The sequence below is a fragment of the Terrimonas sp. genome (assembly GCF_003075435.1).
Classification (GTDB): Bacteria; Bacteroidota; Bacteroidia; order Chitinophagales; family Chitinophagaceae; genus Agriterribacter.
Window position 1 is genome coordinate 1 of sequence record NZ_QCZJ01000020.1, and the last position, 57,671, is coordinate 57,671.

Here is a 57,671-nt window from a genome sequence, read left to right on the forward strand (position 1 = left end):
CTAACTCTCTGACTACTTTTTGCTTAAAGCTAATACTATACCGGATCACCGTTTGGACATCTCTTGTCATGGTATTACAGATTTTTTTGTTCTTAAATCTGTCTACTTATGCTAGGACAAGACACAGCGAGCTACCTGTAACATGAAACCTAAAGCCTCCATCAGTATAGCCAAATAAAATTGCTAAAAAATTTTGTTATAACTAATTGAATTAGTAGTTTGCAGCTAAATTAATTAGTATGGCACAATCGCTTGCAGGTCAAAACCTCAAATATTTGCGCAAACTGCGCGGATGGACGCAGGAAGAATTTGCAAACAAACTCGGCATCAAACGCTCGCTGGTAGGCGCATACGAAGAGGAACGCGCAGATCCGCGTATTGATGTATTGGAAAAACTATGCGACATGTTCAAGCTTACGCTTGATGATTTGCTGCGCAGGGATCTGGCAGAAGTAAAAGGCAATTACCTTGCAAAACGCAGGCAGCAAAAATTAATGTCAGAAAATAATCTCATTCATTTTGTGCCGGTAAAAGCGGCGGCAGGTTACCTGGCTGGTTATGCTGATGCAGAATTTATTGACGAACTGAATACATTTACATTACCCATGTTAGCCGGTGGCAATTACCGTGCTTTTGAAATTGTGGGCGATAGTATGCTGCCAACCCCCAGCGGCTCCATAATAGTTGGTGAAAAAATAGAAAATCTTGACGATGCCAAAAGCAGCCAGGCATATATAGTGGTTTCAAGAAACGAGGGAATAGTATATAAAAGGCTGGAAAAAAACAACCGCAATAAAACAAAAGTTACGCTGGTGAGTGATAATCCATCTTACCAGCCATACCAAATGAACAGTGAGGATATTCTGGAATTATGGATGGCACAGATGGTAGTGAGTAAAGTTACCAGTCAGCAACGCTGGGATGTAAATCAACTGGCTTCACTGGTGAATAACCTGCAGGAGCAGGTAACAGTGCTGAAAAAGAAATATAATTAATAAGGGACGGGTTGGTAAATATCAGGCCTCATGGCGTAATGCTGTGAGGCTTTTTTTTGCTTGAAGTTCGTGGCTTATAGTTTATCGTTTGTTTAAAGTTTGATTTAACCATAAACTTCAAACCACAAACCACAAACTCTTAAAACCCTAAACAATATTATACTGTTCCAACCCGTATTGCTTCACAATATCCTCGGGCACACCTTTCCATACATTAGTAACATTACCTGCATAGCCAAGATCATTTATTCCCATTTCAGTAGTAAAAAATCCTGACGCGGTTAGGTCACGTATACGGTTAAAGAATGCAACCCCCTGCTCCATGCCGGGCTTTACATGTTCAGGATATGCAATATCATTTACTATTTCGAGGCGTTGCGCTTCAGCAGCATCTTTAAATGTATTACTATACCTGTTCAGACACTGCACATCAAGCCATCGTAAACCACCGCGCAGGGGCACTTGCAGGGAAGGCATATCTTTCGCCATAAACTCAATAAAATCCGGCACTTTGGCATCAGTAGCGCTGCCGGACTTATCATCCTTAGGAATAATAATATCTGTCAATATAGCGATGGTTGCCATTTCATGCTCCGTAAAAAATTTTTCAGACAGGAGTTTTTTATTACGCTCTATTTCAAATTTTTCACGCCCTGCTTCGGCATCCCCGGCTGCCGCAGTTTCAGCAGCGCCTGCGCTTTTTTTCTCTCCGGGCTTGCACGCATCAATAAATATGCTTGTAGCTACAGCTGTTAATCCAATCGCTTTTAATGAATCTCTTCTTTTCATGATTAAATGGATTAGATAAGATTAAACATTTTGTTTCTTTCTTTGTTCGAGTATATACTCCGCAGTGCGCCATGAGAGGGCGAGTATCGTCCATGTAGCGTTTTTATCACCCTGCTGCACAAACGGAGCCGCGTCTACCACAAACAAATTTTTACAATCATGCGCCTGGCACCAGCGGTTTACGGCCGATTTTTTAGGATCATCTCCCATTCGTATTGTTCCTACTTCATGTATAATACGTCCCGGCGCTTCAAGCCCGTAATTATCTTCAGGCCCATGTGGTGAAGAAGTAATGATTGCGCCCATTTCATGCAACAGCGACTGGAAAGTTTCCTGCATGTGCTTAGCCTGTTTAATTTCTTCGTCAGCCCATTTGTAATGAAAACGCAACACAGGGATGCCATATTTATCAACCACATTTGGATCTATTTCGCAATAGTTTTCTTTCTTAGCTATTGCGGTTCCGCGACCGGCCATGCCTACATTAGCACCGTAAAAACGACGGTAATCATCTTTTAAAGAAGCGCCAAAGCCTCCGGCTTTTTTTGTGCTGCCATCGCGGGCAGGCACTTTGGCATTATACCTGTGAATACCTCCGCCGAAACCGTAAGAAGGCATACGCATACCGCCACCATACTCAATGTGATAACCTCGTGGAAAATCAAGTTTTTTATTATCCAGCCACCAGGGAGAATAAATATGAATACTGCCTGTACCATCTTCGTTAAAACGCTTACGATCGAGCAACTGCGGAATAAAACCGCCCAGGCTTGAGCCAGTAGAATCGTGCAGGTATTTACCCACCACGCCGCTGCTGTTTGCCAAACCACCCGGATGCGCACTGGATTTTGAATTCAGCAATATACGGGCAGATTCACAGGCACTGGCACCAAGTATAACTGTTTTACAGCTTACCTGGTATTCCTGCATATCTTCCCTGTTTACGTAAGAAACACCTGTAGCAAGCCCGTTCTTATCTGTAATGATCTCCCTGACCATCGCGTTGGTAACCACGTCAAGATTACCGGATTTCATTGCAGGTATTACAAGGCATGATGAAGCAGAGAAATCTCCATATACTTTACAGCTTCTGCCGCATTGCCCGCAGTAAAAGCACGGCTGGCGATCTTTATTACCATCCAGCAACTCGGTAATAACAGAGCCACGGCCGGTGATTACTTTTACACCTGCTTTTGCAGCCGATTTTCTTATAAATAATTCAGGAAGCCTGGGTTTAGGCGGTTTCATAAAAATACCATCAGGCTCATTGGGCAGATTTTCTACGGTGCCATACAAACCAATCAGGCGATCTACCTTGTCATAATATGGTTTAATCTCATCATAAGTAAACGGCCAATCATCAGTCAACCCATCTTTACATTTAAAATCGTCGGGCCCCATACGGAGAGAAATCCTGCCCCAGTGATTGGTTTTCCCACCCAGCATTCTTGAACGGAACCAGTCGAACTGGGTGCCATCTTTACGGGTATAGGGCTCTCCGTCAATTTCCCAGCCGCCGTAGGCAGCGTCAAAATCACCGAAAGCGCGTACGGTTGATGCACCACGGCGCGGAGATTCCCAGGGCCACTTGAATTGATGTGAATCTTTCGCAGGATCGAAAAACGGACCAGCTTCAAGCATTAATACTTTTATTCCTGCATTGGCAAGTACATAACCGGCCATTCCACCGCCGGCGCCTGAACCTATCACTACAACATCGTGAACGGTTGAGGACTTTTTGATTTGAAATTTACCCATATGTATTAGAAGTGGATTGTTGGCAATCGTTTTATGATAGAGCAAAATTCAAGTTAGGTATACTTAAAAAAAAAACAAAAAATGGCTTTATATCATAAATTTATTAGTTGGTTGCCATAATGCAACCTTCGAGTTATTTCAGTTGTCAATTCTAGTAAATATCAATTATGCGACGGATATTTACTTTAATTCTAACTCTAATGTTCCTGTGTGCTTGTAACAAGTTAGCAGTTGAGCCTGATATTAAGTCAGTAGTGACGTCTGACACTGTTTTAGTTGACCTAACAATTTTATCGACTGTTACTCCATCTAATATTATTCAAGGACAAAATATCATATCAAATGTGCGGTGCTTTGGTTCCAATCTGTGTTATAACTTTGCTAAGTTCGAAGTATTAGAAACTAGTCCCAGACAATTTGAGATAAAAGCTAAATCGACTTATCCCACAGGAAGAGACATCGGTTGCTTTGATGCAATCTATTATAAAGACACCACATTTGAAATTAACACTCCAGCTAGTGGGCAATATGTATTAAAATTCCTGAACAACAATCAAATATTCAAAACAGATATAGTTCAGGTGGACTAATTTGGGTTTGCTGTTTAACTCCCGGCATTTATTTTTTTAAGTTTTTACCAGTAACCGGGTTAGCCGCCTCTTTTTGTATGGTTTCGCCGAAGGCGAAATTGAAAAAATGCGAAGCATATTTTTTCAAAAGACAAAAAGCAGCGGCGTTCCGGTTACGCAGCCCGCCGGCTGTAGGGGCAAAAAAGGGTCGTAAAATTTAATTATGCCGAAACAGCTGCATGGCTTTTGAAAAATTTGATTCAAAACCCTTGCAGCAATTTAATAACCAAAGCATGAATATACAATGATCTTTATCAGAATATCACCAAAATGGAGTTAAACAGCAAGGCCCTAATTACAGCAGCCAACAAAAGTATTACAGCAAGCGGGGCAAACTCAAGCCCAATCTGCTGTAGTTCGCTACTGTACCGCATCCCGGCGGACAAATCATCAATGTACAGGGTCCAGGTCTTTCTGCATCAGCTTACCCAATTTTTCCAGTTGTTTTGTAAAACTATCCATCATCCAATCTTCATGTTTTACAAGTTTAGCTGTGGCTGAAGCTTCTTCATATTGTTGCATTTCTTTTAAACCAAAATGAGCCTCTGCCTTATTAACAGCAATCCAGAATTTCTGGTCATCTATCATTTCCTGCTGCTCTTTGCTGATAGTTGCATTTGATATATTGACCTTAGCTTCCATCTTCTCCATTTTTTCTGTATCTCTCCTGCAAATATCCAGTACTTCCCTGCGTATCCTGTTTGCCCAAACCAGGTCGGCCATTTTTTCATTCTCATCTGTGGAAGGTGAAGTATCCGAACGAAGATGTAAAAGATACGCGAGGTTAATGCCATTATGCCTGTTGTGCAATAAATAATAACCACGCTGAAAAAAAAGAATGGCATTATCGAGATGTCCAGTACCCTGACCTTCTTCAAATAAATGTTTTTCAATAGAACCTGCCAGCGCTACGGTTTCAGGATCATTGGTTCTTGACAAATCAATTTTATCTAGTAAAGCCAATGCATTTTTTAGTGAGGCAACATAATCAGGCTGCCTTGCCTGGTAGGTTGTTAAGGCAAGCCTTTGTACCAGATAAGTATTGTTAGATGTTAGCTGGTGCGGGTCATTATTGGCATTGCATAAACCAAGAGCAGCTTCAAACAATGCTTTTGCGGCATCAAACTGTTTTTTCCGCAATGCTTCCTCCCCCTGCGATACCAGTATGGAAAGAGATTGATCCTGCGGCTTTCCGGAAGGAGCATCAGGGTCTGCTGCTGTTGTTAACACATTACCTATCTGCCCAACCACTTCTTTTGCTTTAGATCTTAACGAAGGCGGAATAAGCTCACTGATAAATGTATATACAGGACTATCCGGTGTTGGGGAATTCAGCACCGTATCAATTGTTTCACCAAGCAACTTCTGGAAACGCAATACTTCAAAATAATCTATACTATCGCCCAGGTGGGTATACCGGTTAATAACAATATGATTAACATCAAAAGGATATCCCAGCAATTCCTCAGAAACTATTATGGTCGTTTTGGGTTTTAGGGCATGACGTATACCCAGTTCATAAAATGCATTTACATTGGAAGTGGAAAGATCCGCTATTACAATATCTGCCGATAATAATTGCTGGTACATTTCCAGATCAACAGAGCCGGAGTGTTTAATTTCATCTGCCCGCACACAAATCATATTCCTGCTTTCAACCACAGGTTTAATGAGCGCCTGGTAAGATTTATCGAGGTTAAGTTTTCTTCCTGTTGCCAGGTCTGTTTTAATACCAAAGCCCATTACTACGAAACAACGTTTTTGCGCCATAAGGATATATTTTATAACTATAAATAAAACCTCAAAATAGCAAGGTGTTACCTAAGGTAATGCAAACAGGTGGTGGTAGATGAGGGTACAATGCAGGGATTAAATGACATTGGTAATTAAATGCCAGGTACAACTATAGCAGTGCTTATATATTATAAAGTTAGCGATTTTGTAATTTACTGGGGAAACAGGTTATATTTATTCATTATGAAGATTTGCTTTATAAACAGTGGAAATGCCTTTCTGCCGGAAATAGAGGCATATGTCTCCTTTTTTTCAGCATTTAAAAATGTAATTACAGAAGTAGTAACCAATCACACCTCAGCAACCGGTGCTGATGTTGAATGGTATTTTATGGGCACACAGCATAAAAGAAGTAAAACCATAACCATTCATGAATATGCATCTTCGTCTGTACCACCATTTGGCACTTTAAAAAACATGATAAAAAAGAGCATTAACTGCAAACCTGATTATCGCATATTTTTCAGTGAATATGTCGCTCAGCGATTTAACTTCAATGATAATATCCCTTTTGGATTCAGGGGACACGGAATATTTGAAGAGCCCCAATACAATACAAACATTCCAAAGAAATATGATTTTATTTATGTTGGAACTATAGAGAAAAAAAGAAAGCCTGATAGTCTTTTCAGGTGCTTTACTACAGGAAGTATGAAGCATAAAACACTCCTGGTACTAAGTAAAGAATATGATAAAATTGCCACGCGGCTAAAAGATTATGGTAATATTATTTTTATGGGACCGGTTGCTTACAGAAAAGTATATGAATATATACAGCAAAGCAGGTTTGCTATCAATTTTATGCCTGATATTTCACCATATAACAAGCAGGTTTCATCAAAGTTTATAGACTATATTGCATGTTGTGTACCTGTTATAAGCACCGACTATACGTGGGTAAGAGATTTTGAAGCAAAATATGGAGGAAGATATTTCTATCTTGATAAAAACCTGAACAATTTCACATGGGAAAATGTAAATAATTTCAGGTATTCGTTTCCTGAAATCCCGAATTTTTCGTGGAGCAACCAGATCATTGATTCAGGTATAATAAGGTTTTTACAACAAAAATTTCCTGGTTCATTTATATAGGCCGGGTAAAGCTTTGTTGAACAAATTGTTATCAACCCTGTAATTATTGAAACTGATTTTCCGGAATTATTTACGGCTGGCATCCAGCATAGCTGTATACAAATTCAGTTGGCCACTCCATATTTTTATATTGTCAAAATCAGAAGTTACAAATAATCTTCCATTTCTTCCATATATTTCGCGTAAATCCGGATTGTTAATCAGCTGCTCTATATTATTTACAAGAGCATCAACATTTCCTTTTTCAAACAATAAACCATTATACTCCATCTTTACAGCATCTTTGCAGCCAGGAATATCAGAAGCTACTACAGGGATTTCCATAGCGGCAGCTTCAAGCAGCACATTAGGTAATCCTTCACGAAAAGAAGGAAGCACAAGCACATCTGCCATAGCATAAACAGGCACTATATCCGAAACCTCTCCCATAAAAACAACTTTGGGATCTTTATTCAATTGCTCCATAAAACCCACAGAAAACGGGTTTTCCGGAATAACCGGCCCTGCAATCAACAGCCTGATATTATCATATTTTTTTACAAGCTGGTTAAATGCATTAAATAAAATATCTATTCCTTTATCTTTTGTAAGCCTGCCGATAAAACAAATCACAAAAGGATTATCATTTAAGCTGTATTTATTTTTTAATACTTGCGACATATTGATAACAGGAACAGTTTTTGAGAACTTCTGAAGATCAATACCATTGTTGCTGCCTTTCCCGATAATCAGCCCTTTGTCAGGCTTTAATATATTTCTTTGCTCTGCATGTATTTTTAATGAGGGACTAACCACTATTACCTTCTTTGCTATGCCGCACGAAATCCGTTCTGTAATGGTCATAATCGCTTTAAATAATCCTGATTTGCTATCTGATACCAACCCATGCAAGGTAAATATGCGATTGCTGTATCCTGCAAAATAGCAAGCAAGCATTATCAGAAATCCTGATTTAGGGTTACCAGCATTAATAATATCCGGCTTTTCTTTTTTTAAAATATTGATAATTTTAAACAGTTGGACCAGATCAGTAAAAGGGGTGATTTTTTTTGTAAAAGATATTGGGATCAGTTTTGCATTTTCGCCTTTTGCCAGCATTTCTATTTCCTTTCCGGGGCCGCTGACAATTATCACTTCGAACCCGTGCGCTACAAGGTAACTTACCTGCCCTCTGAGAAAATGTGCACAAAAGGAACTGGATACCCCTAATAATATCTTTGGCATATAAATAAAAGTACAGGTTACGTCTAAAACTTTTAAATTTAATGTAAAAGATTATAATATACAGTAAGTTTTGGGATTCGCCGGGTCAGTAAAGTATATTTCACGCAGCATATACAACAGGACGAAGCCTTCAAAGAAGCATTCGTGTAAAAGCTGCTGTGCTATAGATGTAGCGGGAAAATTGATCAGCCTATCTTATTATTTTAACCACCCAAAACTCACGTTAATATATTACATTAGCACATTATTTTCATATTCCTTAGAAACCAATACTTATATTACTTGCATATTATTCGTTATATTTTTTTAGTTCCTGTATTTTTTATTCTTGTTACACTGCTATTTGTTTGGGTTAACAGAAGGAGAAAGGCAATGCCGGTTGTTTGGCTTGCGCCCGCACTTATTGCCAAGGTTTTTGCGGGAATGTTGTATGGATATCTTTATGCGCATTATTTTCCTGTTAGCGATAGCTGGATGTATTTCAGAGAATCTCTCATTGATTATAAAATTCTGCTTAATAATCCAACCGAGTTTTTTTCTGTTCATGCCAATACCGGTAGTATTACCGATTTTTTTTCAAATGCTCCTGATGCTTTCTGGAGCAACGCCGGCGAAAACCTGCTTATTAAGCTGTTGGCAATTTTAAATGTTTTTACCGGAGGCAATTATTATTTAACCAGCATTCTTTTTAATTGTTTTACCTTCTGGGGCTTATATCTTTTCTATTCACTGGCGCATAAATATTTTCCTGGTAAAGGGTCACTGTTGATAATGTTCATCTTCTTTTTACCGTCATGTTTATTCTGGAACAGTGGGATGGATAAAGATGGGCTACTGATTTTTTTTGCAGGTACGTGTATGTTTTATTTCGACAAATGCATTACATTAAAAGGAGATGTAAGAAGCGGAGTAATATGCTTATTCAGTTTTGCAGGCTTATTACTGATGCGCAATCTTACAGCAATTACTTTTTTACCTGCTATACTTGCCTGGCTGCTCTCCTTCAGGAAAAGACGCAACGCATACCTTTACTTTGCCGGAGTATATGCAGTTTGTATTGTGCTTTTCTTTTGGTCTGCCAGGTTTCCGGATTCAGCCTATAATCTGCCGTTAAAGTTTGCAGAAAAACAACACCAGTTTCTTTCTCTTGAAGGCAAATCCAAACTGCAGCTTACCCCACTTGAGCCAACAGTTGCTAGTTATGTAAAAGTATTGCCGGAAGCATTGAATCATGTTTTCTGGAGGCCATATATCACTGAAATCAAAAGTCCATTTCATTTATTAAGTTTTGCGGAAAATCTTGCAGTGATCGTTATAATCGTTCTCGTAATCTGGATTACCCAAAAAAGAACTGCGTTAATACTGCATCAACCCTTTTCGATGTTTTTGCTAACGCTGGCACTTGTTAATTTGCTGAGTATCGGATACCTGGTTCCCTTTTCAGGAGCCATTATGCGGTATAAAGCATTTTATGTAGTATGTCTTTTACTGCCTTTTATCAATTGTATAAAAACTACTCCGGGTAAATCTGCAGAACTATACATTTAATTATATAGCATGTTATTTACATGTTAACTATTTTCAAGGAAAATTGCATTTTTCTTGAAAATAGTTATGTTTTTTTTGAGGTAATTTGATTTTTTATTTAAAAATGTAATAGGTTTGCAAATATTTTACTGATTTTAAGATTAGATCACCCATATTAAAATTTTATTAGATGGAATCACTTAGGTTTAATGCAATCAATCATTTATCCGGCCTGGGAAAAGAAATAATTGTTGAAGGTTCGGAGAAAATCACCAAAATTTTTGGGGAAAACGTCTTCACATTAAAAACTGCACGTGAATTTCTCAGCGATGAGGCCTACAAAAGCCTGGCGGCTTCTATCAAAAGCGGCAAAAAAATTGACCGCAATATGGGTAATCAAATCGGCGCAGGTTTAAGAAGCTGGGCAGAAGCAAAAGGAGTTACTCACTTTACACACTGGTTTCAGCCATTAACCGGCACTGCAGCAGAAAAACATGATTCTTTCTTTACATTAAAGGGCGACGGCACTCCTATTGAAGAATTTGACGGCGCAGCGCTTATTCAGCAGGAACCGGATGCATCTTCTTTTCCTTCAGGTGGTTTGAGAGCAACTTTTGAAGCAAGAGGCTATACTGCATGGGACCCTACTTCACCTATTTTTATTATGAGAATAGGTGATGCAAATACACTTTGTATTCCAACTATTTTTGTTTCATATACGGGTGAATCACTTGATACTAAAACGCCTTTACTCAGATCAATAGAAGCTTTGAATAAAGCCGCGGTTGATGTGTGTAACTATTTCGATAAAAATGTAACCAGGGTAATTGCTACCCTTGGCTGGGAACAGGAGTATTTTGTGGTTGATGCCGGTTTGGCAAATGCACGTCCTGACCTCGTAATGACTGGTCGTACTGTATTTGGTCATGCGCCTGCAAAAGGTCAGCAACTGGAAGATCATTACTTCGGTTCTATTCCTGAAAGAATATATGCTTTCATGAGAGATTTTGAAGAAGAATCTTATCGCCTGGGCATTCCTTTAAGAACACGCCACAATGAGGTTGCGCCTGCACAGTTTGAGTGTGCGCCAATTTTTGAAGAAGCAAATCTTGCAGTAGATCACAATATGCTTTTAATGGATGTAATGATTCGTGTGGCAAGGCGCCATAACCTGGCAGTGCTGCTGCATGAAAAACCATTTGCGGGTATAAATGGTAGTGGTAAGCACAACAACTGGAGTATGTCAACTGATACAGGTGTAAACCTGCTGGCTCCCGGTAAAACGCCTAAGACAAACCTGATGTTCCTTACATTTTTCGTGAACGTTATTAAAGCGGTTGATGATTATGCTGATCTTCTCCGTTCATCTATAGCTTCTGCAGGTAACGATCACCGCCTTGGCGCAAACGAAGCACCTCCGGCTATCATTTCTGTATTTATCGGTAAATACCTGAGTGAAATACTGAACGAAATAAAGACAAGAGTAGGCGACAACTTCACTGAACAGGATGAGATACTGCTGAAATTAGATATTCACAAAAACATACCTGAGCTGCTGCTCGACAATACAGACCGTAACCGTACGTCTCCTTTCGCGTTTACAGGTAACAAATTTGAGTTCCGTGCTGTAGGCTCTACTGCAAACTGTGGTATACCTATGACGGTTCTTAACGCGATTATGGCTGATACGCTTGTTAAATTCAAGAAAGAAGTTGATGCGTTAATTGAAAAAGGTGAGAAAAAAGAAATAGCTATCATGCACGTAATACGTGAATATATAGCAAGCTCTGAAAAGGTATTGTTTGAGGGAGATGGTTACAGTGATGAATGGCATCACGAAGCGGAAAGAAGAGGTTTGCCTAACGTTAGAACCACTCCGCTTGCACTGGATGCAATGGTAACAGACAAAGCTAAAACATTGTTTGAAGAATTAAGTATTTACAATCATTCTGAGCTGGAAGCACGCCATGAAATTGAGCTGGAAAAATATATAAAGAGAGTACAGATTGAAGCCCGTGTAATGGGTGAACTTTGCACCAGCCATATACTTCCAAGTTCAGTTAAATATCAGAATATTCTTATCAGTAATATTAAAGGATTGAAAGAATTGGGTTTACCTGAATCATCTTATGCAAACCAATTGCAGATACTGGAAAAAATATCTGAGCATATTGCAGCCGTTGCTGATGGCGTAGAAAAAATGATTGAAGCAAGAAAAGTGGTAAATAAAATAGATAACACCCGCACAAAAGCAATTGCATACCAGAGCCAGATCAAAGATACATTCTTTGATAAGATCCGCTACCATGTAGATAAACTCGAATTACTGGTTGATGATCAATACTGGTTGTTACCCAAGTATCGCGAAATGTTATTTTTAAGATAGTTGAAAAAGTTATAAAGCTGAAGGTGTAGGATAAAGGCATAACAGCCAGGAAACCTACACCTTCTTTCTTATATACTATCTTCCGTTAGCTCTAAGCACTGTTATTTCTTTCTTCACTTCATCATCGTAGGTTTTTTTAACGATGTAATGCCAGTCATTTTGGGGTACATCTACAAAAAACACATCATCTTTTTTGTGGTTTTTAACTGCTTCCTGGAATTCTTTCGGCATCATCTCCTCTCCAAAAAACCAGCCTGTATCTCCTTTGGTGGTATTGCCATCCATGGTATACTGGTCAGAAAGTTTATCAACCGATTCGCCGGCTGCTATTTTTTGTGTGATAACTTTTTTCAGGCTGTCAATTTCAGCAACCGATAAGGAACCTCCGTCAAGAAAAATATACTGGGCACGATAATTTACTGACTCTGTTCCATCAAGCACCAGATAGGTAACATAACCGACAGAAAATATATCGCCTTTCTTTTGCTTCAGCAATCTCTTGTCTATTAATGTTGAATCTTTGCCTAATGTAAGATGCAATAAAGTGGGTTTAAGCGGAGCATTGGCATCAATAAATTTTTGGGCATCCTGCTGTGTTTTTATTTTTTCAAATTGCTCCCTCACTGTAGGTTGGGCAAAAACAACAATCGAAAAACACAAGAGCAAAAAAGTAAAACCAGTTTTCATATTTGATTCTTTAAATAAAATTGAAACTAAAATAAATGATCGCCTTCCGGGTTTAGCAGCAAAAACAGGTTATGAAGATAATGTTTTATCTGTTTTGATTTAATAAGCTTCTGCCAATAAAATCTTAATTATAGCATGCAGTAACAGCGCAACAGCGATAAAATATTAATCCTGCTATATACCCATTATAATCAAAAAATCAGGACTCAAAGAAATGCCATGCGGAAGGACCGCGATCGGAGATTGGAGCAAATTCAGGCATCTCAATATTTATCTGTAACAGGTTGTTTTCTTTAACCTCCACTTTTTCTTTTATCACTTTTTTGTACCCTTCTTTTTCAAATATCAGCCTGTATGTGCCAGGTTTCAGCATTATAATAGTATAGCCTCCATTCACATCAGTAGTAACAACTTTTTCTTTTTTAGATTGACGGATAGCCGTAACATTCACATCTTTCAATGGCTTTTTGCTGTCCATATCAAGCACTACGCCGTTAACCTTATGTGCATCAACATTGTTTTTTTCAGGTGGATTGGTACATGCTTTTGCATCCGTACCCGCAACAGAAAACGCAAGCAACATTGCAACCCCTAAAATGAATGTTGATTTCATAATATTAAAAATATGTCTTTTTTTCAGTATCTGCAAGTGCTTCATTAAATTCTGTACAAAGGTTATGCATAATGATTGCGGCCGGCAGAATATCCCGTATCAATATGCTGGATTGCCCTATCTCCAGTTCCCCCTCTTCCATATCACCTTCAAACATTCCCTTTTTAGCCCGCCCCCTGCCCAAAATATCTTTTAATGTTGCTGCTGAAGCTCCGGCAGCTTCCGCACGGGCAATTGCTTCAAAAAATTTGTTTTTTATCAGTCGTACGGGTACAAGGCGCTTCATTGACAATTCAGTATCTCCTTCCGTTGCATTGATCACCGCTTTTTTAAAATTAAGGTGAGAAGACGCTTCTTCACTTGCCACAAAACGGCTGCCTACCTGTACTCCTTCTGCCCCTAATACCATAGCGGCAAGCATTTGCCTGCCTGTAGCTATTCCTCCTGCCGCTATTACAGGAATACTAACAGTCCTGCATACCGCAGGAACGAGCACCAACGTGGTTGTTTCTTCCCTCCCGTTATGCCCACCCGCTTCAAAACCTTCAGCCACCACGGCATCACAGCCAGCCTGCTCGGCTTTTTGGGCAAACCTGGAGCTGCTTACCACATGCACTACTTTTATATCATGCTGCTTTAAAACCGGCGTCCAGGTAGCAGGATTGCCGGCAGAAGTAAAAACAACCGGCACTTTTTCTTCAATAACAATGTCTATATGTTTATCAATGTCAGGATACAGCAATGGTATATTAACACCAAAGGTTTTGCCGGTAGCTGCTTTACATTTCCTGATATGTTCGCGCAATACATCCGGGTACATACTGCCACTTCCTATCAGTCCCAAACCTCCGGCATTGCTTACCGCCGAAGCCAGCCTCCAGCCACTTGCCCAAACCATTCCTGCCTGGATTATGGGAAGCTGAATATTAAAAAGTTGCGTAATGCGAGACAAGATTGGAAATTTGAAATTTGAGATTTTATATTACCCGAGATCTATCTGCGTATTGTCTCCGATATTCAGTGAACGTGTTTCTCCTTTAATTTCCGTATCGCTGCCAATCAATGAATCGTGCAGCACCACATCATATAGATTAGCAAAGGAACCTATTATAGAATCACGCACAATAGAATAAGTGATTTTAGCGTCCTCCCCTATTGCCACATTAGGGCCAATAATGGAATTACTGATCTCGCAACCTTTGGCAATGCTTACCGGCGGCACAATGATCACATTTTCAAATACGTGTTCAGGAGAAATTTTGCCTCCTAATTTTTTCATAAGTATAGCATTGCTGTCAAGCAATGTATCAATACGCCCGCAATCAAACCAGTTTTGCACCTTAAATGACTTAAACTGAACACCGCTTAAAATCATGCATTCAAGCGCATCTGTAAGATTATATTCATTCCTGGTTTTCTCCGCATCATGAATCATTTTTTCGAGACATGAAAAAAGAAAAGGTGTATCCTTTATTTTGTACAGCCCCACCAAAGCCATATTTGATTTTGGTATTTGTGGCTTTTCAACCACTTTGCTTATTGAACCATGCTCTCCCATTTCTGCCACACCAAAATTCCTGGGATCATCTACCTTCTTCACTCCAAGCATTGATTCACTGCTATACACTACCTCTTTTACATCATACTCGCAAATGGTGTCGCCCAAAGCAATGAAAACTTCATCAGATCCAACAATATCTTTTGTAAGATAAATAGCATGCCCCAACCCCTGCCTTTCATTCTGCAATACAAAATGACAGGTAAGATGCGGGTAATGCTCTTTTACATAATCCTGGATTTTATCGCCCAGGTAACCTATAATAAAAATAAACTCCTGTATGCCTGCCTCCGCCAATTGATCTACTATAATGCTCAAAACCGATTTTCCGGCAAGTGGTATCAATGCCTTGGGTTGAGTATAAGTATGTGGACGTAATTTGGTTCCTGCCCCTGCTACAGGTATAATAGCTTTCATGAATGCGCCGCGTTAATGCTTTAATAATGTGGAATGCCTTAAAATGTACAATGCTTTAAAACGTGAAAATAGTAAAATTCAAGAATGTTGCCCTATTTTTGCGCCATGCAAAAAGATACACAGGTATTTGACCTGATCAATAAAGAGCTGGAACGCCAGCGCAATGGTATTGAATTAATTGCTTCCGAAAACTTTACTTCGCTGCAGGTAATGCAGGCAATGGGCTCCGTACCTACCAATAAATACGCGGAAGGATATCCCGGCAAACGTTTTTACGGCGGGTGCGAAGTAATTGACGAGATTGAAACGCTTGCTATTGAGCGTTTAAAGAAAATATTTAATGCAAGCTGGGCTAATGTTCAGCCACATAGTGGCGCTCAGGCAAATACTGCCGTATTTTTAGCATGTTTAAAACCGGGCGATAAAATTCTTGGGCTTGATTTAAGCATGGGTGGCCACCTTACCCACGGAAGCCCGGCAAACTTCAGCGGTAAAAACTACCAGGCGCTGTTTTATGGTGTAAAAAAAGAAACCGGCACAGTAGATTATGACCACCTGGAAGCAACCGCACAAAAGGAAAAACCTAAAATGATCATCTGCGGCGCTTCTGCCTACAGCCGCGACTGGGATTATAAACGCATCAGGGAAGTTGCTGACAGCATCGGTGCTTTGGTCTTGGCTGATATTGCTCACCCGGCGGGTTTAATTGCAAAAGGATTGCTGAACGATCCTTTTGAATATTGCCATATTGTAAGTTCAACTACACATAAAACACTGCGCGGCCCCCGTGGCGGCATTATAATGATGCGTAATGATTTTGATAATCCTTTCGGCGTAAAAGATCCCAAAGGTAATATCCGGCCCATGAGTGCTTTGCTTGACCTTGCTGTATTTCCTGGAATGCAGGGTGGTCCGCTTGAGCATGTTATTGCTGCCAAAGCTGTGGCATTTGGTGAAATACTAACGGATGATTATACACGCTATGCACAGCAGATCATTCAAAACGCGCAGGCAATGGCCAAAGCTTTTGTAAGTAAAGGATATGATCTTATCAGTGGTGGTACAGATAACCACCTGATGCTGATAGATCTTCGCAATAAAAATCTTACCGGTAAAAAAGCGCAGGAAACATTAGACAAAGCGCATATTACATTAAATAAAAACGCGGTGCCTTTTGATGATAAAAGCCCATTCATTACCTCAGGTATAAGAGTTGGCGTACCGGCTATTACTACACGCGGGCTGAAGCAGGAACACATGCAAACTATTGTTGACATGATTGATACAGTATTAACCAATGCCGGCGATGATCAGAAAATCGGAGTAGTGAAAAATGATGTGCATGAGTTTATGAAAGATTTCCCGTTGTATCCTGAACTGGAGGTAAAAGAAACAGCAATGGCTTAATGTAAACCGGAAAGTTGTTATTCCTATTAATATTATAATCATCAATTATGCTACAGCGTATTCAAACAGTATGGCTTTTACTGGCTGGTGTTTTTTCTTTTTTAACTATAAAGTTTCCGATATATAACGGCACCAAACTTACTGATGGCATAAGTGAATACACCCCTTTAAGCGCCGGAAGCAATTTGCTTTTATTGATATTAACAGTAGCGCTTGGATTAATACCGCTCATTACCATTTTTTTATATAAAAACAGGAGCCTGCAAATAAAGCTTGCATTTGCAGCTTTGGGTATATATATCATCTGTTCTCTCTTTTATTTTAATACAATAAAGCATTTTACACAAGGCGCAACAAGTTTCTGGTCAGTATTCTATTTTATGATACCGGTGCTTTTGTTATTTGCGATAAGAGGTATATACAGAGATCAGAAACTGGTGAAGAGTATTGACAGACTTAGATAGCCAACTTTAACCGTATATAATATTTATGAATAAAGCGTGTACATAATGTATACGCTTTATTCATTTTACCTGTTTATTAAAGTATTTACAGAGAGGAAACTATGTATCTATTTACTGCAGCTAAGCGCAAACTATTAGCAACATAATGTGCATATTTTTAACATGCTGCAAATGCAATATTATTTCTTCAGGTCGTTAAAGATGGCAGGTGTATATTTTTAAATTTCCAAAATCCCCAACCATGAAATACAATAACCAACAACAACCGGTCATTGACATCAATACTATGCTGACCATTTTTATAGTGGGCATGATCGCTATTATTTTCCTGTTCACGAAATAAGTATCAGGTAACCATTAAGAAGTTAAGATGATTAAGGACAGATAGCTATATCATCTGTATTATAAAGAATTTTATATAGCTTCTTAATTCCGTATGGATAATACTATATAATCATTTGTGTACTTCCTGCATCTGTTTTACCCATTTATCATACATTTCCTTTGGCATTTCCCTGTAATGTAATTTTGCAAGGGTAATATAAGCAGCTTCCATTTCATCGTAAGCTTGTTTGGCTGTGACAGCATTTCCCTTTTTTTGTTTCAGGTAAACTTTTTTTAAAGTTTCAGCCTTTAAAAGAAGCGCCATAGGATTAGTGGCATGATATTGTAACACCAGATCACAGCACTTTAAAATAAAACCATCATAGTAATTCTTTGTTTCGTATTCGTACGCCTTTGCAAGGTCAAGTACGCACAAACCGATAGATTGCTGGTTGCTTAAAGTATCCATATATATATTGCTGCGTATGGCATCGGCAGAAATATAGCCGGAAGCCATTATCCATGCATCTGAAGGGAAGCTTCTGCTGGTTAATTCAGTATTATACCAGCCATATTGCTGGCTGAAATTTTTTATGTAGATATGATTGGGAGCAAGTGCCAGCCAGCATTTTGCGCCAATTCTATCGGCGATAATTTTGTATAAGTATGAAAGACTATGGCAATCACCTTTTTTAGAAGACAATAATTTGGTTACAAACATATCAGTCACGTTGCCACCTAAAATATTTTCGAAAGAATAGGAAAAAGGAACAAACTTGGTATTATAAATATTGTTTTGAAAGCTTATAGAAAGTGTGTCGAACAATGAATAATAAATAGATTGGTTCTTCAAGTAATTTACACTATCAGGTTGGCGGTATTTGTTAGTTCTTTGCCATTTATAATAATAATTCACAAAATCAACAAGGTTATCCAGTTTTTTTTCATAATCGTCATATGACTTGAATTCAGATTGACGTCCGCTTTCTACCAAGAAGACACTATGAGCTAAACTTTTATTATTGACAAGATTGCTTTCTAAAGATTTAAACGTTCGCGTATAAGATTGAGATATGCTATCATCTTTATGCGTCGCGTTAATCTGCGAGTAAGATGAACTATTAAAAAGGCATAGAACAATTAAAAACTTACAGTTGTTCATCAATTTAGTAATTAGCGATGTCGATAAAAATAGTATCCTTAAAGTAACACCTCTATCATAATGTATGCTTCCTCAGTTTTCCTATCATAAGAAATTAGAATTCTCCCATCCCATTTGTCTTTATAACAGCGAATAATTTTCCTTGGTCCTTTTTCCTTGTAAAAAGCAGCATATAGTATATCAGTATTTTGAGATGGATTCCACCATTTTAGGCTGGTAGCAAAGTCCTTACGACTCAAATAATCAAATCTTGTTTTAAATGACCATATATCATAAGGGAAAGCATGGACTGATACATTTTCCATGCACATTACTTTTTTGTAGTCTTGATCTCTATTGGTTAACTCGTTATTTCTAACGAAATTTTCCAATTCATTTAAACTGATTTTATATTTGCCGTAAACATTGTATGGTCTAAGATAGTCTGGCGAATATTCTGCCTTGAAGAAATTTTCTTCTATTACAGAATCTGAAAATTTAAAATTAATAAATGGCTCAATTAGGTGGGGGTTTCGTCTTTTGCATCCTTCACATAACCCTACTATAAATAGTAATACAAACGCTATCTGATAAATCTTTTTATTGTTTATTTTCACTGTTCGCTTTTTTTACCTCGCCCGTTACTTTACTTTTATCTGCCATTTTATTCATTATAACTTCTTCACTTTTTCCTTTAAAGTAATCAAAATAGTTAGAATTCTCTTGTTTAATATCAATCCACTCCGAAGTAATCTCAAACCCTTTTCCATTTAAATTTTTGTCGGCAAAATCAGTTTGCATATCCCCCCAATCATTCCTTTGCAAATCTCCTTCTTTTGTTTTTGTAGTTTTAAAATCATAGATATCGTAGTATTGCATTTGTCCTTCAAAAGAAAAATTATCGTCTTTATCTTTAGTGACCTTTCCTCTTAATCTAATTTGAAAACGCCCCAAAGTGCCTGCATTCATTGCTGCCCCTGTGATAGAATATCCTTCGGGAAGTTCCATGCTCTCGCCAGGTTTAATTGAATTTATAAAATCCGTAGCTTTCGCGTTATCATTCTCCGTTATTCCATGAAAGCCTGTATAGGCTACGTGCAAGTCTTGGGTTTCTTTTTGTGATAATCTATAGGGTGTTCCTTGCCCATTGGAATATAAATCAATAAATTTCTTCGGCAGATAATGCGAAAAAGTTGACTTAAAAACCTTTGTTTTGATTACGTCTGCATTTGCATTATATAATTTATTGCCTTGTTCATTAGGCATAGTAATAAAACCTTCGAGTCCATCTAAATCTATTGCTGCAATTGGACTGTTACTTGCATATTGATAAGGTGTGAGCATTGGGTATTTACCGGCAATAGGATCAACACTTAAAAACCTTTTTCCTGTCGTATTATCCAACCTTTTTTCAGCCTCATCCTCAGTCATCACTTTTACTACTTTCATAGTTCGGATATTCACCAGATTAGTACCAATCTGCTGCACATCCCCCTCATCAAAAAACTCATTGAATTGCCCTTTGGTAAGTGTAAGGATTTCTCCTTTCTTTCCTAATTCTTTATAAGGATTTTTGTCCTGTGCATGCGTTGCAAAGGTGGCTGTGCAGAATAGCAGCAGTGTGATAAAGATTTTCGGTTGCATATAGTTGAGATTAAGGTTTGATTTATTTTTTTGGTGTATTCTTAAAAGTTGGTTTTGTTTTTTTGAGCTTTTTCAATTCCTGCAAAAGTTTGTTATATTCCTGTTCTGCCTGCTGTTTTTGCGCTTCCTCTTCCATTGACTTTAACCAGCGCTGATATATTTCCGGCGGCATTTCCTGAAACCCTTTGTCATCTAATTTCTTATAAACATCCTGCATTTTATAGTATGCCTGCTCAATAGCCGGGTATTGTTTTATTTCACTGGGAGGGGGATAGCCTGATGCTCTGATTATATTATCAAGCGCTGATGTAGCGATTATTGCCTGTTCCAGCAATGCCACCATATTACCGGGGTCAATATCCTGTATCTTCTGTATAATGTCATTTATTACAGCATCATGCCCTAATTCCATTCTGTATTCCAAAAGCAGGTCACTTAAAATCTGTGCATATAATTGCCTGCTGGATAAAGTATCCAGATAGGTTTCATTAGCCAGTGCTGCAGCGCTAACAAAAGAAGATTGCATCATCCAGCTTTCTGTAACATGGTTGCCATTGGTGGTTTCGAAATTGTATCTTTTTCCGCTCCCATCAAAATGCTGGATAAAGGAATGATTGGGAGATAAAGAGAGATAGGCTTTACCTCCAAGCTGCTCAACAATACACAAATATAGCAAGGGCAAAGAATGGCATTGCCCCTTTCCAGTATTCACCAACTTGCCTACAAACATGTTCCGGTAATCATTATCACCCATATAATCATTAAAGTCATAGCTAAGTTTTGGCAGGATGTTGGTTTTCCCGGATTGTTTATCGTAATAAGTGTTGTCTTTTTTATACAGTTGTTGCACGCCGTAATTAATGGCAGTGTTGTTCTTCAGGCTTAAGCCTTCCCGCTGTAATAATTGTTTTACGGCTGTTACATACTTTTTTATCTTATTATCAAACTCTTCAAAAGAAGGAGGGTTATCATACCATGTGCTTTCTGTGAGGTAGACAGCTTTGGTTATAGAGAACTCATCCGGGTTCATTTGCATTAATTGGTCAAGATGCTGCTGATAAATGCCTGACCTGATTTTGTACATGTATTCCTGCTCTCTTCTATTTTCTCCCGGCAGGTAATTGTTAGGTGAACGCTGTAATTGTGCAGGATTTATTTCAGATTGTTGCCTTATGCGATTATTTTGTTGTTCATAAGGATCGTTTGGTAATATTGATTTTAGCCTTTGAGGTTGAAGCAAGGGTGATGATTGTTGGAATTGTGGGCTTTTACCCGGCTCTATTGGTTGAAATAGTTTGAATGTTGGTGCAGATGTTTGACTGAATAATGTGTATGAATAAAACAGGAGCAACAAAATAAAAAGCGACCTCCACGCTTTTACGCTTACACTCTCTAAAATTTTGGTTTGAGGATGAAGGGTATGCATGTTCATTGGTTTAAGCCACAGAAAATTAAATGTTAATTTCTGAATTACAGAATAATTTTTTGCAATACACATAATCGCTTATTGCCGCCCGGAATTTGCACTTATGGAAAAATTAAGCGATAAGTATATCTTTAATAAAACTTGACGATTGAATGTAATCTGCCTACAGGATGATGCATTTTACAGCCTTTTGGATGAGGTTGTAAACTGTGTGCTTGAAAAGCATGGGCGAAAGAAGGATAATATAACTATTAAGAATACAATATATTTTCATTTGATTGCTTCATGTATGCAATATCAAAGATGAAAACAAAACGGTTATCAATTTTTTAAATGCTACCTTGAAACATGGCTATTCTGTTCCTTTAATATCTCTTCATTTACCTGCCTGCCTTTTAATATTTTGAGATAACTGAGCGCAAGCCTGTTGCTATATTGTTCATACGACTTTTGAGCCCAGGCAATAGCACCACTTAAATCACCATTAATTTCACTGATGATCGCCATATTATAACATGCCCTGCCCGCTATTTTACCGTCAGCATTATTAATCTCCTGGTTCCAATGTACGGCAGCGCCATCCCAGTTGCCGGTTTGCGCTTTACGCTTTGCTATCTTGAAATTATCTGTACCCTTTACGTAATAGTCACGGGCTACCCTGAGCGAATATGGAAATATGCGCAGGGCATACTCATCTGCTGCCTGTCTTGCTGCCTGCTTAACCGCATCTTTACGGCTGGTAAGTGCTGCAGCAGCCGTAGCAGGGTTAATGCCTTTGCCGTAAAAATTCAGCGTTGTTTCATAAGGGTATTCATCCAGTATATCCCTGTGCGCAGGATCGTATAACCGCCAACCCATTTTAACATGTGTAACCATGTGAGCAGTATGCTCAGGCACTGACACCTTACCCAGGGGTGTATTTTTTGTAACAGGGTTTGTGGTATAAGATATTTTTGAATCCGTATCAAATAGTTCAAGTACAAATATGGCGTCCACCTGCAGTATATTGCAAAGCTTTGTTACATCGTCCCACAATATAGGAGAAGGGAATATACCAGGGCCCGCATTATTACGAACACGGTTTTCCTGCAGTATCACTTCGTTGAAACGGTCGTATTTTAAAAATGCTTCTCTTAAACCTGTTACACCTGAAGCCGATCCATCCTTATCAAGATCTTTTTCTTCCAGTGAAAATATTTTATCTACAACTTCGATCACTTCGTTCTGTTTACTGATTTCACTCCGGTTTATGATTGCTACTTTTTTTATACCGGCAGGAACCGTTACCGGCGCAGGCTGGGTAACAGTAAGCCTTAGCGAGTTGGTAGATGCACAGGAGCTGAATATAATGCTGGCTGAAATGATGAAAATATACTTCTTCATAAGAAATTGGAGTTTGAACAACAGTATATATAACGAAGTAAAACCAGATATAGTATGGTTTAAATCCCTATCAAACTTCAACAAAATGAATGCTTTGCAAAATTATACCACGAATGCATAAACGAATATTCGTGTGTTCCCTGTAATACCCTGTTAAGTATAGTAAATACAAAGTAAGGAACACGCATAGAACGGATGTATCGGATGTTCACGGCATGTATCCTTGTTGCTCAATAGTATCCATACTTTCCGCGTGCTATTCTTTACATACAATACATTTTACCCAAAATCTGAAATACTCCGGCTCCAAAGTCCAATTTATTCGATTATGCGCTAAATTTATCAGCTCGTGCATTGCCATAAATTAAAACACATGAAAAATTTGCTCTTTAACCGCCGCAGGTTTATAAAAGACAGTTCTACCATTGCTGCCGGCGCCGCTTTATTATCTTCCTTTCCTACAAGCTCTGCAGCTGCAAGCGGTAATGCTTCTAAAATCAAGTTTTCTGTGATCAATATCAATCACTCTCATATATACGGCATGGTTGACGCCGTAACCCGTGGCGGAGGTGAACTGGTTTCATTTTATGCGAAAGAACCTGATCTTGTACAGGCTTTTGCAAAAAAATACCCACAGGCTAAGCTTGCACGAAACCAAAAAGAAATTCTTGAAGATAAATCTGTACAGCTTATTCTGAGTTCAGGCATACCTGTTGAACGTGCACCTTTAGGCATTGAAGTAATGAAACATGGCAAAGATTATTTGGTTGATAAGCCAGGCATTACCTCTCTTGAGCAATTAGCAGAAGTGCGCCACGTGCAAAAAGAAACCCAACGCATATATACCATTATGTATAGTGAGCGCCTCGAAAACAAAGCAACGGTAAAAGCAGGAGAACTGGTTAAAGCAGGCGCCATTGGTAATGTGATACAAACCATTGGTATGGGTCCGCACCGCATGAATATCAAATCACGCCCGGAATGGTTTTTTGATAAAAAATATTTTGGCGGCATTATTACAGATATTGGCTCGCACCAGTTTGACCAGTTCCTTTTCTTCACAGGTTCCACTAAAGCCGATATTGTTTGCTCGCAGGTCGGAAATGTACATTATCCGCAATATCCCGGGTTTGAAGATTTTGGAGACGTAACAGTGAAAGGTGATAAAGGCACAGGATATATACGGGTAGATTGGTTTACACCTGACGGTTTAAAATCGTGGGGTGATGGAAGATTAACGATACTTGGCACAGATGGCTATATCGAATTACGCAAAAATATTGATATCGCCGGTCACGAAGGCGGCAACCATCTTTTCCTCGTAAATCAGAAAGAAACCATTTACATGGATTGCAATAAGGATCCTTTGCCTTTTGGTGAGCAGTTTGTAAATGATGTTATCAACCGTACCGAAACAGCTATGACGCAGGCGCATTGTTTTCTTGCAACTGAGTTGGCATTGAAAGCGCAGCAGCATGCGCAAAAACTGGAGTTTAAGAAATGATATTTCTCATATAAATGAGTGTAATTATTTCTTTTTGCTCTTGGCTTTTTTAGATAACAATGCTTTATCATTAAAATCCAGGCAAAGCTTTATCCAGTATTCGAATGCTTTTTGGGTTTTAAATCCATCCGGATTAATGTAGCAATAGCCGGCAAGTTCCCGGCCCTTCATGATCATTGGTTCATAGCCATTTTTTTCAGCAATTTCTTCCTGCAATTGCGGATCAAAGCGGCACATCAGGTTATCACCGCTAACGTTTATGCACATCTTGCCATTAACCATAAAGGCAAGGCCGCTGAACATTTTCTTTTCCTCAATTTTTATTTTAGGAACATTGCTGAGGTATAATCTTATCCTGTCAGCAAGTTTTGTATTATAAGCCATTGAATGATTGTTTCAAATAACCGTTACTAAAGTTACATATCAACCAGGAACAAATACACTGAAACAACGCCAGGTAAAGTAAGCTGAAAGCAATACATAACCACGAATGAATGCATACGATTGCGCATTTTTAAGTATGTCAATCTGTATTTTTATGTATTTTTATTAGAGCTTTTAATGAAGATAATATTATTAATTCGTTAAGCAATCATTATCCAAAACTGTTCTGCTTGGGTTATAATAAGTTCATACATGAGCATGATCTGCTTCAGCAACTGGCTGAAGGAGATCGTAACGCCTTCAGGATGCTTTATGAACATTACAGCAATAAGGTTTTCTTTTATGTACTCCGTTTTACGGAATCCAGGGACCTGGCAGCGGATATATTGCAGGAAGTTTTTATCAAGGTTTGGATTGAGCGGGAAAAAATGAAAGATATACACAGCCTGGATGCATGGTTATTTACAGTAGCAAAACATAAACTTATCAATGGCTTCAGAAAGCTTTCCCTGGAGCATGCCGCTATTGCAGAAATAGGTAACAGGACGCAGGAGCCGGTTGATTTTATTACCCACTCGGTTGATTATAATGACACACGCCGGGCCCTGCAAACCGCTATAGACCAGTTGCCTCCACAGCAAAAGATCATTTACCGCCTTTGTCGCGAACAGGGCATGAAAAATGATGAAATTGCGAGTAAACTGAATATTTCTCCGCTTACGGTTAAAAAGCATATTGCACAAGCCTCCCGGTCAATCCGTATCCTGCTTGCGAAGCAGGCCATTAAGCCTGTATCCTTACTTATATGGATTTTCAGCATTTTTCAATAATTTTTTAAGTACACTACTCCTTTTTTATCTGCCGTTTGTCTACTGAATAACTGCCGGCAATTAACAGGTGGTTCAAAAGTAGGCATATGGATAAAGAAAGGTTTTCATACTTGCTGGAAAAGCATTTTCAAAAAACGATCTCTCCTTCAGAGCGGAAAGAGCTTTCACAAATAATGCGCAGGCTGCAGCCGGACGCAGCGCTTGAAGAATGGATGCATGAAAAATGGCATTCCTTTTCCCCCGGCGAAAAACTGGAGGAAGATGAGACAGAGCAATATTTTGATTCTATTATGGCTGCTGCAAACGAGATTGATGAAAGATCTCCCCGCTCACATCATATAGCATTTACACGCTCCCGCAGGTGGCTTAGCGTTGCAGCAATTTTACTTATCGGGCTTTCAGGCTCACTCGCCTACCTGTTTATACAAAAGCCGGCCGGCAGTGTGCATGAGCAGGCAACCATAATACCCAAACAGGATATAGCACCAGGAGGAAATTTCGCAACGCTTACATTGGCAGATGGTACAAAAGTAATACTTGACAGCGCGGTAAACGGTATTGTGGCCGAGCAGGGGAATACCAAAGTGATTAAACTGGGAAATGGAGAAATAAAATATGAGCACAGTAAAAGCCTTGGCAAAGTATTATTTAATACAATGACTACGCCGGCAGGAGGTCAATATCACCTGCTTTTGCCTGATGGCACCGGTGTATGGTTAAATGCTGCTTCATCTGTTACATACCCTACGGTTTTTACCGGCAAAGAAAGAATGGTATCTGTAACCGGCGAAGCATACTTTGAGGTAACCAGGAATGCAGCAATGCCTTTTAAAGTAAAAACCGGCGAACAGGTAATTGAAGTGTTGGGTACTCATTTTAATGTGAACGCCTACAGTGATGAAAACACAGTAAATACCACTTTGGCAGAAGGTAAAATAAGCATAACAGATAAAGGGAAAACGATGTTATTACAACCTGGTCAGCAGGCGCAAAACAACCGTAGCGGCAACCTGGTATTAATACAGCATCCCGATATAGATGAAACGCTGGCATGGAAAGATGGTTTGTTTCGCTTTAACGGAACCGGTATAGAAGCTATCATGCGCCAGGTATCAAGATGGTATAATGTGGAAGTAATATATAAAGACAAGATCACTGAACAGTTTGTTGCTGAAATACCGAGAAATGTAAAAGTGTCCAAGCTGCTGGAATTACTTGAGCTGACAAAGCAGGTTCACTTTACCATCGATAACAGGACCATTACTGTAACCAGGTAATTATTGTATAATCATTAAAATCATTATTACATGCATACAATCATTGAAGTATAATCATTTTACAGGCATTGCATTAAAAACCGGAAGCGTTGGAGCGCCCCCGGCAGAATGTGCAGGCCATAGTTAAACAATCCCGAACGATCATTTAATTAAATAACCCAAACAAAACAAAGCTATGCGATTCATTGCTTATCGCCAAGCACTGCTGTGCAGGTACCGAAACTGTAATACTTTTTTGCGAAAAATCTGCTTAGTCATGAAACTGACATTGTTTTTACTCTTCGCCTGTCTTTTAGAAGCCAACGCCGGCGGTTATGCGCAGGGCGTAACCCTGAAGATGAATAATGCAGGTATAGAAGTGGTGTTGAAAGAAATTAAGAAGCAAACCGGCTATCACATTATTTATGGGAAAAGTGAGATGGCCAAAGCACCAAAGATTGATATTGACATCAAAAATGCTTCGCTGGAAGAAGCATTGGCATTGGTATTCAAAAACCAGTCCTTATCCTACACTATCCGCGACAGGTTTATAGTAATCGCTCCCAAACCTGCTCCTCCGGTTGCTTTACCTCAAAGCGAATATTCTCCTCTGCCACCTGTGGACATAAAAGGAAAAGTGACTGCAGAAGACCATCCCGGGCAGCCGCTCGAAGGAGCATCTGTAAAAATAAAGGGCTCAGATGCAGGAACAAGCACCAATTCCGGCGGGGAATTTTCCATACAAATACCTGGAGAACAGGCTACGCTTGTCATTTCTTATGTTGGATATCAAACCACCGAGGTGCAGGTTTCCAGGGCGAATGCCAGTGTGAATATTGCCCTGAAAGCTGCTGAAGCACAAACGGACGAAATAGTAGTAATAGGATATGGTACTCAGAAAAAACGTGACCTCACCGGGGCAGTATCTTCTGTAAAAACCAAAGACCTTGTTTTGTCTTCCGGTCCTGAGATCGGGAATATGCTGAAAGGCAAAGTGGCAGGGCTTACCATCCGCCAGAACAGCGCCCAGCCCGGAGGGGGACTGGATATACTTGTACGCGGAGCCGGTTCTGTAAATGCGAGCAATGCGCCGCTGCTTGTGGTAGACGGATTTCCCATAGTAGATATGGAACAGCCGGAAAGCGGGGGGCGGTATAATGCCGGTACGCAAAGTATCCTCAATGCTTTTAACCCTAATGATATCGAATCCATCGAGGTTTTAAAAGATGCCAGCGCCACTTCTATCTATGGTTCAAGAGCTGCCAATGGTGTTATACTCATCAGCACCAAAAGAGGAAGCGAAGGCGCGCTGAAAGTGCAGTACTCCAACAATTTCTCATTCCAGAAATACAATAATCCTTTTGATGTACTGCCGCTCAACGAATGGATGCAGGTACGCAATGAAGCAGCATGGGAGCAATGGCAGTTTGATAACAACGTGTATCCTTATGGCAACCGCACACAGGAAGAAGCAGAAGCCAATCCTGTAAACGGGCCTTTCAGAAAATTATATACGCAGAATGCCATCAACAACGTAGGTCGTGGCACCGACTGGTTCGACCTTGTTACCCGCGACGGTAAGACCATGCAGCACAACATCTCTTTATCAGGAGGCACCAGGTATACAAAATACCTGATATCCGGCAATTATTACGACCAGGACGGCATTATAAAAAACGCTTCATTTAAGAGATATTCAGTAAGGGCGAATATCGACCAGGAGATAAACAGGTTTATAAAAACAGGGCTGAATTTTACTGCCAGCAGGATTGATAATAAGAACAGCCAGTTGGGGGCAGACCAGTACGAAAACTCCGGTATCATACGCGCCGCCATCCAGCAGGGCCCTCATATTCCGGCAATTGATGAAAATGGTGATTATCCCCTGAATCCTCAATTGGCGTTACAGCCTAATCCATATTCCCTTCTTACCATCAGCGACCAGGGCAGGATAGAACGTTTTCTTGGTAACTTTTTTGTAGATATCACTCCTGTAAAAGGGCTTACAGTTAAGCTAAAAGCCGGTATAGACAGGGGCAGCTCAAAAAGACAGAATTACCTTCCCACCACCACACTCCATGGAGCGCTTGAACACGGCAGAGCTTATATATCCAGCTCAGATAATAACTCTTACCTGCTGGAGGCAACTGCCAATTACAATACCAGTATTGCAAAGCATAATATTGACCTGCTGGGTGGTGTATCCGAACAAAGATTTGTTACGTCCTCACACAGCGAAGGTGCAACAGGATTTATTACTGATGCCTTCCTGTGGAACAATCTCGGGGCAGGCAGTGTACAGTTGCCCAGCAATTCAGCCGGGTCAAAAAACATGATCGCCTCTTATTTTGGAAGATTCAACTATAACTATAAACAACGCTATTACCTTACCGCAACAGTACGTACTGATGGAGCCAGTGTATTTGCAGCCAATCATAAATGGGGCACTTTTCCTTCAGCAGCCATTGCATGGAACCTGGCAGAAGAACCTTTATTAGGGTTCCTGAAAAATACTTTTTCCCGGTTAAAGCTCAGGCTGAGCTATGGACAAACAGGAAATGCTACTATCAACAGTAATGCCTTTGCAGCTTATGCTGCTTATCCTGCATGGCTGAGCGGAAGCGACTCCCGCCTGATTGGGGTTTCGCTGGCAAGGTTAGAAAACCCAGACCTGAAATGGGAAACAACAACAGGTGCTAATCTCGGGCTTGATTTCTCTGTGCTCAATGGCAGAATAGATGGTTCAATAGAGCTGTTCAATAATGTTATTTCTGATCTGCTGGCTACCAAATCCCTGAATTCATACCAGGAAGTAAATACCATCATTGCAAATATTGGCAAAACGCAAAGCAAAGGATTTGAGATTACCATTAACAGCCGCAATGTGCAAACGAAAAATTTCCAATGGAAAACCATGTTCGCGCTTTCACGGTATAAAGACACGTGGAAAGAAAGGGCTCCTGACTGGAAACCTGCGGTATATGAAAGCGCCAATGACCCTATACGTGCGGTATACAGCAGAGCAGCAGATGGTATTTTACAGGTAGGTGAACAAGTGCCTGCATCGCAACCGGAACTTAAGCCCGGCATGATTAAAATAAAAGATATAGACGGATTTGAAAGAGATGCCAATGGCAACCCGGTTGTAGATGCCAATGGACGTTTTATACGCCTTGGTAAAGCTGACGGAATGATTGACGAAGCAGATACAAAATTAATGGGCACATCTGATCCGAGCTTTATGGCAGGGCTCACCAATATACTGACCTATAAAAATTTCAGCCTGAATTTTGATTTCAATGCACTGTTCGGCAGAAGGTTTGCTGACCCCAACTATACTACATATGGTGTAAGTGCTGCAGGCGTTTACTCCAACGGATATAATGCGCTGAGAATTGTGAAAGAAAGATGGACGCCGGAAAATCCTTCTACCACACACCCCAGTTCATTTTATGGATGGTCGCCATACGGTGTTGGTGATTTTTTTGTACAGGATGCGTGGTTTATCAGGTTGCAGAATATTTCACTTGGATATAATCTTCCTCACAAATGGTTTGGAAAGGTGATCAGCGCTGCACGAATACATGCAGACGCCCAAAACCTGTTTGTTATTACACCTTATACCGGTGTGGATCCTGAAACAGATTCTTACACCGCCGCCTATCCTTATATCAGAACATATACAATAGGCTTAAACATCAATTTCTAATCCAGATAACTGTGCAGTATATGAAAAAATATATCAGTTTTACTTTATTAACAGCTATGGTATGGCTATGCAGCTGTACCAAAGATCTTGTACCGATAGATTATTCAGAGATCAATCCGAATATATTTCCTAAATCTGCTTCAGACCTTGAAGCAATGGTGAATGCCTGCTATTACCCACTCCGTGGTGCATGGGGTGATGGCATTTTCTCCACCTCAGAAAGAGGGGTAATGTTTTTAAGCGATGCTACCACAGAAATATTACATGGCAAATATGGCGATCAAAATATCGCATCATTACACAATTTCCAGTCATACAGCACCGGCTTTACGCGCTATTACGATGATTTTTATAACAAGATCAGCCGTATGACCATGACCATTGATCTCATCTCACAGTCAACAGTAAGCGAAGATTTAAAAAAGAAAGCGATAGCGGAAGTAAGATGTGCAAGAGGACTACTGGCATATACGCTTTTTGATTTGTACGGCCCTATTGTTATAGCCCCGCTGGAAGTGTTGAATAACCCGCTCAAAGAGGAGCCTTTGGCGAGAATGGAATACAATGAAATGGTATCCTTTATTGAAGCAGATCTCGAAGCCGCCGCTGCCGACCTTCCGCTACCACAGAATGCGGAATATGGCCGCTTTAATAAAGCGCTTGCAAAAATGATTGACATAAGGCTTAACCTGCATGAAAAAAAATGGGATAAGGTAAAAGAGCTATGCGATGATATTATAGCCTATAATGCATACTCCCTTGACGCTGACTATGCAGCGATATGGGATATTGAAGGAGCCAAGAGCAGTAAAGAAGTAATATGGGCAATTCCCTGTGATTATACAGGTACCAGCGAAAACCAATGGCAGTTGATGGTATTGCCCTCTAATTATACACCTAAAGGCGGATGGGGCACTATATCAAGTACCTGGTGGTTTTACGACAGGTTTGAGCCTGATGATAAAAGAAAAAAAATGCTTATTGCGGAATATACCGGCAGCGATGGCATCACGTACAACAGGGCAAACCCGGGGAATATCCTGGATTGGGGACCCATTCCTTTAAAGATCAGTGAAGATGCAGACCGCACCACAAGCCTTACTACAGTTGATATTGTAATGTATCGCTATCCGGATGTACTGCTTTCCAAAGCGGAAGCTATTGCCAACACCGGGTCTCCTACTGAAGAAGCCATGGAACTAGTAAACACTGTAAGAAGAAGAGCAGGACTGGAGGATAAAAAGCTGGCTGATTATGCTTCACCTGAGGCATTCAATGATCTTATCCTGCTGGAAAGAAGTCATGAATTCTGGTGCGAGAACGGGCAGTACCGGGCAGACCTGATCCGCCATGGAAAATTTGTCAGCCGTTGCCAGGAAGTAACACAATCTACCTATACCAATGCCGATAAAGTGTTATTCCCTTTCTCACTGCAAGCCGTAAGCGAAGGAAAAGGAAAGTTCATTCAAAACCCCGGTTACCAGTAAACAAAATTTCACTAAAAAAGAAAGGACATGACACTAAAAAATATCTATATATTATGCTTTTGGCTACTGACTGCAACCGGCCTCTGCGGATGTAAACGTTCAGAAGGGAAAGATACTACTGTAAATCGCATACAATACGAAATATCAAACGCGATATTTCCAAACCCGGAGCGTGGTTTCATCAGAACCATGAGCGTTTTTTCTGAAGGCAATCCGCTTGTGGCAGGTGATCTGAATCTTTTAAGAAGCCAGAATGTAACAATGATTTTACGCGTTTTTTACCTGGACGCGTTTAAGGATAAAGCCATCAGTAATGCAGAGATTTCTTTAATAAAAAGTGATCTCAAAACTGTACGGGATGCCGGCTTGAAGATGATACTCCGATTTGCGTATACTGATGATATGCAGGGAACGGATGCCCCATATACGATTATAGAAGCGCACCTTGATCAGTTGAAAACAGTATTTGAGCAAAATAAGGATGTAATAGCATTTGTTCAGGCCGGGCTTATTGGCGCCTGGGGCGAATGGCACAGCTCCAGCAACGGGCTTGCTACTGTAGAAAATGAGAGAAAGGTGCTGAATAAATTACTGAGCGTATTGCCGGCAGATATTATAGTACAGGTAAGAACACCTTCTGCAAAACAACAGATATTCAGTACAACTGCACCATTGACGGCGGAAACAGCATATACAGGTGAGAACCGGGCAAGGGTAGGTCATCACAATGATTGCTTTTTAACAGGAGGTACCGACTATGGCACTTATAATAATGTAGATGCTGAAAAACAATATATCAGTACCGAAGCTTTGTATGTACCAACCGGCGGCGAAACCTGTCCGCCAACAGACGGGTACGACCCTACATGCGCTGAAGGCCGCAAGGAGATGGCGTTGCTGAAATGGACTTACCTGAATCTTGACTGGTACCAGCCTACCATTAATGCATGGAAAAACTCAGGATGCTTTGATGAATTTCAGAGATATCTCGGATACAGGCTGGCCTTAGTTGATGCATTATTGCCTGATCAGGCAGCATCAAACGGAAGCATGCAGGTAGATATCAATATTACCAACAAAGGATACGCTCCGCTGTATCATAAAAAAGAAGTATACCTCGTATTAAAAAATACTGCTACCGGTGATTTCTACGATAAAGCGTTATCAACAGATCTCAGGTTATGCAAACCGTCTGCAATGCAAAGCATCAGGCAGGCAGTAGCGCTTTCCGGCATTCCGGTGGGAAAATATGATCTGTTCCTTCGCATAACAGACCAGGATGAAGCACTGGCCGGGAGAACAGAATACGCGATACAACTGGCCAACAACAATACATGGCTAACTGATCACCATGGTATTAACAGCCTTAATAAACAAATCACTATTACCAATTAACCGTGATCGGTATTGATCACCAAAAAATAATAAACATGAAACGGAATTTCATTTATATAATAAGCTGGTTGCTGATTATTGTTGCAGTTGCCTCCTGCAAAAAAGATAACGAGAACAGTAACCTGAAATCTGTATTCAGCTATGTGGCAGATGGTTTTAAAGTAACTTTCACCAACTTTTCTTCAGGCGCCAAAACATATCAATGGGATTTTAACGACAAGCCCGGTGACAGCTCATCCCTTAAATCGCCGCAACATATTTTTTCCAGAAAGGGAGATTTTCTTGTATCTCTTACAGCCGTCAATGGCAATCAAACAGATGTATTCACAGACACCGTGAGTATACTGGGTCCCAATATCAAAATAGACGGTGATTTTACAGATTGGGAATATGTTGAATACCTGCATACCAATAGTGAAGACTTTGGTGGAAATATCCGGGCGATCAAGGCTTTTGCTACTGCACAGGATATCAACTTCCTGGTAGAAGGTACCACAGCAATGAAGATGGATATGATAGATATGTATATAGACGCGGACAATAATCCGGCAACAGGTTTCAGCAGTTGGGATTATCCTGCAGGCTCAGGTACAGATTTTTTGCTGGAAGGACCTGCCACATCACCAAGCTGGGGTGCAGGATATAAGCATTCAGGTGCACCCGGGGACTGGTCATTTAATTCCGTTTTTGCATTCGATACAGACATGCACTTTTCAGCTGTTAAGCCTGTGAGCGGGAAAAATATCATTGAGTTTTCTATAAAAAAATCCGCATTGGGTAGTGTAAAAGGCGCCATCAATTTTGCGCTGGTTGAACTTGACGCCGGCTGGTCAGCTATTGGCAGAGTTCCTGAAAATGAGCAACCGGAATCTAAATTTATTTCGTTGCAATTATAATAGTGCCGGAGATTAAAACATCCGGGATGTTATATTAACTCGCGCCACAGTCTAATTTTTAATAACACCAATATATCTCCTGCTGTATATAGCATCGCTGCTGTGCCTGGCAAAACGCCGCGCACAGCTATCTTATCGGCTCCGAACGGCTTACATAAAAAAAGGGATTGTTTCAGCATAGAAACAATCCCTTTTAAAAATATATTCTGCATACTATCAGTTCAACACTTCACCTAACTTCTTAATTAAATCTTCCCCTCTTAAACTTTTTGCGATAATCTTTCCTTCTTTATCGAGTAAGAAATTCATTGGTATGCCTTTAACGCCGTATAACGCCGCGGCATCGCTTCGCCAGCCTTTTAAATCAGACACCTGGGTCCAGGCAAGCTTATCATCTTTAATAGCTTTTTCCCAATTCTCTTTTTTCTCGTCTAAAGAAACGCCTAATATTTCAAAGCCCTTTGCTTTATACATATTGTAAGCCTTAACTACAGCAGGATTTTCCTGGCGGCATGGTCCGCACCAGCTTGCCCAAAAATCAACCAAAGTATATTTTCCTTTGAAAGAAGAAAGTGATACAGGCTTACCTGAAACATCAGTTAATGTAAACTCCGGTGCAACACCGCCGATCGCTGTTTTCTTTGCTGACTCCAATGCCTCTTTAACCTGTTTTCCAAAATGAGAATTTTTTATTCCTTCATTGAGACCGGTAAATAAGGGCTCAAGTTCATTGGGATCTACATCATAAGCAAATGTTTGCGCTAATTGCAATGCACTTACATACGAAGCGGGATTTTCCTTCACGAATTTTACAACAAGTGCTTTGTTCTCATCTCCAAGCGCCTCGTAGTTCTTTTGAACTTCTCCAATTTTTTCAGCATTGCCTGTGGCAACAGCCTGCTGGTAATCTTCCATCAGTTTCTTTTGCTTTTCTTCAAGAGGTTTTAAAGAAAGTATAAACTTTTCCAGTTCCTGCTGGCTTACGCCGCCGTTTACTTTGCCTTTTCCAACAGAATCTGCAGCGGCCTGAATGGTGATTGTACCCGGCTCAAGAAATACATAAAGCGGAGCCTGTCTGCCATCTTCCTGGCCTAAAATACCAAATACCGCAAACTGGGGCTCTGCAGCAAATCCTTTAAACTCAAAATTACCTTTATCCAATTTTACAGAATCTGGTTTTTCTGCCTGCGTTTGCACGTTGTATAAATACACCCAGCCGCTATCAAGCCCGGTTATTTTTCCTTTTACAGTATAGCTTGAATCGCCAGGCGCAGCTTTAGTAAATTTATCAGCGTTATTATTATTGCCACAGGAAGCTAATGCGGCTAATAATACTACGCTTACCATTAATTTGTGCATGTAAATAATTTTAAGCCGCGAAAGTACATATTCTATGTGGGTTATAACAGCCAAATCAATGTAAAACAATGTTATTTTATAAAGATGCATTTCAATTTCCCGTATCTAAAATGATACATTGGCATAAGGCATAGACCGCTCCTTTGGTCGGGGTGACAAACTGTGGGAATTATGCTGGGCTATAGTACAATTGTTGAACATTTATTCTAATGCCGAACATTGTACCATCGCTTGTCACCCCGACCAAAGGAAGGGTCTGCAACAATCTTAAACAAGCGAAAAAAATTGAAATACGCTCAATAGAATGGAACACAGGTGTATATGTAAAAACGCAGCGATGAAATTCATCGCTGCGTTCTCATTATCTGTAAGAATATAAGTTTACTGGTATTGTATATAAATAGGCTGCGGCTTCAATTTCAGCACTTCTTCAGGCGTCATGGTACGGCTGCCTTTTTCGCGGAAATCATTTTTATAAAATATTTTAAAGCCTGCATACTGAACCGGTTCTTTATAAACATACTGGCGGTAAGTATTGATTTTGCGTGCCTGCAATCCCCAGCCATCCATATCTATCACTACCTGAACTTCAGGGCGTGTTTTAATTTGTTTATATCCTGTCATCATACCCTGTGTAAAGCGATGCACAATAAGAATTTTGGGAGGAAGATTGTATTTCTTTACCAGGTCAGCAAGATAACCGGTTACATAATTGATATCATCAGCATTAAATGTTCCGATTACGGTTCCGGGGCGTGCACCGGTTTTCATTGAAAACTCGGGGTCTATACCGAAATGTACATCAGGACGCATCAGGTATTTTTCCAGCAATGGAACTTCCTGCTGCAAAGTGCTGAGCCCGACCTGTATATCAATAAAAGTAAGCGCGTCTATTTCTTTAGACATGCTTAACACAGAATCTATCTGGTGAAAGGGCATACGCAAACGGTACTTACCATCTCTGCCTGGGCTGCCCTGTGCGGTTACTGCTATATAGTGTAAGGCGGGTATTACTTCAGTTGCTGAATCTGCGGCTTCCCATTTTGTTACTTCCTCTTTTAATTTAGCAAGCATCTGCGCACGGGGAAGTTCACCCAGTATACCCATTTGTTTTGAGTATAAATTGCCATAGTAAGAAACCACACGCTTAAAGGGAAATATAGCGCCGGGTAATGGATAAGGCGCCTGCACGGGCCACAAACCAGAACTATCGCCATTAGCTAACTGAATATTTTTTTGATTATAAAGCGCCGTATCAAGCACCGCTGCTTTGGCTACCGGTGCTTCCTGTGCAGCAACAGCAACCGCTTTTTTATCAGTGGTATCTGCGATAGCAGCCTTTTCTTCTGAAAAAGACTGGCTGCAGTTTGAAAAGCCTGTAAGAAACGCTAAGAGTACGGATACGCTAAAACCACGCGACAGTGCCTGGGTTAGCATACGGTTAGTAAGAAGGTTCATAGAGATGGTTGTAATCGGTTATTTAATTTTTTGCAAATAAACATGTAAAATGCTGTAAAAACGTGATGATCAGGTAAATATTATCAACAGCTTTATATTATTTTTTCCAGGTATTTTTATAATTTTTAAAATTATTAGTCCATCAATTTTGTAGACTAATAATTTTATCCTAATATTGCTTATGCTTTTGCAATCACTCCATTTTAATGCCAATGTTTTGTGGCGATGTAGACAGGATATTTATCCTGTTTAAATTGTATTTTCTTAACAAAAATTTTGGGTTGATGAAAGCGCTTCTTTTTATTATTCCTTTAACAATAGTTTCATATAGCCTGTATAATCATTGGAATGTATCTGCTTCACCTGTGATCATCCGGGGAAAAGTTGTAGCCAAACAATCAAACGTGCCGGTGCAGCAGGCTTATATTCATATAACCGCGGGGGAAGAAGAAGCCATAACAGCAAAAGACGGAAGTTTTATCATTAAAACCTGGCAAAGTTTACCTGTTGAATGCACGGTTGAGCATAAAGATTTTATTAAAAGGAAAATGACCATCACAGATAATAACAATTTGATCATTGTATTACAGGCAAAGTAATTAAGCAAAGCAACATGAGTTACGTGGCCGAGAGGAAAGGCGAAGGCCGGCAAGTCCTTTTACGAAGGTTCGATTCCTTCCGTAACTGCGAGTCATGAGGTATCCAATTAAGAAGTCCTTCTGTTTTTACAGAAGGACTTTCGACTATTAAAAAATATGTCCAATAGCTATAGCTCACAGGTTTCCTCAAAAAAAAGCCAGTCCACTGTAGATGCAATGCCCACACCACCATGAGATATAAATAGTCATGAACTAAACGTACCTGACAATTACAATACAGCCTGTCAATCTACAATCATTTTACACGCTATCTCGTCACTGTCAGCACTCCATTCATTATTCTCCAGTGACCCGGGTATGAACAGATGAACGGGTATTCACCCGGCACATCAGGCACCCGGAATTTCAGGCTGAATTTTTCATTGGGATTTACCAACGGCGTAGCCGCCAACACATCCGGTGTTGAAGGCACATATTGTGCAAGGGCACCTTCAGGTGTTTGTGCCAGTTTATCCGCCGCATCTCCTACCCTTTGCATACTGCCCTGGGAAAGTATGAGCAGGTTATGCTGCATGAAGTCAACATTATCCAATACAATTTCAAGTATAGTTCCCGCCTTTGCAGTTAGCTTGTTCTGTGCAAATTTCATTTCATGGGGAATGGTTTTTAAAACAATCGCCGCATCAGGCCTGCCCAGGCTTTCCGTTTTCTTTTCCGCAAGTAAGGTCTCTAATCTTGCAGCCGTTATTTTACCAATACCCCGGCTGCTGTCAGGATAATTGCCTGCTTTTTCGGCGCCTTTGCTGCGATAATCATGACCTAATCTTAAACCCGGATCGCGGAGTGGAATATTGAATAATCCTTTTGCCTGACCTGTCGCAACTTCTTTGTCATCAACCAGCAATTCCATTTTACCACCCTTGCGTAAAATAGCGGTTACAGTAAACTTAGCTACCGCTGTATCTTTTGATTGAATGATGGATGTTTTTCCCTGCTGATTCACCTGGAAATTGATCCGTTTATCTTTTCCAATATATACTGCATAACCATTCTGCATATTGCCCTGCGCCACTATAGCGCCTTTGGGATTCTCTTTCCCGGTTTCAACATTTGCCGTAAAAAATATTTCGCGGCCGGTTAAGTCTGGTAAGCTACTGGGACGAATATATGCATACTGTTGCAAAGGCAGAACATTCAATACAGAACGCATCATAATACGATGAATCAATCCTGCTTTTCCCAGCTCTACATTCTCGTTAATACCACTTGCCTTAAACGCTTTTTCAAAACCGGCGTGGTGAACAGTAGCCGCTATGTACAGTGCTTTCTGTATCCATTTGTCTTCTGCGCTGCCGCCTTCTTTTGTGGCAATTTTAAACAACACATCCCCTGCTTCATCAGATGCAGGCAGATCGCATGTTTTTAATATAGCAGCCAATACCACACGAAGATCTTTATCATTAAACACACCAGATTCAATCAGTAGTTTTGTAATATCAGCAGTTGCCGGCAACACCTGTATAGCTGCTCTTCTTACACCAGCCGAGGGATGCTTTAATGCAGTGGCAACAACTTCAATCGCTTTTTTATCTTTTTCATCCAACAGCTTTAAACCCTGCAAAGTCCAAAGCGCATGTACAGCAGCAGGGTTCAGCCCCAGCTCATCTGTTTTTGTATCGCTGATAATATCATATAACTTATCAGCCGCTTTTGTATTACCGGATTCAACCAGTAAGCGTTGTGCTGTTGTGCGCCAGAACATATTATCGCTGCGCAATGCTTTTACAAGACCATCAGCATCATCTTTCTTCAACGACTTAATGCTGCTTACTTTATCCTTCTTATAATGCACCCGGTAAATCCTGCCTTTGGCAGAATCACGCAATGCGTTAATATGTGCATTGCCTTTACCGGTCTCAAAACCTTCCGGCGTTGGATTGTGCTGAATAATAAAATTATACCAGTCCAAAAACCATACATCTCCATCCGGGCCAACTTCTGCCTGCACAGGTCCAAACCATTCATCAGCGCTTGCTACAAAATTCCATCCGTCTTCTCCTTCTTTAAACGATGAACCATCTGGCTCAATAATGGTTTTATGAATTATTCTCCCGGTAGGTTCGCATACAAAGGCAATACGGTTCCAGTACTCTTTGGGATAATTGCGTGCAGTATATAAATTATGCCCGGCCGCGGAGGTAAATCCTCCATGTACATCTACCTGGCGAAGATTTTTAGTGACCACATGCATTGCATAATGACTTTCGGTTTTTTCAATACCGGTTTCATTATTCTCCCCGCTCATATCAAAATAACGTTTAGGAATAGTATAGGATGCATTATGTGTATTGTTGGCGGTGGAAATAAATACATCAAAATCTTCAGAGAAGCCAAGTCCCCAGGTATTGTTAGATGTATTACCCAAAAATTCCATCTGCTTTCCATCCGGCGTAAACCGGTATAATGCCTGCGAAAAACGTGTTGTATCTTTACTATCTCCTACCACACCTTTAAACCCTGAATAACCTACCGTAGCCCAGATAGTATTATCAGGCCCGTATTTAAAGTTAGACGGGCCGGCATGCGTATCAAATACGCCCCATCCCGTCATGATGGTCTCTCTTACATCCGCTTTATCATCTCCATCGGTATCTTTTAAGAAAAGAAAATCAGGCGCCTGTGCCACAACAATGCCACCATTGGCAAACGCGAAGCTGGTAGGTATATTCAATTTATCCGCAAACACTGTAAATTTATCCGCCCTGCCATCACCGTCAGTATCTTCTAAAATTTTGATCAGATCCCTGCCTTCTGTTTTGGTTTCACGAACCATATTGGGATAATCCACTGTTTCGGCTACCCACAACCGCCCTCTTTCATCCCATGCCATGTGAATAGGTTTATGAATATCCGGTTCTGAGGCAAAAAGCTGCAGCTCAAAACCAACCGGCACCTGTACCATCTTCATGGATTCTTCCGGCGATAACGGCGCCTGGAACATTGGAGAAGGATCGCGCTTTTCATAGTTAGGCATTTTAGCTTCAGTATAGGCGGGATCAGGTTCTTTAAATGCTTCAACGAGCGACCGGGCATGATCACCAACAGCCCATAGAATACCATTATATACAAGCTTCAGAAAGCCAGGATTCACAAATGTTTTTTCATTATGACCATACGCGGTATAAAACACCCTGCCATCACCATAGGTACGGACCCAGGTATATGGTTCATGATGATCTCCCTCTACCCTTTCGGTCAGCACTTCTATGCTTTTGCTGATCTTATCGTGTACATATGTTTCATCTTCTGTTGAAAACGCTGGTACATCTTTCATAACAGGATGTTCCGGTTTTACGATCACCGCGGTAAATAAATCATATTGATGGGTCTTGAACTGGCCGCCTATCAGGTCAACCACTTCAGGCGAATTACGAAAACACCACGATGCACAATGCAGGGGAATAAATCCTTTACCCGATTTTACAAAATCAAGCAATGCTTTTTCCTGCGGTTTAGTAATGCTGTCGTGGTTGGCATATAATATCAATCCATCATACAGTTGAAAATCTTCTTTCAGCATATCATCAGGATTGGTGGTATAGGTAATATTTATCCCTTTCTTAAAATACTCCTTCGACAATATATCTGCCAGTTGCTCCGAATCGTGATGCTTGCTTTTATGCCCAAGGAACAACAGTTCAAGCCTGCGGGGCTTATTATCTTTATCTTTCTGTTTACACGAAACCATTAAAACCGTGGCGGAAAAAATGCACGCCAGCAAAACCAGAATATTTTTTTTCATGTTGGTGAATATGAATTACAAGTTTCAAGTTTCAGATTGCGGGTTACGGGTTGCGGGTCATAAAGCATTCAACTTATTAACAGCTTTGTACTTTAAGTACCTGTAACCCGTAACACTTACCCCTTACCACTTGTTAACGTAAACTCCGGCAACCTCACTATCTCCCCGCCTTTTTTTGCAGACTCATGCGCCAGTATACCTACGCAGGTAATATTGGCAGATTGTCTTGCATTGGGGAAAGGCTCACGTTTATCAACAAGCGCAGAAATAAACTCATGCACCAGGTGCGGATGCGAGCCCCCATGGCCTGCCCCCTGCGTAAATGATAAATGCTGGTGCTCGTCGGTATCGTATACACCTCCGGTTGTAAAACGCTGTATCTCTTTCGGCAGTAAATGCGCAAAATCAGGACATTCTACTTTTTCAGGAATTTCAGGCTCCGGCTTTTTAGCGGTATGCACTACCAAAGGTTCTCCTTCAATCAACGGCCATTCCACAGATTTTTTTGAACCATATACCTCAAAGCTTTCACGGTATTGCCTTGCTACGTCAAATAAAGAACGGTAGATATAAGCGCTGATATCTGAGTCTTTAAATTTGATATGTGTGCTTTCTACCGCGTAAGGAGAATTATAATGCTTGTGCAGCTCTTCTCTTATAGTGCCTGAGCCAAAGCAGGAAACATATTCCGCTTCAGCGCGGGTTAAACCAAGTACAGGACCAACACAATGTGTAGCATAATACATAGGAGGAAGCCCTGGCCAGTAATTAGGCCATCCATCCATATCCTGCTGGTGACTTGCTTTTAAAAATTGTAGTTTACCAAGCTCTCCTTTCTCATACATATCTTTCATGAATAAAAACTCCCTGGCATATACAACTGTTTCCATCATCATATATGTCAATCCCGTTTCTTTAACCAGCGCTACAATCTGTTTACATTCCTCAACCGTTGTTGCCATTGGTACGGTACATGCTACATGCTTTCCAGCTTTCAATGCTTTAATAGATTGTGTTGCATGATCGGGAATAGGTGTATTAATATGAACGGCATGCACATCGGGGTCTTTCAGCAATTCATCATAATCGGTATATCTTTTTTCAATACCAAACGCATCTCCCACTTTATCAAGACTTTCTTTATTACGCTGGCATATAGCATACATATTTGCGTTTGGATGGCGCTGGTAAATAGGTATGAATTCCGCACCAAACCCCAGGCCGATAATAGCAACATTGATTTTTGACATAAAGCATTATGTTATAAATGAAAGATTAAAAGTTTTACCAGGATCAATGCAAAACTTCTGCAAACAGTGAAGCATGTAATGACATAGCAATCTTGGTAAGCGACTAAGTTAAGTAATATCCCTGTGTAAGTTTAAGCGGATTATATCCAAAACATACTGTATTTTGTCCTAAATATTAAAAAAGAATAAATTATGGGCAATTAAAGGCTTGAAAACCGGTTCCGGTATATTTTGGGTGTAAGCTTTATAACCGTTTTAAATTGCTTGTTGAAATTGGATAAGGTATTAAAACCACACGCGTTTCCCACCTGGCTGATTGTTTTGCTATCATCTTCAACCAGTAATTTACAGGCATGTTTGATGCGGAGTTCAGTTACAAACTCAGAAAATGATTTGCCGGTTTTTATTCTGAAATAACGGCTGAACGAAGTGGGCGTCATACTTAACATTTTAGCAGCTTCCTGTAATGATATATCGCTGTCAAAATGCTGTGCCACATAATTATAAACAAGATTTATGCGCTTTGTTTCAGCGTCCTTCAATTTATATACGTAGTCTGCATTGTGAAGCATACTATATTCTTTTGTTGAAGCCATAGTATCCAAAATCTGCAAAAGCGCGATTACGCTTGCCGTGCCATGTGCATGCGTAAGCTGTTGCATCATTGTATGCAATTCCTGTACTATCTCTCCTTCAAATTCAATTGCCTTTTTTGACCTGATGAATAATGTTTTGATCTGCTGCAACTCTTCCTTATCAAGCAGGTCGTGCATAAAATCGCTTTTAAAATATATCACCAGTCCATGCACTGATTGTTTGCTTCCTTTTTCAAAATATAACGCATCGTTTCTCCATAAATGCGGAACACCCGGCGCTATGAATGTGGTATCGCCTTCTTTAAACGATTTTACGGTGTTTCCAATAAAGCGCGTGCCGCTTCCTTTCAGTACCATAAATAGTTGATATTCGCCATGGGCATGCCACACCGGGTCAAAATGCTTTTCTTTCAACTCCCTGGCTACAAATATTTTGGAATCCGGGATAGAGGTTTTTTGTAATGCGGATTTCATGGAGCAAAAATAATGTGGAAGTATGGGAATGTGGGAATGAGGAAATTAATTTGAAAATTTATCAATTTCTTGCTTACCGGCAGCTACTCTGTATATACAAATAGGTAATCATTATTGTCTGAGAAATATGAACAGATCTTCCTCACCCGCCCCCTATCCCTGCCTACCGGACAGGCAGGCATGCAATGGTGAGGGGGTGGTATTGTAGTGCAAAGCCAGGCAACATCTCTCCCATATCAATTACAAAATATAGCTAAGCAGGCGTTTAAATATTCGCTATACTTTTAGATTTTCAGACTACCCCTCACTTTATTTTATCAGCATGATTTGAATTTGGGCACCCCTCGCCACACTGTGGAGAGGGGTCGGGGGTGAGGGAGCGGATATTTTCAGACTCTTCTTCCGTAAATCCCCATTCCTTTAATAGTGTATTATATTTTTCCTGTGGGAGATTTATGTTATCGTAATGCCCTGCCAGTTTTTTTTGCCGGTAAGCTTCATATATGCTTACCGCACAGGCAACAGATATATTGAGGGATTGTATTATCCCCACCTGCGGAATAATAAAATTTCCGTCTGCTAATGCCCTGATTTCTTCGCTTACGCCAGCATGCTCGTTGCCAAACACCAGGGCTACTGATTGTGTAAAATCCACCTCATAAAGGCTTATGGCATCACTGCTTAAATGCGTAGCCAGGATTTTATCATATTTTTGACGCAAATCTTTAAAACAAAGTTCCGCATCAGTGTACTGGTGAATAGTGAGCCATTTAGCCGCACTCGATGAACTTTTAGCCCCCCATTTTTTATGGCGGGGAATTTTAGTATTCAACACGTAAACATCCTGTATGCCTACAGCATCGCAACTCCGCATAACAGCCGAAATATTATGCGGATCAAATACATTTTCCAACACAACAGCAAGATTATTTTGCCGTTTATTCAAAACTTTTGTCAACCGTTCAGTCCTTTCTGGCGTCATATTTGTAAAATTATGCTACACATTATTAAATAATTAACCACTACCTGTTTAAAAACATACAAAAATCCTAATATCTGTCATGGCAAAGAAAATATTAAAAATATCAGGAATCGTTTTAGCCGTTTTACTTGTACTTGCGTTTATTCTTCCCTTTATCTTCAAAGATAAAATTACAGGTATTGCCAAAACACAAATCAACAAAAACCTAAATGCTAAAGTTGATTTTAAAGACGTAAATATATCCCTGTTCCGTCATTTTCCACGCCTTGCTGTTGGATTGGAAAACCTGGATGTGGTGGGCATTGAGGATTTTTCAAAAGATACCCTTATCTCTGCTGAAAGAATTGATGTGGCGCTGAACCTGATGAGCCTTTTTGGTAATAAAATGAATATCTATAGTGTTACGGTAGATAAGCCAAGAATACACGCTATTGTTAATAAAGAAGGAAAAGCGAACTGGGATATTACCAAACCAGATACAACAACTACCATCCCTGAAGAATCTTCTGATTTTAATATGCAGCTCAATAGGTATGCAATCAATCATGGCTATATCAGCTATAATGATATTCAGGGAGATATGAGCGCTGAAATATTCAACCTTAATCACTCCGGCAGCGGCGATTTTACTTCAGATCTTTTCACACTTGCCACCAAAACTTCGGCGGATGTGGTAAACTTTACCTATACCAAAATTCCCTACCTGGTAAATGCAAAAGCTGCTTTAGGTGCAGATATACAGGTGGATAACAACCAAAACAAGTATACTTTTAAAACAGATGATATTGCGTTGAATGACCTGAAGCTGGCAACCGAAGGATATTTCCAGTTTGTGAATGATACCACTTACGGTATGGATATTAAATTTAATGCGCCATCTACTGATTTTAAAACATTGCTTTCCCTTGTGCCTGCTATTTATAAAAATGATTTTGATAAAATAAAAACAAGCGGCAAAGCCATTTTTAATGGTTTTGTAAAAGGAGAATATAACTCCGTTAAAATTCCTGCATATAATATTAACCTGAATGTAGAGAATGGGTTCTTCCAATATCCTGACCTGCCACAGCCGGTTAAAAACATCAATATCGCTGTGAAGGTTGATAATCCTGATGGTATAACAGATAATACGGTTGTTGATATTTCAAAAGGCCATATTGAATTTGGCAGCGACCCTTTTGATTTTACATTATTGCTGAAAAAGCCAATGAGCGACCAGTATATTGATGCGAATATAAAAGGCAAACTCAATCTTGCACAAGTAACCAAATTTGTGAAGCTGAGTGGCGATACAAAACTGTCAGGATTGCTTGATGCCGACGCAACCGCTAAAGGAAATGTAGCGGTTATTACACAGCAAAAACCAGGACCTTTTACTGCCAATGGTTTTATAAATATCACTGATCTGAATTATTCATCTAGCGATTTTCCGCAGCCTATAAAAAATTCAAAAGTGCAGATACAGTTTGAAAATCCTGATGGTGTGCCGGATCATACGGTGATCAATATTCCTGCAGGCCATATTGAGATAGGCAATAATCCGGTTGACTTTAATGTACTGCTTAAAACGCCGGCAACCGATCCTTCATTTGATGGCAGAGCCAAAGGGAAGTTTAACCTGGGTACGGTATCTCAGTTCACTACGCTTGAGCCGGGCACATCGGTATCCGGTATGATCAATGCTGATGTATCTTTCAAAGGCAATAAATCATCTATAGATAAAAGCCAGTATGAAAAAATAAATACTGGCGGTACGCTTAACATATCTGATCTTGTTTACAAAAGCAAGGATTATCCTGATGGCGTGAAAGTGGATGAGGCTGCATTTACATTTAACCCTAAAAATATTACGCTGAACAATTTAAAGGCAGTATACCTTACATCAAATATCACTGCCAATGGAGCTGTTGATAACGCTATCGGTTATGCGCTGAAAGATGAGCCTATAGCCGGCACGTTAAATGTAAAAGCAGACAAATTAAATCTTAATGATTTTATGGGAACAGAGGCTGCCGCACCTGCCGATTCAGCGCAGCCTGCTTCTTCAGAACCGTTTGTAGTTCCTAAGAATATTGCATTTACGCTTAATGCTGCGGTAGATAAGCTTACCTACGATAAAGTTGACTATAACAACCTGAAAGGAACGGTTGCCATAAAAGATCAAACAGTAACGCTGAAAGATGTGCAGATGGATGCCCTTGATGGTAAGATAGCCGTAAGCGGTTCATACTCCACCAAAGCAAGCACCAAGAACCCTGCCATAGCATTAACATATGATGTAAGTAATCTTAGCGCGGAAAAAACTTTTTATGCTTTTAATACTATTCAAAAGCTGATACCCATTGGCAAATTTATCTCAGGAACAATAAGCTCAAAGCTTACGCTAAACGGGAAGCTCGGACAGGATATGACACCTGAAATAAGTTCGCTTACCGGTAATGGCGCTTTGCAGCTATTGGAGGGTGCGCTTAAAAAGTTTGTACCGGTTGAAAAATTAGCGCAAACGTTAAACGTAAATGACCTGAGCAATTTTTCAATGAAGGATGTAAAAGCATATATTGAATTTGCCAATGGAAAAGTACTGGTAAAACCATTTAAGCTGAAAGTAAAAGATATTGATATGGAAATTGGCGGTATGCATGGCATTGATCAGTCTATTGATTATGCTATTGCCATGAAATTGCCGCGCAGCCTGATTGGCAGCCAGGGCAATGCTTTGATCAATAATCTTGCGCAACAGGCAAACAACAAAGGCGTCAATGTAAAAGTAAGCGATGTCATCAATCTGAATGTAAAGATGGGTGGCAGCATTACCAATCCTCAGATCAAAACAGACCTTACGGAAGCGGCAGGTAATATTGCCGATGATCTTAAAAAGCAGGCTACGGATTTTGCGCAGCAAAAAATTGACAGCGCCAAACAGGAGCTGAAAGATTCTGTTGCTTCCATTAAAAACCAGGTAATAAAAGACGCGAAGGATGAATTAGCCAAACAGATCTTAGGCACAAAAGACAGCACCTCTTCCGGTAAACCATTGGAGAATACCACAAAAAACGCAGAGCAGGCAGTAAAGAACACCCTGAATAATTTGCTGAAGAAGAAGAGTAAGGATACGGTGAAGAAGGAGTGATGGCCTGTAATTAATGATAACACCTAAGCAAAGCCGAACATAGCAAGTTCGACTTTGCTTAGGTGTTATAAAATCATATCTTATAACAATTAATACGTGTTTTCTAATTCTGTGGGAAGTTGTATATGGTGTTATCAATTGCCTGGTTAATTTCTATACTTTTAACAGTAGTAGTTATAACCATATCGGGTTTTTCGTCTTTTTTTGGCTTGACAGAAAGTGGGTCATCAAGAAAATCTGTACCACCATGCCCCATGAGCATATCGCCCATTCCTTTCGGATAATACCCGTTAGTAGTAACAGAATGAGGAAAAACTATACCTGAAACGTTTTTATAATCCTCAAATATTGTTACTGTTTTAATTCCCATCATACCACTTTCTTCAATTCTGCTTACATAAAATGTATTAATATCTAAATAATAGAACCGTATAACCAGCCCAATATTTACAAGTATGCAGTATTGTCCATTAAATTTTTTTACAAACTTTATCACTATTTCTGAAGACGGATAATTAATAAAAGGAGAAGCTATATATATTTGATCCTTACCGTAATTATATTCGTATTCAGACATTTCCCTGGGTTTAGTGCCTGTTTCCGTTTCAGACTGTCCATTCATCATCTCATTCATTCCTGGCAGAGGCGGAGCAGTAGTCCATCCGCTTACGGATCCTGTATTATCGGTAAAACATTCTGTTTGAGAAAAAGAGGTTGATCCATCTGCACCTGCATCAGTGTCTTTACGGTACCCTTTCCCATTGGTTATTCTTGTTAAAGAATTCAGGACAACCTTACCGGTATCAGGAGGAATAGACATTGCATAAGAGCCTTTGACAACCACGGTTTTTATACTTTTTATTTTCTCTTTTCCGCCAATAGCTTTAAGATGACTGGCTATTATCTGGTCAAGCATTTGCGCATTGGTTGCAAAGTTATTAATGCAGCAAAGCAGGAAGATAAGAGATAAAAAACGAAACTGTTTCATGTGATTTTTTAAGGATGATATATTCAAAAAAACACCTCATCTCCCGTTCTTGTTTTCTGTAGCAAGACGAGGTTTTCCTTTAGTTAATTTCCATAACTCAATATCAGCAACCATACCCCAAGCAGGAACAGTATACCGGCGCCTATCCCTGCCAACGCTTCCAGCGTTCCGCTAAAAACAACTTCTACCCAACTCTTATATTCACGAACGCCATACTGGTTGGTTCTGTTGAACTGCCGGCGGCCTACCCATAGTATATATACCAACATGGGTACAATCATCAGCGTCATGCCAATGGTGCGCCTGAGGGTGTTGGTTGATTCCCTGTATTCCAGTTTTTGTTCGTTTTCTCTCCTCTGTTTTTCAATCTTAAGTTGCTCTAAAATTCTTTTATCGCTTATATCGCTTAATTTTTTATTGTAATCCTTTATCTCGTAATACTTTTTTTTGGCGGCTTCATTAAACAGGTTTTCAATAATGTAATTTTTCAATTCGCCTGTTTCAAGTTGATACGTATATATTCTGAAAGAAGCATTTGCAGCCGAATCGTCAAGGTTTTCATAAGCAGCGCTATATTCATCTTTCAGTTTTTTCTGCCACGAGCTGTAATCTTTCAGCAATATTGTTTCTCCAGGTGTGTCTTTTGAATGATATTTATCCATTTCATGCAACCGGATCATCTGCCACAATATTCTCAGCGCTGCAATTTGTCTGGCATATGTTTCCCTGGGATTAGTACCTTTAATTTTTGCTATTACCTCTTCTGCAGCAGGCATGCCATCAAGATGAGGTTGCTTTTTTGCAAAGCAAGAAATGAAGCAACCTAAAGCAACTAATAATAAAAATATATTTTTCATGACGCTGTTATCTTTTTCAGCTTTAACAAGTTTTGTCTTGCTTTTCTAAAACCGGCGGAACCGGCATAATAGCGAACTGCAATACACCATTTCAGCCAGTCTTTGTTGAAAATAGAAATTAGCTGATGAACAATTCAGGAGCATTTATTTTTCGTATGCCTGTATTTATTTTTCGTTAAAATGAAGTATTATTGAATATCGTATTTTCAATACTTAACTCCCTTGTATGCGATATGCAGTCTGCCTGTTTTGTTTTATATGTGCAGCTCTTGCCTGTGCAGGTCAGGCATATATCAGAGATTCCCTGCTGAGAGAGCTGAATAATCATCCCAAAAGAGATACAGTAAGGCTTAACGTATTAATTGCTATGGCAAATGCCTGTCGCTATGATAGTGCTGAGCTGGGTATAAAGCTTACAGATGAGGCAATACAACTGGCCCAAAAACTTAACAATATGGCTAACCTTGGCCATGCATATCATCTGAGAGGGGTATGCCACTATACAAAAGGAGAATTTCAAACAGATATTGAATTTCAAAAAAAGGCCTTTGCGGTGTATATGAAAGTGGGAGATAGTGTAAAAGCAGCAAATGCGCTTAATCGTATGGGTACGGCATATACTTCTCTTGCGGATTATCCGCAGGCTTTAAATTATTTACAGCAGGCCGAAAAGCTTGCTGATGAAGCAAATATCAAACGCATTAAGGCAGCAGTCATCTGTAATACGGCTTTGGTATATTATTTTTTATCTGATTACACTAAATCGCTCGACTATAATCAACAAGGGCTGATGCTTTTCAGGGAATTGGGTGTAACTGCATCGGTGGCTGTGATATTAAATAACATTGGAGATATTTATTTAAAAACCGGCGAGTATGAAAAGGTGATTGAGCTTAACAGGGAGGCACTTCAGTTAAATAAAATTTCCGTTAAATCAACCAAAGGAGATGCAAATTATTACCTGGCAATCGGAACTGCTTTCAGACATTTGCAACGATATGATTCTGCATTAGCCTATCTGGAAAGATCATTGACAATGTACAGGTCGCTTAATGCCTCAAATAATGTATCTCTTTCGCTTAACGAAATTGCAAGTATATATGCGTTTGCGCCTGATTCCTTTTTTAATATCCCGAAAAAAGAAAGATTGAACACGGCGCTGTTTTATCAAAGAGAAGCGCTTGCACTGGCAAAAGAGGCTGCAACTTTGGATAATCTTTCAAACCAATGGAAAACCCTTTCTGAAATTTATGAAAAAGCAGGCAACCCTGATTTGGCGCTTCTGGCATATAAATCGTACTTCGCTATTCATGATAGTATTGCGGGCGATAAAACAAGAAAAGAAATTACGCGAAAAGAAGTGCAGGCAGAAGCTGATAAGACAGCTGCAGTGTTAAAAGCACAGCACATTGCCGAGATAAAACAACAGGAAACAACGCGTAAAGCTTATTTAATTGGAGCAGGGCTTATTATTGTATCATCATTGCTGGTGTTTTTTTTATACCTGCGCCGCCGAAATACTAAAACCAAACAGGTTGAAGCAGAGCTGAAAGCTGAAATTGCCGATACCCAAATGAAGGCGCTCCGGTCGCAAATGAACCCGCATTTTATCTATAATTCACTTAATTCGATCCGCTATTACAATGCGCAAAACAATACAAAACTTACAGATGAATACCTGCTAAGATTTTCCATGCTCATGCGGCAGGTATTTGAAAATTCTGATCACAAAAAAGTATCACTTGCCGATGATTTGAATGCACTTGAACTATATATGCAGATAGAAGCGGCGAGACTTGACCATAAATTCGATTACGAGATAAATATTGATACTGAAATTGATAAAGAAAATACGATGATTCCTCCTTTACTCTTACAACCCTTTGTTGAAAACAGCATCTGGCATGGAATATCGCCTAAAAACGAGAATGGAATGATCAGAGTGGGCATCAGCAGGCAATCTGAAATGATACGATGCACTGTGGAGGATGACGGCGTAGGCATTAAAAAAAACAATATTGAAGAATGCTTTGAAGGACGAGATAAGCACAGGCCTTCAGGATTTCTTATTACGCAAACCAGGATAAACCTGATGAACAAAATTCAGAACAGCAATGCTTCCCTCCGCCTGTTTCCTTTGAATAATGGAACAAGAATTGAGATCACCCTGCCGCTTGAGCTTAATTTTTAATCGCGTTTATATGTTGAATTGTATTATTGTAGAAGATGAACAACAAAGTATTGACATACTTATCGGGATGCTTAAAGAATCGTTCGGGACTGATTTACATATCATCGCTTCATATAAAACAGTTGAGACGGCCATTATTGCAATACGGGAATATAAGCCTGAATTGCTTTTCCTTGATGTACAAATAGGAAATCAAACGGGTTTTGATCTGTTGAAGCAGTTGGATACTAAAGATATCAAAGTGATCTTTATCACTGCTTTCGAAAAATATGCAATACAGGCTTTTAGGTTTAGCGCTATAGATTATCTGTTGAAACCAGTTTCTACAGCTGATTTGCATCGGGCAGTTTCAAAAGTTTTGAATTTAAAATATGAATCGGGCAGCTATAAAAAAATAGAAACGCTGCTTAAAAACATTTACAATAAAGACAGACAGAAGTTATGTATACCTGATATTAATGGGTTTAATATTGTAGAGATCAACGACATTATACGCTGCGAGTCGAATATTAATTATACTACTATTTATATTAATAAAAGCAACCCTATAACTGTTGCTAAAAGCCTGAAAGAATTCGAAAAAATGTTGAGTGATTTCAATTTTTTCCGTGTACACAATTCGCACCTTGTAAATCTCAATTATATTAAGAGCTATAATAAAAGCAGGGGGGGATATGTGGAACTGACAAATGGAGAACAAATTGAAATATCAATAAGAAGAAAAGATGAATTTATTAAAACCATAACGCGTGTGTGATACTAACAAAGTAATTTTACATGCGTTAATGTTAATTGTATGAAAGTATTCATCAGCAGAATTATTCCCAAAGAAGGAATAGAAATATTACAAAATGCAGGGCTGGAGATAACGCAATACTCCGGCAAAACAGAAATATCTTCCACTGAGTTAATAGCAATATGCAATAAACATGACCTTTTTTTGAGCGTTGGCAACAATACCATTGACCGGGCTTTCCTGGAAGCCTGCAGGCATTTAAAAGGCATTGCACTAATGAGTGTGGGATACGACCGTGTAGATATTCCCGCAGCCACTGCCCTTGGTATTCCTATCAGTAACACTCCCGATGTACTGAGCAAGGCCACGTCAGATACGGCTTTTTTACTTATTCTTGCCGTATCGAGAAATGCATTTTATATGCATGACAGCATCAGCAAAAAGCAATGGGGATTTTTTGAGCCCACCGCCAATCTTGGTATCGAACTTTATAATAAAACGCTCGGCATATTTGGATTAGGAAGAATAGGATCAGAACTGGCAATGAAATGTAAAGCAGCTTATCATATGCCGGTCATCTATCATAACCGGAAACCCAACAAAGAAGCAGAAGAGCTTTTGGGTGCGAAATATGTTTCGTTTGATGAATTATTAACGGAAAGCGATGTAATATCTGTACATGCAAACCTCTCTGACGAAACCAGGGAAGTTTTTAATAAAGAAGCATTTTCACGAATGAAGAACAGTGCCATTTTTATTAATACGGCAAGAGGCGGATTGCATAATGAGAAGGATTTGACCGAAGCATTGGAACATAAAAAAATATGGGGAGCAGGTTTGGATGTAACCAATCCTGAGCCAATGGCATGGGATAACCCATTACTGAATATGCGGAATGTTTGTGTATTACCTCATATTGGTTCTGCAACGATAGAAACACGTGCAAAGATGGCAATCACCGCCGCGGATAATATTGTAGCTGCCATGCAGGGAAAACCAATGCCGCAGGTAATAGATAAGCAGGTATATTCCATAGGAAAATAAGTGCCTTAATCTATGTTTTAATATTGAAATTGATAGCTGGCATACTCGTCGCCATTATTAAAAATCGTTGTTTGGGTGATCTTGTTATTATCATCAAAACTATTCAGAAAATTAAAACGCTCTATTTCAGGATAATCTTCACCATTGGGGATTGAACTTACTTCCAGCAAAGATCCATACCGATGCATGTAAATATCTATATCAACACTATTTTTTGATAATGTTATATATAATGGATAAAAAAAGATGCTGGTGTTCTCATCATAGTTTAATATATTTTCCATGTAATGCCAGTCTTTGCCTCCCAATATCCTGAACAGGCTATCCAGTCCTTTTCCACCATATTCATAAGAATAATCAGCACCGTAATACAGGTCTGCCACTTTCGATTCAAGCCTGTTATTGCCATTGTACCTGTAAGAAAGAGAAGGAAAAAAGACTGTGTTATCACCTGAAGTAAATGTACCGCCGGAAGAACTTACCAGTTTATCATCATTATATACAAACCGCATTGCTACCGGAATGTTTTCAAAATAGTTGCCATAGTCAACATACATAAAAGTATAATCCGGTGCTCCTGCTGAGTCGGAAAATGACACCTGGAAAGTGGAGCGCTGCTGGTTTGAAGGTTCTACCGTTATACTTTTTATTGTGTTATTGCTTCTTTGAACAGTAATATTACTTTTTACATCACCGGTAATGGTATAAAAAGTGTTACCTGTAAGGTAGCCATCACTGTTAAAATTATATGTAGCAAACAGGTGATCAAATTTATCCTCTGTAGCAGTATCATCATAGTATACACTCACCTTGCCAGGCAATTCCGTATACTTAAAGCTTAAATTTATACTTTCATCGTTACTTACCTTGTAAGAAAGAGACTGCGGCGGATCTGTGGGAACAGGAACAACAGGAGGCTCGGGATTATCAATGCCAAGATCTTTTTTCTGGCATGATAACATAAGGATCGGCAAAGCAACAATCATTGTGGTCAATAAGCGGTAGCTTCTCATTTGCATGTAAATAATGAATTAAGCTTTTGATAGGATGATTGTGAATTCTTTATATAGACGATTTCCATAAGGAGCAAGCGTTGTGCCAAGTTACGTTAAATTTAACATTTGGGTTGGTTTGCCGCTTCTATTATACTTTTTTATAACCAACTACCTTATTACACTTTATCAAATAATAATATAAAATATTATAAAGCATTAAGGCAAACAGCATATTATAATGCAAATTAAAAAGCAACCGGCTTATAGCGGTTGCTTTTTAATACGTGCTCCAAAAATGATTAATTATTCTGTTCAGCCAGGGGATTGTACAGCATTTCGTTTTCAGGGATTTGCAACGTCATGCCAGATACCGGGTAAGTACCTTTGATCACATGATTGGCCGAGCTTACTCTGTCCACCGGAATGTTCCAGCGTTTATTGTTATAAAATTCTCTGCCACCTTCTCCCCACAATTCAATACGGGTTTGCAATTGCACCATTTGAAGTGCGGTTAAACCTGCCATTGCCGGGTAATTGTCGCATGTTAATGTAGTACCGCCGCTGCGTGTGCGTGCTGCCAACAGAATATTCAATGTTGTTTTAGCAGCATCTTCACTTACGCCCTGCGCTTCTGCTTCTGCTTTCATTAATAATACTTCAGACCGGCGCATATAAAAGGCAGTGGATGTGCCCACCAGTTTTTTGTCTGTGCCGTTGAGAGGATGTGTGGCTGCGTATTTGATATTTGTGTAGGTAGGAATAAATGCCACTGTATTATTAACAGGGTAGGTATAGTTACCCAGAGCTGATTCTACAAAACAGTCTTTGCGATAGTCATCACTTGCAATTGCCTCAAACAAACGGTTATCTATGCGTTTATAGGCTCTGGAAACACCACCGTTCCCTTCACCGTAGCAGTTCATATAACTGGTAAAATGTGTGTTAGCCGTTCCTAAAGGAAATCCCAATATTACTTCAGGGTTCTGATCATTGTTCAGAAAGCCGTTTGTTTCAGGCAGATAAACAGGGTCTGTAGGTGTGCCTGTATTTTTGCCGCCATACTGCGCCTGACTCATCAGCGTGGAATTAGCACCCAGTATATTATTGCAGGCAGTAATGGCAGTTGGCCAGTCGCCCGTCCATACAGAAACACGGGCCAGGAGAAAGTTGGCAACACCGAGATCAATATCCGAAGTAACAGAAGTATATCCCACGCCTGCTGCCTCAAGCAGGTTGATTGCATCAGTAAGATCTTTTTTAATGAACGCATAAGTATCAGCAGCAGAAGCCCGGGCCTTATTGGGCTGGTTAGGGTCATATTTATCATATAGCATAACACCCAACTTGCCACTCCCTCCTTGTAAATACGCCTGCTGGTAATTTTCCATCAGGTAGTTATAAGCATATGCCCTGGCCACCAGCCCTCTGGCTTTGCAATCCTTCAAAAAATTATTACTACCTACAACATCATCAGGCAAATAATTAAGCATCTGATTAGCTGTGGTAATACAAAACCATGCATAGTTCCAGTACGCCACGTTTTTACCATTGGCAGCGGTTATAAAATCGCCCAATTGGTATTCTACTGTCCCAAAAAGAACATTCAAACCTTCCTGGTCACCCATCACTATATCGTTACCTTCCAGGCTACGGTTCATATCCAGCCCCAGGTTGGTATAATACATATCCGCCACACCAGAACCTGTACCACCGGCATTGTTAAAAAGCAAAGGCATACCGTTTGCCATACTTCCCATTACTGTTCTTATTTTACCCGTATCGCCTGATGCCAGCAAATCGGCAATCTGCTGATCATAAATATTATTGGGTGGAGTTACTTCTAATTTTTTTGAGCAGGCTGAAAAAAACAGGATAGTTAGTCCAAGCAAGCCCATTATATAATTTCTCATAATTTTCATCTTTACTTAATTTAGAAATTCACGTTTATACCTACAGACATGGTGCTGTAAGGAAGATATACTGCAGCGCCCACTTCCATACCCCCTACCAATGACATCCGGGGATCAATGCCTGAATGCGAAGTGAACATGGCGATATTATCTGCTGATGCATATACGCGAATATTTTTAGCCCTTATCTTATCTGCAATTGAACTGGTGAAATTATACCCTAACGTAAGGTTTTTAATATTCAGGTAAGATGCATTAAACAAGGACATATCGCTGTACTGCCAGGAGCCATGAGTCGAACCTGCTGTATACCTGTCATCTCCATAAAAAGTCATAGGGAATTTCGCATCCTTATTTTCCGGCGTCCAGGTATTACCTAACAACTCTGCCGACAATGCATTACCTATATTACCACTCCTGTATAAGTGGTTGGCATATTCCACACTAAAAAATTTACCGCCGATCTGGTAGGCAAGTATAGCGGTAAAATCAAAACCCTTATACTGCAACATCGTAGTAAAACCGCCGATCCACTTTGGCAGAGCACTTCCCATACTATAACGGTCAGCCAATGTATAATT

Annotated in this window: 44 protein-coding genes and 1 tRNA gene (1 of these 45 running past the window's edge); 20 read left to right on the forward strand and 25 right to left on the reverse strand. The window is 39.8% G+C overall.

Annotated elements, in window-relative coordinates; genetic code table 11:
• Window positions 1–239 precede the first annotated feature (239 nt).
• On the forward strand, window positions 240–995 hold the full coding sequence (locus DC498_RS18680) for an XRE family transcriptional regulator (RefSeq protein WP_116875679.1): 756 nt from the start codon (window positions 240–242) through the stop codon (window positions 993–995).
• A gap of 147 nt (window positions 996–1,142) precedes the next feature.
• Here DC498_RS18680 and DC498_RS18685 read toward each other — a convergent pair whose 3' ends face one another.
• Window positions 1,143–1,784, reverse strand: coding sequence for a gluconate 2-dehydrogenase subunit 3 family protein (locus DC498_RS18685; protein ID WP_116875680.1), 642 nt, complete (start codon window positions 1,782–1,784; stop codon window positions 1,143–1,145).
• A 21-nt stretch (window positions 1,785–1,805) separates the two neighbouring features.
• Window positions 1,806–3,542, reverse strand: coding sequence for a GMC family oxidoreductase (locus tag DC498_RS18690; protein ID WP_116875681.1), 1,737 nt, complete (start codon window positions 3,540–3,542; stop codon window positions 1,806–1,808).
• 167 nt (window positions 3,543–3,709) lie between these two features.
• On the opposite strand from DC498_RS18690, the gene DC498_RS18695 reads away from it, so the two are divergent.
• Entirely contained in the window at window positions 3,710–4,132 is a 423-nt protein-coding gene (locus DC498_RS18695; protein ID WP_116875682.1) for a hypothetical protein, read from the forward strand.
• A gap of 429 nt (window positions 4,133–4,561) precedes the next feature.
• Here the strand turns inward: DC498_RS18695 and DC498_RS18700 are convergent, their stop codons facing one another.
• Entirely contained in the window at window positions 4,562–5,941 is a 1,380-nt protein-coding gene (locus DC498_RS18700; RefSeq protein WP_116875683.1) for a TRAFs-binding domain-containing protein, read from the reverse strand.
• Window positions 5,942–6,148: 207 nt separating this feature from the next.
• Here DC498_RS18700 and DC498_RS18705 point away from each other — a divergent pair, with 207 nt between their 5' ends.
• Window positions 6,149–7,057 carry a glycosyltransferase gene (locus DC498_RS18705; protein WP_133176900.1) on the forward strand — a complete coding sequence of 303 codons (909 nt, stop codon included), beginning with the start codon at window positions 6,149–6,151 and terminating at the stop codon, window positions 7,055–7,057.
• A gap of 66 nt (window positions 7,058–7,123) precedes the next feature.
• Here DC498_RS18705 and DC498_RS18710 read toward each other — a convergent pair whose 3' ends face one another.
• The gene (locus tag DC498_RS18710) at window positions 7,124–8,281 is read right to left on the reverse strand and encodes a glycosyltransferase family 4 protein (RefSeq protein WP_116875685.1); all 1,158 of its coding nucleotides are present in this window, start codon (window positions 8,279–8,281) and stop codon (window positions 7,124–7,126) included.
• Window positions 8,282–8,653: 372 nt separating this feature from the next.
• Here DC498_RS18710 and DC498_RS18715 point away from each other — a divergent pair, with 372 nt between their 5' ends.
• On the forward strand, window positions 8,654–9,829 hold the full coding sequence (locus tag DC498_RS18715; protein WP_133176901.1) for a hypothetical protein: 1,176 nt from the start codon (window positions 8,654–8,656) through the stop codon (window positions 9,827–9,829).
• A 169-nt stretch (window positions 9,830–9,998) separates the two neighbouring features.
• Window positions 9,999–12,194, forward strand: coding sequence for a glutamine synthetase III family protein (locus DC498_RS18720; RefSeq protein WP_116875687.1), 2,196 nt, complete (start codon window positions 9,999–10,001; stop codon window positions 12,192–12,194).
• Between the two features lie 75 nt (window positions 12,195–12,269).
• On the opposite strand, the gene DC498_RS18725 is transcribed toward DC498_RS18720, so the two are convergent.
• The 4 genes from DC498_RS18725 to DC498_RS18740 all read right to left on the reverse strand — a co-directional run bounded on the left by DC498_RS18725 (window position 12,270) and on the right by DC498_RS18740 (window position 15,469).
• Window positions 12,270–12,881: a peptidylprolyl isomerase gene (locus DC498_RS18725; protein ID WP_116875688.1), complete on the reverse strand. Its 612-nt coding sequence runs from the start codon at window positions 12,879–12,881 to the stop codon at window positions 12,270–12,272.
• A gap of 199 nt (window positions 12,882–13,080) precedes the next feature.
• Window positions 13,081–13,494, reverse strand: a complete 414-nt coding sequence (locus DC498_RS18730) for a carboxypeptidase-like regulatory domain-containing protein (RefSeq protein WP_165813894.1) — start codon at window positions 13,492–13,494, stop codon at window positions 13,081–13,083.
• Between the two features lie 4 nt (window positions 13,495–13,498).
• Window positions 13,499–14,446, reverse strand: a complete 948-nt coding sequence (locus tag DC498_RS18735; protein WP_206197696.1) for an NAD(P)H-dependent flavin oxidoreductase — start codon at window positions 14,444–14,446, stop codon at window positions 13,499–13,501.
• A 30-nt stretch (window positions 14,447–14,476) separates the two neighbouring features.
• A complete protein-coding gene (locus DC498_RS18740) occupies window positions 14,477–15,469 on the reverse strand; it encodes a sugar phosphate nucleotidyltransferase (protein WP_116875691.1) in 993 nt (330 codons plus the stop codon).
• Between the two features lie 84 nt (window positions 15,470–15,553).
• On the opposite strand from DC498_RS18740, the gene glyA reads away from it, so the two are divergent.
• Both glyA and DC498_RS18750 read left to right on the forward strand, forming a co-directional pair.
• Window positions 15,554–16,876, forward strand: coding sequence for a serine hydroxymethyltransferase (gene glyA / locus DC498_RS18745; RefSeq protein ID WP_441351064.1), 1,323 nt, complete (start codon window positions 15,554–15,556; stop codon window positions 16,874–16,876).
• A gap of 47 nt (window positions 16,877–16,923) precedes the next feature.
• The gene (locus DC498_RS18750; protein WP_116875692.1) at window positions 16,924–17,340 is read left to right on the forward strand and encodes a DUF4293 domain-containing protein; all 417 of its coding nucleotides are present in this window, start codon (window positions 16,924–16,926) and stop codon (window positions 17,338–17,340) included.
• A 454-nt stretch (window positions 17,341–17,794) separates the two neighbouring features.
• On the opposite strand, the gene DC498_RS18755 is transcribed toward DC498_RS18750, so the two are convergent.
• The 5 genes from DC498_RS18755 to DC498_RS18775 all read right to left on the reverse strand — a co-directional run bounded on the left by DC498_RS18755 (window position 17,795) and on the right by DC498_RS18775 (window position 23,258).
• On the reverse strand, window positions 17,795–18,826 hold the full coding sequence (locus DC498_RS18755; protein WP_133176902.1) for a hypothetical protein: 1,032 nt from the start codon (window positions 18,824–18,826) through the stop codon (window positions 17,795–17,797).
• A gap of 38 nt (window positions 18,827–18,864) precedes the next feature.
• Window positions 18,865–19,422, reverse strand: a complete 558-nt coding sequence (locus DC498_RS18760) for a hypothetical protein (protein WP_116875694.1) — start codon at window positions 19,420–19,422, stop codon at window positions 18,865–18,867.
• On the reverse strand, window positions 19,406–20,449 hold the full coding sequence (locus DC498_RS18765; RefSeq protein ID WP_116875695.1) for a hypothetical protein: 1,044 nt from the start codon (window positions 20,447–20,449) through the stop codon (window positions 19,406–19,408). Before DC498_RS18765 ends, DC498_RS18760 begins: the two co-directional genes overlap by 17 nt.
• Before the next feature lie 22 nt (window positions 20,450–20,471).
• Entirely contained in the window at window positions 20,472–21,875 is a 1,404-nt protein-coding gene (locus tag DC498_RS18770; RefSeq protein WP_133176903.1) for a hypothetical protein, read from the reverse strand.
• 336 nt (window positions 21,876–22,211) lie between these two features.
• Window positions 22,212–23,258 carry a DUF6340 family protein gene (locus DC498_RS18775; protein ID WP_116875697.1) on the reverse strand — a complete coding sequence of 349 codons (1,047 nt, stop codon included), beginning with the start codon at window positions 23,256–23,258 and terminating at the stop codon, window positions 22,212–22,214.
• Between the two features lie 373 nt (window positions 23,259–23,631).
• Between DC498_RS18775 and DC498_RS18780 the strand changes: the two genes are divergently transcribed.
• Window positions 23,632–24,762 (forward strand): Gfo/Idh/MocA family protein, encoded by a 1,131-nt coding sequence (locus tag DC498_RS18780; protein WP_116875698.1) that lies wholly within the window; start codon window positions 23,632–23,634, stop codon window positions 24,760–24,762.
• A 24-nt stretch (window positions 24,763–24,786) separates the two neighbouring features.
• Here DC498_RS18780 and DC498_RS18785 read toward each other — a convergent pair whose 3' ends face one another.
• Window positions 24,787–25,146, reverse strand: coding sequence for a TfoX/Sxy family protein (locus DC498_RS18785; RefSeq protein ID WP_116875699.1), 360 nt, complete (start codon window positions 25,144–25,146; stop codon window positions 24,787–24,789).
• Window positions 25,147–25,376: 230 nt separating this feature from the next.
• On the opposite strand from DC498_RS18785, the gene DC498_RS18790 reads away from it, so the two are divergent.
• The 6 genes from DC498_RS18790 to DC498_RS18815 all read left to right on the forward strand — a co-directional run bounded on the left by DC498_RS18790 (window position 25,377) and on the right by DC498_RS18815 (window position 34,719).
• On the forward strand, window positions 25,377–25,976 hold the full coding sequence (locus tag DC498_RS18790) for an RNA polymerase sigma factor (protein ID WP_116875700.1): 600 nt from the start codon (window positions 25,377–25,379) through the stop codon (window positions 25,974–25,976).
• An 86-nt stretch (window positions 25,977–26,062) separates the two neighbouring features.
• A complete protein-coding gene (locus DC498_RS18795; RefSeq protein WP_116875701.1) occupies window positions 26,063–27,253 on the forward strand; it encodes a FecR family protein in 1,191 nt (396 codons plus the stop codon).
• 256 nt (window positions 27,254–27,509) lie between these two features.
• Window positions 27,510–30,941 carry a TonB-dependent receptor gene (locus DC498_RS18800; protein ID WP_206197697.1) on the forward strand — a complete coding sequence of 1,144 codons (3,432 nt, stop codon included), beginning with the start codon at window positions 27,510–27,512 and terminating at the stop codon, window positions 30,939–30,941.
• Window positions 30,942–30,961: 20 nt separating this feature from the next.
• Window positions 30,962–32,428 carry a RagB/SusD family nutrient uptake outer membrane protein gene (locus DC498_RS18805; protein WP_116875703.1) on the forward strand — a complete coding sequence of 489 codons (1,467 nt, stop codon included), beginning with the start codon at window positions 30,962–30,964 and terminating at the stop codon, window positions 32,426–32,428.
• Window positions 32,429–32,455: 27 nt separating this feature from the next.
• The gene (locus DC498_RS18810) at window positions 32,456–33,823 is read left to right on the forward strand and encodes a DUF4832 domain-containing protein (protein WP_116875704.1); all 1,368 of its coding nucleotides are present in this window, start codon (window positions 32,456–32,458) and stop codon (window positions 33,821–33,823) included.
• Window positions 33,824–33,858: 35 nt separating this feature from the next.
• Complete coding sequence (locus tag DC498_RS18815) at window positions 33,859–34,719, forward strand: PKD domain-containing protein (RefSeq protein ID WP_133176904.1); 861 nt, start codon at window positions 33,859–33,861, stop codon at window positions 34,717–34,719.
• A 216-nt stretch (window positions 34,720–34,935) separates the two neighbouring features.
• Here the strand turns inward: DC498_RS18815 and DC498_RS18825 are convergent, their stop codons facing one another.
• Together DC498_RS18825 and DC498_RS18830 are read right to left on the reverse strand one after the other, a co-directional pair.
• On the reverse strand, window positions 34,936–36,078 hold the full coding sequence (locus tag DC498_RS18825) for a TlpA disulfide reductase family protein (protein ID WP_165813895.1): 1,143 nt from the start codon (window positions 36,076–36,078) through the stop codon (window positions 34,936–34,938).
• Between the two features lie 381 nt (window positions 36,079–36,459).
• Complete coding sequence (locus DC498_RS18830; protein WP_240628049.1) at window positions 36,460–37,536, reverse strand: hypothetical protein; 1,077 nt, start codon at window positions 37,534–37,536, stop codon at window positions 36,460–36,462.
• A 284-nt stretch (window positions 37,537–37,820) separates the two neighbouring features.
• On the opposite strand from DC498_RS18830, the gene DC498_RS18845 reads away from it, so the two are divergent.
• The gene (locus DC498_RS18845; protein ID WP_133176905.1) at window positions 37,821–38,135 is read left to right on the forward strand and encodes a hypothetical protein; all 315 of its coding nucleotides are present in this window, start codon (window positions 37,821–37,823) and stop codon (window positions 38,133–38,135) included.
• A 17-nt stretch (window positions 38,136–38,152) separates the two neighbouring features.
• A tRNA-Cys gene (locus DC498_RS18850) sits at window positions 38,153–38,223 on the forward strand.
• Window positions 38,224–38,442: 219 nt separating this feature from the next.
• Here the strand turns inward: DC498_RS18850 and DC498_RS18855 are convergent.
• The 4 genes from DC498_RS18855 to DC498_RS18870 form a co-directional block, all read right to left on the reverse strand.
• Window positions 38,443–41,937 carry a PVC-type heme-binding CxxCH protein gene (locus tag DC498_RS18855; RefSeq protein WP_116875712.1) on the reverse strand — a complete coding sequence of 1,165 codons (3,495 nt, stop codon included), beginning with the start codon at window positions 41,935–41,937 and terminating at the stop codon, window positions 38,443–38,445.
• Between the two features lie 116 nt (window positions 41,938–42,053).
• A complete protein-coding gene (locus DC498_RS18860; RefSeq protein WP_116875713.1) occupies window positions 42,054–43,187 on the reverse strand; it encodes a Gfo/Idh/MocA family oxidoreductase in 1,134 nt (377 codons plus the stop codon).
• A 200-nt stretch (window positions 43,188–43,387) separates the two neighbouring features.
• A complete protein-coding gene (locus tag DC498_RS18865; RefSeq protein WP_116875714.1) occupies window positions 43,388–44,257 on the reverse strand; it encodes an AraC family transcriptional regulator in 870 nt (289 codons plus the stop codon).
• Window positions 44,258–44,561: 304 nt separating this feature from the next.
• Window positions 44,562–45,239 carry a TrmH family RNA methyltransferase gene (locus DC498_RS18870; RefSeq protein ID WP_116875715.1) on the reverse strand — a complete coding sequence of 226 codons (678 nt, stop codon included), beginning with the start codon at window positions 45,237–45,239 and terminating at the stop codon, window positions 44,562–44,564.
• A 79-nt stretch (window positions 45,240–45,318) separates the two neighbouring features.
• Here DC498_RS18870 and DC498_RS18875 point away from each other — a divergent pair, with 79 nt between their 5' ends.
• Window positions 45,319–48,369 carry an AsmA family protein gene (locus tag DC498_RS18875; protein WP_116875716.1) on the forward strand — a complete coding sequence of 1,017 codons (3,051 nt, stop codon included), beginning with the start codon at window positions 45,319–45,321 and terminating at the stop codon, window positions 48,367–48,369.
• Window positions 48,370–48,472: 103 nt separating this feature from the next.
• On the opposite strand, the gene DC498_RS18880 is transcribed toward DC498_RS18875, so the two are convergent.
• Both DC498_RS18880 and DC498_RS18885 read right to left on the reverse strand, forming a co-directional pair.
• Window positions 48,473–49,357, reverse strand: coding sequence for a hypothetical protein (locus DC498_RS18880; protein WP_116875717.1), 885 nt, complete (start codon window positions 49,355–49,357; stop codon window positions 48,473–48,475).
• Window positions 49,358–49,440: 83 nt separating this feature from the next.
• Window positions 49,441–50,214 (reverse strand): hypothetical protein, encoded by a 774-nt coding sequence (locus DC498_RS18885; protein WP_116875718.1) that lies wholly within the window; start codon window positions 50,212–50,214, stop codon window positions 49,441–49,443.
• Between the two features lie 226 nt (window positions 50,215–50,440).
• Between DC498_RS18885 and DC498_RS18890 the strand changes: the two genes are divergently transcribed.
• Genes DC498_RS18890 through DC498_RS18900 form a run of 3 tightly spaced genes read left to right on the forward strand, consistent with a single transcriptional unit; the run spans window position 50,441 to window position 54,185 of the window.
• Window positions 50,441–52,405, forward strand: a complete 1,965-nt coding sequence (locus DC498_RS18890; protein WP_116875719.1) for a tetratricopeptide repeat protein — start codon at window positions 50,441–50,443, stop codon at window positions 52,403–52,405.
• 10 nt (window positions 52,406–52,415) lie between these two features.
• Complete coding sequence (locus tag DC498_RS18895; protein WP_165813896.1) at window positions 52,416–53,162, forward strand: LytR/AlgR family response regulator transcription factor; 747 nt, start codon at window positions 52,416–52,418, stop codon at window positions 53,160–53,162.
• Between the two features lie 39 nt (window positions 53,163–53,201).
• Entirely contained in the window at window positions 53,202–54,185 is a 984-nt protein-coding gene (locus DC498_RS18900) for a 2-hydroxyacid dehydrogenase (RefSeq protein WP_116875721.1), read from the forward strand.
• Window positions 54,186–54,202: 17 nt separating this feature from the next.
• Here the strand turns inward: DC498_RS18900 and DC498_RS18905 are convergent, their stop codons facing one another.
• The 3 genes from DC498_RS18905 to DC498_RS18915 all read right to left on the reverse strand — a co-directional run.
• Window positions 54,203–55,198: a hypothetical protein gene (locus DC498_RS18905; protein WP_133176906.1), complete on the reverse strand. Its 996-nt coding sequence runs from the start codon at window positions 55,196–55,198 to the stop codon at window positions 54,203–54,205.
• Window positions 55,199–55,479: 281 nt separating this feature from the next.
• Window positions 55,480–57,090, reverse strand: coding sequence for a RagB/SusD family nutrient uptake outer membrane protein (locus DC498_RS18910; RefSeq protein WP_116875762.1), 1,611 nt, complete (start codon window positions 57,088–57,090; stop codon window positions 55,480–55,482).
• A gap of 20 nt (window positions 57,091–57,110) precedes the next feature.
• A protein-coding gene (locus DC498_RS18915; RefSeq protein WP_116875723.1) for a SusC/RagA family TonB-linked outer membrane protein crosses the window boundary here: on the reverse strand, window positions 57,111–57,671 show its 3' end. 2,919 nt of this gene lie beyond the right edge of the window; the window shows 561 of its 3,480 coding nt (coding positions 2,920–3,480); the start codon falls outside the window, past its right edge; it ends in the stop codon at window positions 57,111–57,113.

Bases quoted from the DNA above. Each gene is read 5' to 3' on its own strand.
- DC498_RS18865 (WP_116875714.1), bottom strand. From the start codon at position 44,257: ATGAAATCCGCATTACAAAAAACCTCTATCCCGGATTCCAAAATATTT.
- DC498_RS18900 (WP_116875721.1), top strand. From the start codon at position 53,202: ATGAAAGTATTCATCAGCAGAATTATTCCCAAAGAAGGAATAGAAATA.
- DC498_RS18715 (WP_133176901.1), top strand. From the start codon at position 8,654: ATGCCGGTTGTTTGGCTTGCGCCCGCACTTATTGCCAAGGTTTTTGCG.
- DC498_RS18795 (WP_116875701.1), top strand. From the start codon at position 26,063: ATGGATAAAGAAAGGTTTTCATACTTGCTGGAAAAGCATTTTCAAAAA.
- DC498_RS18895 (WP_165813896.1), top strand. From the start codon at position 52,416: ATGTTGAATTGTATTATTGTAGAAGATGAACAACAAAGTATTGACATA.
- DC498_RS18875 (WP_116875716.1), top strand. From the start codon at position 45,319: ATGGCAAAGAAAATATTAAAAATATCAGGAATCGTTTTAGCCGTTTTA.
- DC498_RS18810 (WP_116875704.1), top strand. From the start codon at position 32,456: ATGACACTAAAAAATATCTATATATTATGCTTTTGGCTACTGACTGCA.
- DC498_RS18740 (WP_116875691.1), bottom strand. From the start codon at position 15,469: ATGAAAGCTATTATACCTGTAGCAGGGGCAGGAACCAAATTACGTCCA.
- DC498_RS18695 (WP_116875682.1), top strand. From the start codon at position 3,710: ATGCGACGGATATTTACTTTAATTCTAACTCTAATGTTCCTGTGTGCT.
- DC498_RS18725 (WP_116875688.1), bottom strand. From the start codon at position 12,881: ATGAAAACTGGTTTTACTTTTTTGCTCTTGTGTTTTTCGATTGTTGTT.
- DC498_RS18765 (WP_116875695.1), bottom strand. From the start codon at position 20,449: ATGCAACCGAAAATCTTTATCACACTGCTGCTATTCTGCACAGCCACC.
- DC498_RS18770 (WP_133176903.1), bottom strand. From the start codon at position 21,875: ATGCATACCCTTCATCCTCAAACCAAAATTTTAGAGAGTGTAAGCGTA.
- DC498_RS18815 (WP_133176904.1), top strand. From the start codon at position 33,859: ATGAAACGGAATTTCATTTATATAATAAGCTGGTTGCTGATTATTGTT.
- DC498_RS18830 (WP_240628049.1), bottom strand. From the start codon at position 37,536: ATGAACCTTCTTACTAACCGTATGCTAACCCAGGCACTGTCGCGTGGT.
- DC498_RS18710 (WP_116875685.1), bottom strand. From the start codon at position 8,281: ATGCCAAAGATATTATTAGGGGTATCCAGTTCCTTTTGTGCACATTTT.
- DC498_RS18705 (WP_133176900.1), top strand. From the start codon at position 6,149: ATGAAGATTTGCTTTATAAACAGTGGAAATGCCTTTCTGCCGGAAATA.
- DC498_RS18750 (WP_116875692.1), top strand. From the start codon at position 16,924: ATGCTACAGCGTATTCAAACAGTATGGCTTTTACTGGCTGGTGTTTTT.
- DC498_RS18845 (WP_133176905.1), top strand. From the start codon at position 37,821: ATGAAAGCGCTTCTTTTTATTATTCCTTTAACAATAGTTTCATATAGC.
- DC498_RS18700 (WP_116875683.1), bottom strand. From the start codon at position 5,941: ATGGCGCAAAAACGTTGTTTCGTAGTAATGGGCTTTGGTATTAAAACA.
- DC498_RS18755 (WP_133176902.1), bottom strand. From the start codon at position 18,826: ATGAACAACTGTAAGTTTTTAATTGTTCTATGCCTTTTTAATAGTTCA.
- DC498_RS18785 (WP_116875699.1), bottom strand. From the start codon at position 25,146: ATGGCTTATAATACAAAACTTGCTGACAGGATAAGATTATACCTCAGC.
- DC498_RS18680 (WP_116875679.1), top strand. From the start codon at position 240: ATGGCACAATCGCTTGCAGGTCAAAACCTCAAATATTTGCGCAAACTG.
- DC498_RS18860 (WP_116875713.1), bottom strand. From the start codon at position 43,187: ATGTCAAAAATCAATGTTGCTATTATCGGCCTGGGGTTTGGTGCGGAA.
- DC498_RS18685 (WP_116875680.1), bottom strand. From the start codon at position 1,784: ATGAAAAGAAGAGATTCATTAAAAGCGATTGGATTAACAGCTGTAGCT.
- DC498_RS18890 (WP_116875719.1), top strand. From the start codon at position 50,441: ATGCGATATGCAGTCTGCCTGTTTTGTTTTATATGTGCAGCTCTTGCC.
- DC498_RS18775 (WP_116875697.1), bottom strand. From the start codon at position 23,258: ATGAAGAAGTATATTTTCATCATTTCAGCCAGCATTATATTCAGCTCC.
- DC498_RS18730 (WP_165813894.1), bottom strand. From the start codon at position 13,494: ATGAAATCAACATTCATTTTAGGGGTTGCAATGTTGCTTGCGTTTTCT.
- DC498_RS18880 (WP_116875717.1), bottom strand. From the start codon at position 49,357: ATGAAACAGTTTCGTTTTTTATCTCTTATCTTCCTGCTTTGCTGCATT.
- DC498_RS18805 (WP_116875703.1), top strand. From the start codon at position 30,962: ATGAAAAAATATATCAGTTTTACTTTATTAACAGCTATGGTATGGCTA.
- DC498_RS18800 (WP_206197697.1), top strand. From the start codon at position 27,510: ATGAAACTGACATTGTTTTTACTCTTCGCCTGTCTTTTAGAAGCCAAC.
- glyA (WP_441351064.1), top strand. From the start codon at position 15,554: ATGTTGCCCTATTTTTGCGCCATGCAAAAAGATACACAGGTATTTGAC.
- DC498_RS18720 (WP_116875687.1), top strand. From the start codon at position 9,999: ATGGAATCACTTAGGTTTAATGCAATCAATCATTTATCCGGCCTGGGA.
- DC498_RS18910 (WP_116875762.1), bottom strand. From the start codon at position 57,090: ATGAGAAATTATATAATGGGCTTGCTTGGACTAACTATCCTGTTTTTT.
- DC498_RS18905 (WP_133176906.1), bottom strand. From the start codon at position 55,198: ATGAGAAGCTACCGCTTATTGACCACAATGATTGTTGCTTTGCCGATC.
- DC498_RS18870 (WP_116875715.1), bottom strand. From the start codon at position 45,239: ATGACGCCAGAAAGGACTGAACGGTTGACAAAAGTTTTGAATAAACGG.
- DC498_RS18885 (WP_116875718.1), bottom strand. From the start codon at position 50,214: ATGAAAAATATATTTTTATTATTAGTTGCTTTAGGTTGCTTCATTTCT.
- DC498_RS18690 (WP_116875681.1), bottom strand. From the start codon at position 3,542: ATGGGTAAATTTCAAATCAAAAAGTCCTCAACCGTTCACGATGTTGTA.
- DC498_RS18780 (WP_116875698.1), top strand. From the start codon at position 23,632: ATGAAAAATTTGCTCTTTAACCGCCGCAGGTTTATAAAAGACAGTTCT.
- DC498_RS18825 (WP_165813895.1), bottom strand. From the start codon at position 36,078: ATGCACAAATTAATGGTAAGCGTAGTATTATTAGCCGCATTAGCTTCC.
- DC498_RS18855 (WP_116875712.1), bottom strand. From the start codon at position 41,937: ATGAAAAAAAATATTCTGGTTTTGCTGGCGTGCATTTTTTCCGCCACG.